The sequence below is a fragment of the Nitrospirota bacterium genome (assembly GCA_037386965.1).
Classification (GTDB): Bacteria; Nitrospirota; Thermodesulfovibrionia; order Thermodesulfovibrionales; family JdFR-86; genus JARRLN01.
In genome coordinates, this window is the sequence record JARRLN010000004.1 from 1 (window position 1) to 55,123 (window position 55,123).

General features: G+C 65.1%; 58 protein-coding genes (1 of these 58 cut by a window edge). 26 read left to right on the forward strand and 32 right to left on the reverse strand.

All coding sequences use genetic code 11. From position 1 onward, the window contains the following. Positions 1 to 305: hypothetical protein (locus tag P8Y39_01210; GenBank protein MEJ2190953.1), on the forward strand; the 305-nt coding region annotated here is incomplete at its 5' end. A 29-nt stretch (positions 306 to 334) separates the two neighbouring features. Here P8Y39_01210 and P8Y39_01215 read toward each other — a convergent pair. The 3 genes from P8Y39_01215 to P8Y39_01225 are packed head-to-tail and all read right to left on the reverse strand — an operon-like array spanning position 335 to position 3,297. Then, positions 335 to 1,321: an LPP20 family lipoprotein gene (locus P8Y39_01215; GenBank protein MEJ2190954.1), complete on the reverse strand. Its 987-nt coding sequence runs from the start codon at positions 1,319 to 1,321 to the stop codon at positions 335 to 337. A gap of 13 nt (positions 1,322 to 1,334) precedes the next feature. Then, the gene (locus P8Y39_01220) at positions 1,335 to 2,648 is read right to left on the reverse strand and encodes a hypothetical protein (GenBank protein MEJ2190955.1); all 1,314 of its coding nucleotides are present in this window, start codon (positions 2,646 to 2,648) and stop codon (positions 1,335 to 1,337) included. Positions 2,649 to 2,676: 28 nt separating this feature from the next. Further along, on the reverse strand, positions 2,677 to 3,297 hold the full coding sequence (locus P8Y39_01225; GenBank protein ID MEJ2190956.1) for a penicillin-binding protein activator LpoB: 621 nt from the start codon (positions 3,295 to 3,297) through the stop codon (positions 2,677 to 2,679). Positions 3,298 to 3,447: 150 nt separating this feature from the next. On the opposite strand from P8Y39_01225, the gene mdh reads away from it, so the two are divergent. The 6 genes from mdh (at position 3,448) to fabD (ending at position 9,243) form a co-directional block, all read left to right on the forward strand. Next, positions 3,448 to 4,377, forward strand: a complete 930-nt coding sequence (mdh, locus tag P8Y39_01230; GenBank protein MEJ2190957.1) for a malate dehydrogenase — start codon at positions 3,448 to 3,450, stop codon at positions 4,375 to 4,377. A gap of 78 nt (positions 4,378 to 4,455) precedes the next feature. Beyond that, positions 4,456 to 4,875, forward strand: a complete 420-nt coding sequence (ndk, locus tag P8Y39_01235; GenBank protein ID MEJ2190958.1) for a nucleoside-diphosphate kinase — start codon at positions 4,456 to 4,458, stop codon at positions 4,873 to 4,875. Between the two features lie 21 nt (positions 4,876 to 4,896). After that, positions 4,897 to 6,057, forward strand: a complete 1,161-nt coding sequence (locus tag P8Y39_01240) for an acyl-CoA dehydrogenase family protein (protein MEJ2190959.1) — start codon at positions 4,897 to 4,899, stop codon at positions 6,055 to 6,057. Between the two features lie 290 nt (positions 6,058 to 6,347). Continuing rightward, positions 6,348 to 7,130: an electron transfer flavoprotein subunit beta/FixA family protein gene (locus P8Y39_01245; protein ID MEJ2190960.1), complete on the forward strand. Its 783-nt coding sequence runs from the start codon at positions 6,348 to 6,350 to the stop codon at positions 7,128 to 7,130. Continuing rightward, complete coding sequence (locus tag P8Y39_01250; protein MEJ2190961.1) at positions 7,121 to 8,317, forward strand: FAD-binding protein; 1,197 nt, start codon at positions 7,121 to 7,123, stop codon at positions 8,315 to 8,317. The genes P8Y39_01245 and P8Y39_01250 overlap by 10 nt, the downstream gene beginning before the upstream one ends. Continuing rightward, positions 8,314 to 9,243: an ACP S-malonyltransferase gene (gene fabD, locus P8Y39_01255; protein ID MEJ2190962.1), complete on the forward strand. Its 930-nt coding sequence runs from the start codon at positions 8,314 to 8,316 to the stop codon at positions 9,241 to 9,243. Before P8Y39_01250 ends, fabD begins: the two co-directional genes overlap by 4 nt. Here the strand turns inward: fabD and P8Y39_01260 are convergent. Beyond that, positions 9,240 to 9,758, reverse strand: a complete 519-nt coding sequence (locus P8Y39_01260) for a hypothetical protein (GenBank protein MEJ2190963.1) — start codon at positions 9,756 to 9,758, stop codon at positions 9,240 to 9,242. The two genes, fabD and P8Y39_01260, sit on opposite strands and share 4 nt — an antisense overlap. A 269-nt stretch (positions 9,759 to 10,027) precedes the next feature. Here P8Y39_01260 and lysA point away from each other — a divergent pair, with 269 nt between their 5' ends. Genes lysA through dapA form a run of 3 tightly spaced genes read left to right on the forward strand, consistent with a single transcriptional unit; the run spans position 10,028 to position 12,989 of the window. Beyond that, positions 10,028 to 11,284, forward strand: coding sequence for a diaminopimelate decarboxylase (gene lysA / locus P8Y39_01265; protein MEJ2190964.1), 1,257 nt, complete (start codon positions 10,028 to 10,030; stop codon positions 11,282 to 11,284). A 6-nt stretch (positions 11,285 to 11,290) separates the two neighbouring features. Further along, a complete protein-coding gene (gene dapF, locus P8Y39_01270; GenBank protein ID MEJ2190965.1) occupies positions 11,291 to 12,121 on the forward strand; it encodes a diaminopimelate epimerase in 831 nt (276 codons plus the stop codon). Then, on the forward strand, positions 12,114 to 12,989 hold the full coding sequence (gene dapA, locus P8Y39_01275) for a 4-hydroxy-tetrahydrodipicolinate synthase (GenBank protein ID MEJ2190966.1): 876 nt from the start codon (positions 12,114 to 12,116) through the stop codon (positions 12,987 to 12,989). The genes dapF and dapA overlap by 8 nt, the downstream gene beginning before the upstream one ends. Here the strand turns inward: dapA and P8Y39_01280 are convergent. The 3 genes from P8Y39_01280 to P8Y39_01290 are packed head-to-tail and all read right to left on the reverse strand — an operon-like array spanning position 12,974 to position 14,778. Next, positions 12,974 to 13,645 (reverse strand): hypothetical protein, encoded by a 672-nt coding sequence (locus P8Y39_01280; GenBank protein ID MEJ2190967.1) that lies wholly within the window; start codon positions 13,643 to 13,645, stop codon positions 12,974 to 12,976. The two genes, dapA and P8Y39_01280, sit on opposite strands and share 16 nt — an antisense overlap. Then, positions 13,646 to 13,843 carry a ferredoxin gene (locus P8Y39_01285; protein ID MEJ2190968.1) on the reverse strand — a complete coding sequence of 66 codons (198 nt, stop codon included), beginning with the start codon at positions 13,841 to 13,843 and terminating at the stop codon, positions 13,646 to 13,648. It abuts the gene before it with no gap. Next, a complete protein-coding gene (locus P8Y39_01290; protein ID MEJ2190969.1) occupies positions 13,834 to 14,778 on the reverse strand; it encodes a hypothetical protein in 945 nt (314 codons plus the stop codon). Before P8Y39_01290 ends, P8Y39_01285 begins: the two co-directional genes overlap by 10 nt. 159 nt (positions 14,779 to 14,937) lie before the next feature. On the opposite strand from P8Y39_01290, the gene P8Y39_01295 reads away from it, so the two are divergent. The 12 genes from P8Y39_01295 to P8Y39_01350 all read left to right on the forward strand — a co-directional run bounded on the left by P8Y39_01295 (position 14,938) and on the right by P8Y39_01350 (position 27,183). Then, entirely contained in the window at positions 14,938 to 17,277 is a 2,340-nt protein-coding gene (locus P8Y39_01295; GenBank protein MEJ2190970.1) for an MASE3 domain-containing protein, read from the forward strand. After that, positions 17,270 to 18,988, forward strand: coding sequence for a response regulator (locus P8Y39_01300; GenBank protein ID MEJ2190971.1), 1,719 nt, complete (start codon positions 17,270 to 17,272; stop codon positions 18,986 to 18,988). Before P8Y39_01295 ends, P8Y39_01300 begins: the two co-directional genes overlap by 8 nt. Positions 18,989 to 19,114: 126 nt before the next feature. Next, on the forward strand, positions 19,115 to 20,020 hold the full coding sequence (locus tag P8Y39_01305; GenBank protein MEJ2190972.1) for a PAS domain-containing protein: 906 nt from the start codon (positions 19,115 to 19,117) through the stop codon (positions 20,018 to 20,020). 243 nt (positions 20,021 to 20,263) lie between these two features. Beyond that, positions 20,264 to 21,802 (forward strand): NAD(P)H-hydrate dehydratase, encoded by a 1,539-nt coding sequence (locus tag P8Y39_01310; protein ID MEJ2190973.1) that lies wholly within the window; start codon positions 20,264 to 20,266, stop codon positions 21,800 to 21,802. Next, on the forward strand, positions 21,789 to 22,439 hold the full coding sequence (pgeF, locus tag P8Y39_01315) for a peptidoglycan editing factor PgeF (protein MEJ2190974.1): 651 nt from the start codon (positions 21,789 to 21,791) through the stop codon (positions 22,437 to 22,439). The genes P8Y39_01310 and pgeF overlap by 14 nt, the downstream gene beginning before the upstream one ends. Before the next feature lie 11 nt (positions 22,440 to 22,450). Further along, positions 22,451 to 22,921 (forward strand): CBS domain-containing protein, encoded by a 471-nt coding sequence (locus P8Y39_01320; protein ID MEJ2190975.1) that lies wholly within the window; start codon positions 22,451 to 22,453, stop codon positions 22,919 to 22,921. Positions 22,922 to 22,928: 7 nt separating this feature from the next. Next, positions 22,929 to 23,360 (forward strand): tRNA (adenosine(37)-N6)-threonylcarbamoyltransferase complex ATPase subunit type 1 TsaE, encoded by a 432-nt coding sequence (gene tsaE / locus P8Y39_01325; protein MEJ2190976.1) that lies wholly within the window; start codon positions 22,929 to 22,931, stop codon positions 23,358 to 23,360. Then, complete coding sequence (locus tag P8Y39_01330) at positions 23,311 to 24,165, forward strand: NAD(+)/NADH kinase (protein MEJ2190977.1); 855 nt, start codon at positions 23,311 to 23,313, stop codon at positions 24,163 to 24,165. The genes tsaE and P8Y39_01330 overlap by 50 nt, the downstream gene beginning before the upstream one ends. Before the next feature lie 4 nt (positions 24,166 to 24,169). Beyond that, a complete protein-coding gene (locus P8Y39_01335; protein MEJ2190978.1) occupies positions 24,170 to 24,847 on the forward strand; it encodes a uracil-DNA glycosylase in 678 nt (225 codons plus the stop codon). Further along, positions 24,844 to 25,329 (forward strand): HIT domain-containing protein, encoded by a 486-nt coding sequence (locus P8Y39_01340; protein ID MEJ2190979.1) that lies wholly within the window; start codon positions 24,844 to 24,846, stop codon positions 25,327 to 25,329. The genes P8Y39_01335 and P8Y39_01340 overlap by 4 nt, the downstream gene beginning before the upstream one ends. Further along, the gene (recN, locus tag P8Y39_01345; GenBank protein ID MEJ2190980.1) at positions 25,322 to 26,965 is read left to right on the forward strand and encodes a DNA repair protein RecN; all 1,644 of its coding nucleotides are present in this window, start codon (positions 25,322 to 25,324) and stop codon (positions 26,963 to 26,965) included. The genes P8Y39_01340 and recN overlap by 8 nt, the downstream gene beginning before the upstream one ends. Further along, entirely contained in the window at positions 26,962 to 27,183 is a 222-nt protein-coding gene (locus P8Y39_01350; GenBank protein MEJ2190981.1) for a ferredoxin family protein, read from the forward strand. The genes recN and P8Y39_01350 overlap by 4 nt, the downstream gene beginning before the upstream one ends. A 517-nt stretch (positions 27,184 to 27,700) precedes the next feature. Here P8Y39_01350 and P8Y39_01355 read toward each other — a convergent pair. The 18 genes from P8Y39_01355 to P8Y39_01440 form a co-directional block, all read right to left on the reverse strand. Beyond that, on the reverse strand, positions 27,701 to 29,116 hold the full coding sequence (locus P8Y39_01355; GenBank protein MEJ2190982.1) for an HD-GYP domain-containing protein: 1,416 nt from the start codon (positions 29,114 to 29,116) through the stop codon (positions 27,701 to 27,703). Then, positions 29,100 to 30,767 carry a HEAT repeat domain-containing protein gene (locus P8Y39_01360; protein ID MEJ2190983.1) on the reverse strand — a complete coding sequence of 556 codons (1,668 nt, stop codon included), beginning with the start codon at positions 30,765 to 30,767 and terminating at the stop codon, positions 29,100 to 29,102. Before P8Y39_01360 ends, P8Y39_01355 begins: the two co-directional genes overlap by 17 nt. Before the next feature lie 34 nt (positions 30,768 to 30,801). Then, positions 30,802 to 31,074 carry a hypothetical protein gene (locus P8Y39_01365; protein ID MEJ2190984.1) on the reverse strand — a complete coding sequence of 91 codons (273 nt, stop codon included), beginning with the start codon at positions 31,072 to 31,074 and terminating at the stop codon, positions 30,802 to 30,804. Then, positions 31,052 to 31,843 carry a twin-arginine translocase subunit TatC gene (gene tatC, locus P8Y39_01370; GenBank protein MEJ2190985.1) on the reverse strand — a complete coding sequence of 264 codons (792 nt, stop codon included), beginning with the start codon at positions 31,841 to 31,843 and terminating at the stop codon, positions 31,052 to 31,054. Before tatC ends, P8Y39_01365 begins: the two co-directional genes overlap by 23 nt. Next, positions 31,844 to 32,227 (reverse strand): Sec-independent protein translocase protein TatB, encoded by a 384-nt coding sequence (gene tatB, locus P8Y39_01375; GenBank protein ID MEJ2190986.1) that lies wholly within the window; start codon positions 32,225 to 32,227, stop codon positions 31,844 to 31,846. It lies immediately after the preceding gene. Continuing rightward, positions 32,227 to 33,009, reverse strand: coding sequence for a hypothetical protein (locus tag P8Y39_01380; protein MEJ2190987.1), 783 nt, complete (start codon positions 33,007 to 33,009; stop codon positions 32,227 to 32,229). The genes tatB and P8Y39_01380 overlap by 1 nt, the downstream gene beginning before the upstream one ends. A 131-nt stretch (positions 33,010 to 33,140) precedes the next feature. After that, positions 33,141 to 36,278 carry a transcription-repair coupling factor gene (gene mfd, locus P8Y39_01385; GenBank protein MEJ2190988.1) on the reverse strand — a complete coding sequence of 1,046 codons (3,138 nt, stop codon included), beginning with the start codon at positions 36,276 to 36,278 and terminating at the stop codon, positions 33,141 to 33,143. Positions 36,279 to 36,303: 25 nt separating this feature from the next. Beyond that, a complete protein-coding gene (locus P8Y39_01390; GenBank protein ID MEJ2190989.1) occupies positions 36,304 to 36,768 on the reverse strand; it encodes an adenylyltransferase/cytidyltransferase family protein in 465 nt (154 codons plus the stop codon). 6 nt (positions 36,769 to 36,774) lie between these two features. Continuing rightward, entirely contained in the window at positions 36,775 to 37,857 is a 1,083-nt protein-coding gene (gene rseP, locus P8Y39_01395) for an RIP metalloprotease RseP (GenBank protein MEJ2190990.1), read from the reverse strand. Continuing rightward, positions 37,854 to 39,032, reverse strand: a complete 1,179-nt coding sequence (locus tag P8Y39_01400) for a 1-deoxy-D-xylulose-5-phosphate reductoisomerase (GenBank protein MEJ2190991.1) — start codon at positions 39,030 to 39,032, stop codon at positions 37,854 to 37,856. The genes rseP and P8Y39_01400 overlap by 4 nt, the downstream gene beginning before the upstream one ends. Positions 39,033 to 39,174: 142 nt before the next feature. Continuing rightward, complete coding sequence (locus P8Y39_01405) at positions 39,175 to 39,666, reverse strand: Hsp20/alpha crystallin family protein (protein MEJ2190992.1); 492 nt, start codon at positions 39,664 to 39,666, stop codon at positions 39,175 to 39,177. Positions 39,667 to 39,780: 114 nt separating this feature from the next. Next, positions 39,781 to 40,155: a DsrE family protein gene (locus P8Y39_01410; protein MEJ2190993.1), complete on the reverse strand. Its 375-nt coding sequence runs from the start codon at positions 40,153 to 40,155 to the stop codon at positions 39,781 to 39,783. A 2-nt stretch (positions 40,156 to 40,157) separates the two neighbouring features. Next, the gene (locus tag P8Y39_01415) at positions 40,158 to 40,484 is read right to left on the reverse strand and encodes a DUF134 domain-containing protein (protein MEJ2190994.1); all 327 of its coding nucleotides are present in this window, start codon (positions 40,482 to 40,484) and stop codon (positions 40,158 to 40,160) included. A gap of 193 nt (positions 40,485 to 40,677) precedes the next feature. Then, positions 40,678 to 40,836 (reverse strand): DUF2892 domain-containing protein, encoded by a 159-nt coding sequence (locus P8Y39_01420; GenBank protein ID MEJ2190995.1) that lies wholly within the window; start codon positions 40,834 to 40,836, stop codon positions 40,678 to 40,680. A gap of 29 nt (positions 40,837 to 40,865) precedes the next feature. After that, on the reverse strand, positions 40,866 to 41,384 hold the full coding sequence (locus tag P8Y39_01425; GenBank protein MEJ2190996.1) for a cytochrome P460 family protein: 519 nt from the start codon (positions 41,382 to 41,384) through the stop codon (positions 40,866 to 40,868). A gap of 163 nt (positions 41,385 to 41,547) precedes the next feature. Continuing rightward, entirely contained in the window at positions 41,548 to 42,243 is a 696-nt protein-coding gene (locus tag P8Y39_01430) for a phosphoribosyltransferase family protein (GenBank protein MEJ2190997.1), read from the reverse strand. Positions 42,244 to 42,271: 28 nt separating this feature from the next. Continuing rightward, positions 42,272 to 43,009, reverse strand: coding sequence for a cytochrome c (locus tag P8Y39_01435; GenBank protein MEJ2190998.1), 738 nt, complete (start codon positions 43,007 to 43,009; stop codon positions 42,272 to 42,274). 204 nt (positions 43,010 to 43,213) lie between these two features. Next, positions 43,214 to 43,663, reverse strand: a complete 450-nt coding sequence (locus tag P8Y39_01440; protein MEJ2190999.1) for a hypothetical protein — start codon at positions 43,661 to 43,663, stop codon at positions 43,214 to 43,216. A gap of 86 nt (positions 43,664 to 43,749) precedes the next feature. On the opposite strand from P8Y39_01440, the gene P8Y39_01445 reads away from it, so the two are divergent. The 4 genes from P8Y39_01445 (at position 43,750) to P8Y39_01460 (ending at position 46,070) form a co-directional block, all read left to right on the forward strand. Further along, positions 43,750 to 43,959, forward strand: coding sequence for a hypothetical protein (locus P8Y39_01445; GenBank protein ID MEJ2191000.1), 210 nt, complete (start codon positions 43,750 to 43,752; stop codon positions 43,957 to 43,959). An 11-nt stretch (positions 43,960 to 43,970) separates the two neighbouring features. Next, positions 43,971 to 45,038 carry a DUF763 domain-containing protein gene (locus P8Y39_01450; protein ID MEJ2191001.1) on the forward strand — a complete coding sequence of 356 codons (1,068 nt, stop codon included), beginning with the start codon at positions 43,971 to 43,973 and terminating at the stop codon, positions 45,036 to 45,038. Next, the gene (locus P8Y39_01455; GenBank protein MEJ2191002.1) at positions 45,035 to 45,472 is read left to right on the forward strand and encodes a DUF296 domain-containing protein; all 438 of its coding nucleotides are present in this window, start codon (positions 45,035 to 45,037) and stop codon (positions 45,470 to 45,472) included. Before P8Y39_01450 ends, P8Y39_01455 begins: the two co-directional genes overlap by 4 nt. Before the next feature lie 91 nt (positions 45,473 to 45,563). After that, entirely contained in the window at positions 45,564 to 46,070 is a 507-nt protein-coding gene (locus P8Y39_01460) for a nitroreductase family protein (protein MEJ2191003.1), read from the forward strand. 55 nt (positions 46,071 to 46,125) lie between these two features. Here the strand turns inward: P8Y39_01460 and phoU are convergent, their stop codons facing one another. The 7 genes from phoU to P8Y39_01495 form a co-directional block, all read right to left on the reverse strand. Next, complete coding sequence (gene phoU, locus P8Y39_01465) at positions 46,126 to 46,818, reverse strand: phosphate signaling complex protein PhoU (protein ID MEJ2191004.1); 693 nt, start codon at positions 46,816 to 46,818, stop codon at positions 46,126 to 46,128. After that, the gene (gene pstB / locus P8Y39_01470) at positions 46,818 to 47,576 is read right to left on the reverse strand and encodes a phosphate ABC transporter ATP-binding protein PstB (GenBank protein ID MEJ2191005.1); all 759 of its coding nucleotides are present in this window, start codon (positions 47,574 to 47,576) and stop codon (positions 46,818 to 46,820) included. The genes phoU and pstB overlap by 1 nt, the downstream gene beginning before the upstream one ends. A gap of 112 nt (positions 47,577 to 47,688) precedes the next feature. Then, on the reverse strand, positions 47,689 to 49,335 hold the full coding sequence (gene pstA / locus P8Y39_01475) for a phosphate ABC transporter permease PstA (GenBank protein ID MEJ2191006.1): 1,647 nt from the start codon (positions 49,333 to 49,335) through the stop codon (positions 47,689 to 47,691). After that, complete coding sequence (locus tag P8Y39_01480; GenBank protein MEJ2191007.1) at positions 49,322 to 51,631, reverse strand: ABC transporter permease subunit; 2,310 nt, start codon at positions 51,629 to 51,631, stop codon at positions 49,322 to 49,324. Before P8Y39_01480 ends, pstA begins: the two co-directional genes overlap by 14 nt. Positions 51,632 to 51,637: 6 nt before the next feature. After that, complete coding sequence (locus tag P8Y39_01485) at positions 51,638 to 52,591, reverse strand: phosphate ABC transporter substrate-binding protein (GenBank protein MEJ2191008.1); 954 nt, start codon at positions 52,589 to 52,591, stop codon at positions 51,638 to 51,640. A gap of 416 nt (positions 52,592 to 53,007) precedes the next feature. Next, positions 53,008 to 54,762, reverse strand: coding sequence for an ATP-binding protein (locus P8Y39_01490; GenBank protein ID MEJ2191009.1), 1,755 nt, complete (start codon positions 54,760 to 54,762; stop codon positions 53,008 to 53,010). Further along, positions 54,759 to 55,123: the 3' portion of a response regulator gene (locus tag P8Y39_01495; GenBank protein MEJ2191010.1), read on the reverse strand. Its footprint extends 340 nt past the window's final position; only the last 365 of its 705 coding nucleotides appear in the window; its start codon lies beyond the right edge, outside the window; its stop codon occupies positions 54,759 to 54,761. Before P8Y39_01495 ends, P8Y39_01490 begins: the two co-directional genes overlap by 4 nt.

The following is a 55,123-nucleotide window of genomic DNA, read 5'->3' on the forward strand; positions in this document are numbered from 1 at the left end:
AAAAGAAACCACTCGGGCAGGCCACGGACGTACCTGGAGACATAATTTCAATCAAGGAAGCTCATCTCCCTCAAGAAAAATATTTCTCTCAAGTGACGTGGATCGACGACAAAAAAGGCGGCAAGGATGGCATATTCAATCCCCCCGTTCGTCTATCCAGAGGCGATACGGTTTTCATAGAAGTGTACCCCGATATCCATGTCCGAAGGAAATGGAGGGGTTATATCAGCCTGGGTGCCTCATCGGGAGATGAAAAGAGAACCTTCACAAGAAAACGCGTGATTGTCACAAATGAATCAATCTAATACGAGGCTCTCAACACGGCCCGCAACCCCTATTGCTCGAGGAAATCCATGAGCTTCGCGGTTACCCGGGCGGCGGCCCTTCGGGCGGCCCTCTGCCGGGCCTCCCGCGCCGTCAGGTGGGTGGCCCTGACGGATTCCGTCACCTCCCCCAGCACCAGGCCCGCCTCGGCATCCAGCACCGAGACGACGGCCGTCGCCCGGGCGTACTGCCACTCCGGATGCTCGATGCCCACCCCCTGCACATCGAGACGGCCCGTCAGGACGACGGAGGCCCTTTCCCTCTCGGTGGCGACCGGAAAGCCTTCCTCTCCGAGGGCCGCGACCAGGCTCTCCCTGAGATGCCCGGCCTCCTCGCCCGTCGTTTCCACGTACACGGGCATCCCGGCCTTGATGCTCCGCAGGTGCCGGAATACGCCCTCGATGTCATAGGGCGCGCCAGGCGTCCCGTATCCCAGCACGGTGAGCCTGCTCCGGTTTACCGTCCTTTCGACCCAGAGGCGGCTGACCTCCTTGAGGGTCCTGTAGCGCATGAGCCGGCTCTCCGTGCCGCTCAGGGCGGCCAGGCTTCCCTGCACCCGGCCGTCCAGGGCCCGGATACGGTCGAGGAACTCCTCCCTGGCCTTCTGCTTCTCGAGGACGGCCAGCGCCCCGTACCGGCCGTCTTCCTCCCATGAGGCGGCTATCCTGGCCCCCTTGAGCCGCACGTCCGACGTCACCCGCACCCAGGAGGTCACCTCCTGCCGGAACTCCTCCAGCCCGTCCCTGACCACCGAGCCCATCCTGTCCATGGTCTCGCTTCGCACCCGGGAGTCAAAGACGCGGGAAAGCTCCGCCAGGGCGCGCCTCTTGGCCTCCTCTTGGCTGGCCCCCTCGGCCTGGGCGGCGAGGTACCGCTCCGGAGGGTATGCCTTCATCGCGGAAGGCCTCTGGCGGACCTCCCCGCCGGAGGGAGCGCACCCCGGAAGGGCCATCAGGATGCCCAGGGCAAGTATAAGAACGCGTTTTCTTCTTTTCACGGGAGAGGCCTCTTCAGAAAATCGTATCAAGGAGAAGAAACCTTGTCTCCCCCGGCCCCACGCGCACCGTCCCCAGGTCCCTGCTTCTCCCCTCGCACAGCTCGGCCCGCAGGGCGTAGCTCCCCGGCGGCACGAACATCCGGGTGAAGAAAATCTCCCCGGGCAGGGTCCTCCAGGAGCGGGTGTCGGCCCGCTCCACCACCAGGTTCAAAAGGTTGAGCCCCAGCCGCGCGGCGGCCTGTGCCTCCCGGCTGCCCATCTGGCGGGAGATGCCCTCTATGGCTGCCTGCTTGGCCGCGGCCCGGGCCAGGGTCTTCAAGACGACCCTGCCCCTGCGGTCCTCCAGGTTCCTCAGGGCGATGGCATTGATGTCCTCCACCAGCTCCGTCTCCGCCCGGAACTCCCGGCCCGCCGCGGACCGGGCAACCAGGGCGCTCCCCCTGCACGCCGACGGCCACACCACAAAGCGGGGAAAGGCCAGGGTGATGGGCCCCCGGGGGGTGGGCACGAGAACCTTGTCCTGCTCCTTTACCGGGGCGCGCCCGTTCAGGTGGATGAGGACGAGCCGCCCCATCTCCCTCACGCTCTCCTGAGAGGCCCATGTGACCGGGGCCTCCGGGGACTCGAGGGCCTCGTCGAGCCTTCCCGTGGCCTCGGCCACCCGCAGGTAGTCCTCCAGAAAGACCTGCGGTACGGGCGTGCCGTACTGGGACTGATAATCTTTGAAGGCATCCATGGCCTTGTGGTAATCGATGAAGGCGTTGTCGAGGCCCTCCAGGCTCCCGGGGTCTTCCGCCTCGTAGATGGTGCCGCTGAGGTACCGGCCGAAGGCGTCTTCCTTGTAGGCGTTCTTCTTGTCCTCGTACTTGCTGTTATAAAACTCGAGCTTGTTGTTCAGGCGGCGGCACTCCACCAGGGCGTCCTCGTAGTTGGAAAGGACCGCGTAGTTGACGGCGGAGAGCATGTTGATGAGGGCGCGCTCGAAGTCCTCGCCGCTGTAAGGGATGGTATAGTCGTTCAGAAGAAAGGCCGCGGTCTCTGCGGTCAGGCTCTTGGTCCAGAGGTCCTCCGCGTACTGGTCGGCCAGATGGAGGAAGTCGTTGCTCTCGGCGTAGCGGCCGCAGTACATGTTGACCGCGGCGGCGTCCATCAGGTGCAGGAGCTGCTGGTTCCGGCCGTACTCCTCCGCTTTCTGCACACACCGGGTGGCCGCGGCACAGTCGCCGGCGGACATCCTGGAGGCGAGCTTCTTGTAATCGACCCCGCTCCCGCAGCCGGCCAGAAGGAGGACCAGCACAAGGGAGAGCGCGTACCCCCTGCGTCTCATGACGGTGACCCCGTGTCCGGAATGTTTTTTACGGGCCCAGCCTGCTTCGCGAGATGAACTTCTTTATCTGCTTCTCCCCGATCCAGGCCTTCCGGTTGGTCTCGAGGTTGACGAGCTCCAGGTTCACCTGGTAGAAGCGCACCATCTTGCCGCCCTCGCGGTCCTCGATGGTGTTGATGGAGCCCTGGAGCATGAAGTCGGCGCCTATCTCCCGTCCGTGCTCCTTCGCCGTCTCCTCGGAGGAGTAGACGGCTTGGTCCTTTCTCTCCTCGCGGATTTCCTCCCGCTCGATGCGGCTGGCGACGAAGTCCACCCGGCCGGAGTTCAGCAGAGAGCGCTCCAGGTCCTTGACGAACGTCTGGGTATTGATGTGCTCGGTGCTCCTGTTTCGGACGGTGCCCACGATGACCACGGGCCTCGCGCCGCGGGCGTCCCTGAAGTCCTCCAGCCACGGACGGCTCAGGGCATCCTGGACCATCTCCTCGGCGACCAGGCGGCTGTCGGTGTCGTTCCAGCGCCCGCTGAGGTCGATGACGTCACTGGTCTCCACCCTCTTTACGGTCTTGCCGCAGCCCGCCAAACCGACCAGGAAAAATCCGGCCAGGAGAAGCCCGGCAAGAAGAAGCACGGCCCCACGCGTCTTTCTCATGAGAGTCCTCCTTCCATAGCTTGCATGCGCCCTCCACCCCAGTTTACCAGCAAGCAGGAAGGACTTTCCAGAGAACGCCTGAGCGCCGTGTTGCCATTCGTCACCCCGTGGTTTATAATTGTTCTTCCTTCTTTCGAGGGCGTCATCCCGATGAAAAGAAAAGTCACCGTCATAGGCGCAGGAAACGTGGGCGCATCCCTGGGGGAGAACATCGCCCGCGGGGGACTGGCCGACGTGGTCCTGTGCGACGCGGCCCCGGGCATTGCCCGGGGGAAGGCCCTGGACATGTCCCAGGCCTGCGCCCTCTGGGGATCCTCGGCGCGCGTGACGGGCACCGACGATTACGCCGAGACGGCCGGCTCCCACCTGGTAATCGTCACGGCGGGCATCCCCCGGAAGCCCGGCATGTCCCGGGACGACCTCCTCGGGGCCAACGCCGACGTGGTGCGCACCGTGACGGCGGAGGCGGCCAGGCACTCCCCCGGAGCCGTCCTCATCGTGGTCACAAACCCCATGGACGCCATGGCCCAGCTTGCCTGGAGCGTCTCGGGCTTTCCCCGGGAAAGGGTGCTGGGCATGGGCGGGGCGCTGGACGCCGCGCGCCTGCGGACTTTCGTGGCCTGGGAGCTCGGCGTCTCGGCGCGGGACGTGGAGGCCCTCGTCCTGGGGGGGCACGGCGACCAGATGGTCCCCCTGCCCCGGTTCACCACGGTGAAGGGCGTGCCCGTGACGGAGCTTCTCCCCCCGGCCCGGGTGGATGCCCTCATCGAGCGGACCCGGAACGGCGGAGCGGAGGTCGTGGCCCATCTGAAGACCGGCAGCGCCTACTATGCCCCTGCGGCCGGGGCATACGAGATGGCGGAAGCCGTGCTCCTGGACGAGAGGCGCATGATGCCCTGCTCCGTCCTCCTCAGGGGAGAATACGGCATTGCGGACGTCTTCGCGGGGGTCCCGGCGGTGCTGGCCGGAGGGGGGCTTGAACGGGTGGTGGAGCTCGAGCTTGCCGGGGAGGAGAAGACGGGCCTCCACGCATCGGCGCGCGCGGTGCGCGAGCTGGTGGATAAACTCGCTGCGGCATAGACATCGAAGCCTTGAAGAAGCCGGTCATCGGCGTTATCATGCCGGCTGTTTAATGCGTGGAATAATACAGGAGGAGCAATGGCGGAGAGAACGCTGAGCATCGTCAAGCCCGACGGGGTCCGGAAGAACCTCATAGGCGAGGTTATCGCGCGCTTCGAGAAGCGGGGCCTCTCGGTCAAGGCCCTCAAGATGCTCACGGTGAGCAAGGAGCAGGCCGGAGGGTTCTATGCCGTCCACAGGGACAAGCCCTTCTACGGGGAGCTTACGGATTTCCTCTCCGAGGGACCCATCGTGGTCATGGCCGTGGAAGGAGACGGCGCCATAGCCAAAGTGCGCGAGGCCATGGGGGCCACGGACCCCAAGAAGGCGGCCCCCGGCACCATCCGGGCGGACTTCGCCGACAACATAGAAAGAAACATCGTCCACGGGTCGGACTCCACCGAAAGCGCCGACTTTGAGATACCCTATTTCTTCTCGTCCGTCGAGATAATGGACTGAGAGGGCACGGAGGAAGAGGCCATGGATTATTTCCTCGACGAAGAACAGACGATGATACGGGACCTGGCCCGGCAGATAGCCCGGGAGAAGGTGGTCCCCGTGAGACAGGAGCTGGACGAGACGGAAGAGTTCCCCTGGGACATCATGAAGACCCTGGCCCAGTCGGACCTCTTCGGGCTGTTCATCCCCGAGGAGTACGGCGGCCTGGGCAAGGGGGGCTTCGAGCTCTGCCTGGCCGTCGAAGAGCTCTCGGCGGCCTGCCTGGGGGTCTCCACCTCCTACGCGGCCAACGCCCTGGGGACCTACCCCATCCTGCTTTACGGCTCGGAGGAGCAGAAGAAGAAATATCTCCCGGACGTGGCCTCCGGCAAGAGGCTGGTGGCCTTCGGCCTGACGGAGGCAGGGGCGGGCAGCGACGCGGCGGGCGTGCAGACCACCGCCAGGCTTGAGGGCGACGAGTACGTGCTCAACGGCACCAAGCAGTGGATAACCAACGGCGGAGAGGCCGAAATCTACACTATCATCGCCATAACCGACCGGGCCAAGGGCGCCCGGGGCGCCAGTGCGTTCGTCGTGGAGAAGGACACCCCAGGGTTCACCTTCGGAAAGAAGGAGAAGAAGATGGGCATCAGGTGCTCGGCCACCCGGGAGCTCGTCTTCGAGAACTGCCGCATCCCCAGGGACAACATCCTGGGCCGGGAGGGCATGGGCTTCATCGTGGCCATGAAGACCCTGGACCACTCCCGCCCCGGCGTGGGGGCCCAGGGGGTGGGCGTGGCCCAGGGCGCGCTGGACGAGGCCATACAGTTCGCCCGCCAGAGGGTGCAGTTCGGCCAGCCCGTCATAGGCTTTCAGGCCGTCCAGCACATGCTGGCCGACATGGCCACCCAGGTGGAGGCGGCCCGGGCCCTGGTCTACGCGGCGGCCAAATACATCGACAGCGGGGCCAAGGACGTCTCCAAAGCGTCGGCCCAGGCCAAGCTCTTCGCCACCGACGTCGGCATGCGGGTGACCACCGACGCCGTGCAGGTCATGGGAGGGTCTGGCTACATGCGGGAGTACCCCGTGGAGAAGATGATGCGGGACGCCAAGATACTGCAGATATACGAAGGCACCAACCAGATACAGCGCAACGTCATCGGCCAGGCCCTCATCAAGGAAGCCGCCGCCAAGGGAAAATAAGGGGCACCAGGGGCGCCAGCGCCCTTTTCACTCAGATGCCGTGAAGGGGGCCGCCAGTGCCCGCTGGCGCCAGAGACACCGATACCTTAAAAAACGTTGCAATGGTGTTTGTAAAGGGGCACTGGTGCCCTTTACTTCGTTTGGGGGGAAGGCGTATAATTTTCACTTCAGGGGAGGGGAGGGGCGTGCCGCCCGAACATCCCTCACGCGCGGGCCCCCTGGCAGGGCCGGACGGTGCGCGGACAGCCCGGGGAGTGCATCCGGGCTAATTCATGGAGACAGCGAGGCCGATGAATATCGTCGTCTGCATCAAACAGGTTCCGGACGCGGCGGAGGTGCGGATAAACCCCGAGACGGGCACCCTGATGAGGGAAGGGGTGCCGAGCATCATAAACCCCTACGACATGCACGCCCTGGAGGCGGCCGTAAGGCTCAAGGAGGAGCGCGGAGCCACGGTGACGGTCCTTACCATGGGGCCTCCCCAGGCGGAGCAGGCCCTTCGGGATGCCATCGCCATGGGGGCGGACAAGGCGGTCCTTCTCACCGACAAGGCCTTCGCGGGCTCCGACACCTGGGCCACCTCCTACGCCCTCTCCAGGGCGGTGAAGAAGCTCGGGGCGGACCTCATCGTCTGCGGCAAGCAGGCCATTGACGGCGACACCGCCCAGGTGGGCCCGGAGATGGCCGAGATGCTGGATATCCCGCACGTGTCGTATGTCCGCAGGATAGAAGAAGTGACGGACTCCGCCATACGGGTGCAGAGGCTCATGGACGAGGGGCACGACGTCGTGGAGGCCCGGCTGCCGGCGCTCCTGACCGTGGTGAAGGAGCTGAACGAGCCCCGTCTTCCGTCGCTCAAGGGGAAAATGGCGGCCAAGAAGGCCGAGATTGCGCACTGGAGCGCGGCGGACGTCGGCGCCGAGGAGGCCCGGCTGGGGCTCGGCGGTTCACCCACCCAGGTGAGGAGGATATTCGCCCCCGAGGCCCGAGCCGACAGGGAGATGCTCGAGGGCTCCCCGGAGGAGCAGGCCCAAAAGGTGGTGGAGAAGCTCCTGGAGCTGAAATGCCTGTAATCGTCAACAAGGAAAAATGCACGGGGTGCGAGAGCTGCCTGGCCTCCTGCCCCTTCGACGCCATAGAGATGACCGAGGGCAGGGCCCTCATCAACGAGTACTGCCAGAGCTGCCGGGCCTGCCTGGAGACCTGCCCCGAAGGGGCGATATTCGAGACCGAGGACGAGGCCCCGAAGGACGAAGCACAGCTTGCGGAGTATCGGGGGGTGTGGGTCTTCGCCGAGCAGCGGGAGGGCAAGGTGGCCCCGGTGGCTTACGAGCTTCTGGGGGCGGGCCGCTCCCTGGCCGACGCCCTCCGGGTGGAGCTCTCGGCGGTCCTTCTCGGGGCATCGGAGGCCCAGGCCCGGGGGCTCATCTCCCACGGGGCCGACCGGGTCCACCACTGTGCGGACCCCTCCCTGGAGCATTTCAACGACGAGTCCTACGCGGGGGCACTTGCCTCGCTCATCGAAAAGCACAAGCCCGAAGTGGTCCTGGCGGGGGCCACCCCCATCGGCCGCTCCTTTCTGCCCCGGGTGGCCGCGCGCCTCTGGGCCGGCCTTACGGCCGACTGCACCGGGCTTGACGTGGACCTGGAGGATGGCAGAAGGAACCTCCTTCAGACGCGGCCGGCCTTTGGCGGAAACATCATGGCCACCATCGCCTGCCCCGGCAGAAGGCCCCAGATAGCCACCGTGCGGCCCCGGGTCATGAAGCCCCTGCCGAGGGACGACTCCAGAAGCGGCGAGATAGTGAAGGAAGAGCTTGTGCTCCCCCCGGCCCGCACCTCGGTGCTTGAGGTGGTCAAGGAGGTGGCCGAGAGCGCCGTCAACCTCCAGGAGGCCGAGGTCATCGTCTCCGGAGGGCGCGGGGTGGGCCAGAAGGGTTTTGCGATGCTCAAGGAGCTGGCCGACCTTCTGGGCGGCTCGGTGGGCGCTTCGCGGGCCGCCGTGGACGAGGGGTGGATACCCTACCGCCACCAGGTGGGACAGACCGGAAAGACCGTCTGTCCCAGGATATACATCGCCTGCGGCATCTCCGGCGCCGTGCAGCACCTGGTGGGGATGCAGTCCTCCGACATCATCATCGCCGTCAACAAAAATCCCGAGGCCCCCATTTTCACCGTGGCGACATACGGCATCGTGGGCGACGTCTTCGAGGTGGTCCCCGCCCTCATCAAGAAGATAAAGGAGGCCCGGGCGCAGTGAAGCTGGCCTTCGTCTTCCCCGGCCAGGGCTCCCAGAAAGTGGGCATGGGCCGGGACCTGCACGAGGGGTTAGACGAGGTAAAACGGCTCTACGAGAAGGCCTCCGAGGCCCTGGGTTACGACGTTGCCCGCCTGAGCTTCGAGGGGCCGGAGGAGGAGCTGAACAGGACCGAGCGGACGCAGCCCTGCCTTCTTGCGGCCTCCATGGCCTCCTATCTCGCCTTGGCCTCCCGGGGCGTCAGGGCCGACATGATGGCCGGACACAGCCTGGGGGAGTACACCGCCCTGGTCGCGGCAGGGGCCCTGCCCCTGGCTCACGCCCTCCGGGCCACGGAGCTCCGGGGCAGGCTCATGCAGGAGGCGGTCCCCGAGGGCAAGGGGCTGATGGCGGCGGTCCTGGGGCTTGAGCGGGCCAGGGTGCAAGAGGTCTGCCGCTCCGTGGCCTCGGGCTACGTGGCCCCGGCCAACTACAACTGCCCGGGGCAGATAGTCATCTCCGGAGAGCGCCCGGCCGTGGAGGAGGCGGTCGAGCGCCTGAAGGAAGCCGGGGCCAAGCGCGCCCTGGCACTGGCCGTAAGCGTGCCCTCCCACTCGCGCCTCATGGAGCCCGCGGCCGAGAGGCTCGCGGAGCATCTCCGGGAGGTGCCGATGCGGGAACCCTCCGTCCCCGTGGTCGGCAACGCCGACGCCCGGGTGATGGGCTCCGTGCAGGAGATAAAGGACGCCCTCGTCAGGCAGCTCAAAGGCCCGGTCCTTTGGGAAGAGTCTGTGGGCCTCATGGCCCGCTCGGGCGTGGAGACTTTCGTAGAGGCCGGCCCGGGAAAGGTGCTGGCCGGTCTGGTAAGGCGGTGCGCACCCGAAGCCCGCGCCCTGGGAGTGGAAGACCGGGAGAGCCTGGCAAGCACGCTGTCCGCTCTGGCTCCCTAGAAAGACCCCGTCGCCGGCTCCTTGGCCGGCTTTGTTCCCTCCCCCGGCTCGCCCTGCTTCTTTTCGTCCGGCTGCTTCGCCGGTTTTGCCTGCTCACCTGCGGAGGGCGTTTCCCCGGCGGGCCTCTCTTTCAGGGCGGGTTGCTCCAGGGCCTGCGGCGTCTCCTTTTCCGCCTTCTCGCCCTTTCTTACCCTCACGATGGACGGGTCTTGCACGAAGGGCTTGTAGCCGGGCAACGACAGGGTGACGCGGTCGCCCTCATTCACCAGAAGGTTTATCTCCGGGACCTTCTTCGTGAAGGTCACCAGGACGGCCCCCTGCTCGGTGAGGACCGTGACGAGGAGCTTGTCATGCTCCTTTTCCTTGGCCGTCACCCTGCCCTCGATGTCCTGGCCCTTGCTCTTGATGATGCTCGGCATATAGGGCTCGAGGTACCGGGGCGCAAGCAGAACGCCGGCGACACCGATGGCGATTCCGACGAGCAATGTTATGAATGCGAGGGTCGAACGTTTCACTCCGTCCTCCTTCGGTTTGAAATCGAGGTTTATTATACGTGAGAGAACGGATTTTCACACGGGGCGCCTCGAAAAATGAAAGGGACGGCCATGGCCGTCCCTTTCATCGTCGGGGAGAGGCGACGCCTATTTCCGGAGCGTGGGGTATCCCTCCACGTGGACCCAGTCGGTCTCCTTGGCCGGGACGTGGCAGCCGATGCGGTCCTGCAAGCTTCACGAGGGAGTATTTTTGACAGGGACGAGAAAAGTATGCAAAAATAATCATCTTCATGCACCTTTTCCGCTATAGGAAGGGCGAGCTCCATGCCGAGGACGTCCCACTCCGCGACCTGGCGGAGCGATACGGGACCCCCCTTTACGTCTACAGCCGGGGCACCCTGCTCCGGCATCTCGCCGCGTACGAGGAGGCCTTCAAGGGAGTTGAGCACATCACGTGCTTCGCCGTGAAGGCCAACTCCAGCCTGGCCGTCCTGAATGTTCTGGGCAGGCACGGCGCGGGGGCCGACGTGGTCTCCGGCGGAGAGCTCTTCCGGGCCCTCAGGGCGGGCATCGACCCCCGAAAGGTCGTCTACGCGGGCGTGGGGAAGACGGAGGCCGAGATACGGGCCGCCTTGAAGGCCGGCATCCTCATGTTCAACATCGAGTCGGAGGAGGAGCTCGGTGAGATAAACCGGGTCGCCGCCCTCATGCGCAAGAAAGCGCCCATCGCCCTCCGGGTCAACCCCGATATCGACCCCGGCACGCACCCCTACATCTCCACGGGCTTGAGGACGCACAAGTTCGGCATCCCCATGGAGGACGCGCTGGAGTTCTACAGGCTGGCCTCGGGGCTTAAGCACGTCAGGGTGATGGGTGTGCACAAGCACATCGGCTCCCAGATTACGCAGCTCTCTCCCTTTGTGGACGCCTTGAAGAGGGTCCTTCTGCTTGTGGACCGCCTGAGGGAGGCCGGGCTTTCCCTTACCCACATAGACATCGGCGGGGGGCTGGGCATCCCCTACATGGGAGAGAAGACCCCGGCGCCCCGGGAGCTGGCCGCAAGAATCCTGCCCCTTCTCAGGGGACGGGACATCACCCTCGTGGCCGAGCCCGGCCGCTCCATCGCCGGCAACGCCGGGGTGCTGCTGACGCGCACCCTGTACGTGAAAGAGGGGGCCGAGAAGACCTTTTTCGTCGTCGACGGCGGGATGAACGACCTCATGCGGCCGACCCTCTACGGTGCCTACCACGAAATTCTCCCCGTCAGGAAGACACGGGCCAGGCGGGCCCTGGCCGACGTGGTGGGGCCCATCTGCGAGACGGGGGACTTTCTGGCCCGTGACCGGGAGTTGCCCCGCGTAAGCCGGGGGGACCTTCTGGCCGTGATGAGCGCGGGCGCCTACGGATTTACCATGAGCAGCAACTACAACTCCCGTCCCCGGGCGGCCGAAGTGATGGTCAGGGGAAACCGGCACTTCCTCATCCGCGCGAGAGAAACCTACGACGACATCATCCGGGGGGAGCGCATCCCCGCCGGCCTTGGATAAAGAGCAATGACGTTCGTCAAGATGCAGGCCCTGGGCAACGACTTCGTCCTCCTGGACCGCCGGGGGCAGGAGACGGGGGGCCTGGGGGAGCTGGCCCGGAGGCTCTGCCGCCGGAGGTTCGGGGTGGGGGCGGACCAGATGCTCGTCCTGGTGGACCCGGGGCGGGGGGACTTCGGGATGCGCATCTTCAACGCCGACGGCTCGGAGGTGGAGATGTGCGGCAACGGCATCCGCTGCCTTGCCAGGTACATCTGGGACAGGGGCCTGAGCGCAAAAAGCGTCCTCGAGATAGAGACCCCGGCGGGCATCATCCGTCCGGAGCGGACGGGGGACCTGGTGCGGGTGGACATGGGCCAGCCCGTCCTTGAGGGCAGGGACATCCCCGTCGCCCACGACGGAAGGGTCGTCGATTATCCCCTTTCGCTTGACGGGCGGAGCCTCCCGATAACCTGCGTTTCCATGGGAAACCCCCATGCGGTCGTTTTCGTTCAGGACGTGGCAGCCTATCCCGTAAACACCGTGGGTCCCCGGGTGGAGAACCACCCCTTCTTCCCCGGAAGGACGAACGTGGAGTTCGTGGAAGTGGTAAACTCTGAGGAGATACGGATGCGCGTCTGGGAGCGCGGGGCGGGGGAGACCATGGCCTGCGGCACGGGTGCGTCGGCCTCCGCAGTGGCCTCCGCCCTCAGGGGGCTGACCGGAAGGAAGGTGACCGTGCATCTGGCCGGTGGCGACCTTCTCATAGAGTGGCATGCGGAGGGCAGGGTCTTCATGACCGGGCCCGCGGAGGAGGTTTTTCAGGGGGACATAACGGATGAAGGAGGACGCGATGTTTGAGGGTTCCATGGTACCCATCGTGACGCCCTTCAAGGGCGGAAAGGTGGACGAGAAGGCGCTGGGCAACCTCATAGAGTGGCACCTGGCCGAGGGCTCCCACGCCATCGTGCCCTGCGGCACGACCGGGGAGTCGGCCACCCTGGACTTCGAGGAGCACGCCAGGGTCGTCAGCCTCACCGTGCAGGTGGTCAAGGGCCGCGTCCCGGTCATTGCCGGCACGGGGGCGAACTCCACGGCCGAGGCCATAGACCTGACTCTCAAGGCCAAGAAGGACGGCGCCGACGGAGCCCTTCTTGTGGCCCCCTACTACAACAAGCCCACCCAGGAGGGCCTCTACAGGCACTACGACGCTCTCGCCCGGGCGGTCAAGGGGTTCCCCCTGGTGCTCTATAACGTGCCGGGAAGGACGGCCGTCAACCTCCTTCCGGCCACGGTGGCCCGGCTGGCCGAGATAAAAAACATCGTGGGAATCAAGGAAGCCTCGGCGGACATGAAGCAGGTCAGCCAGCTCATGCGCCTCTGCGGCGACCGGATAAGCGTCTTCTCTGGGGACGACTTCACGACCTTCCCCCTCTACGCCCTCGGGGGCAAGGGGACCATCTCCGTGACGGCCAACGTCGCGCCCCGGGAATCGGCCCGCATGTGGGAGGCCTGGAAGGCCGCCGAGGCGGCCGCGGCGCGGGACATCCACTACCGGCTGGACCCTCTGAACTACGCCATGTTCCTGGAGACCAACCCCCAGCCGGTCAAGACGGCCCTGGCCATGATGGGAAAGATAAAGGAAGAGTTCCGGCTGCCCCTCTGCCCCATGTCCGAGGAGAACAAGAAGAAGCTCAGGAAAGTTCTGAAGGACTACAAGCTCATCTGAGAGGACGGGTGCCTCGCGGCGGCGGTGAGGTCCCTGTAGGTCCTGACCAGAAGGACCGCGGCGCCGCCGCCGAAGATGCCCGACAGAATCACGCCCGCCAACTGGCCCACCACCGGGATGACGCTCAGTACCAGGTTCAAAAGCCCGAAGGCCAGGGCCGCCACGAACAGGAAGACGAACAGGACGAATGCCTCCCGCGCGCTTCCCCGCACCACCCGGTAGCTCCTGGAGAGGGCCGTAAGCGCGCCCGCCCCGTCCACCGCCACGGCGGTCATCGCAAACATCAGAAAATAGGCGGCGATGAGCCCCGGCACGAGAAAAAGCGCCAGGCCCAGCCCCACCACGACGGAGATGATGACCGAGGCCAGGGCGAAGGGCAGGAAAAACCTTCCCGCCGCCCGGCCCGCCGTACGCAGGGAGGTGGAGCCCGACACAAGGGCCTCATCGGCCATGACGAGGGTGACCCCGTGCGCGTACAGGCTGATGACCCCGCTCAGGAAGCTCACCAGGGCGATGCCGGAGGCGTCCTCGGGCGACCCGATGATGCCCAGAGCCAGGAAAGAGACCACGAAGATGGAAAAGATGGTGGGCAGCGTGATGGTGTAATTCCTCTTGATGAGGGTCCAGGCTTCCTTGAGGAGAGGTTCCAGGTTCACTTATTCCTCCACGGTTATGGCCTCAACCGGGCAGTTCTCTGCGGCGGCCTCGCAACAGCCCGCATACTCGCAGGCGTCGGGGTCCAGGACGCGGGCCTTTCCGAGGTCCTCATCGAGGAAGAAGACGGCCGGGCAGATATCGGCGCAGTTGCCGCAGCCGATGCAGGTCTCCTCGTCGATGACAACGTTCACGACCATTCCTCCGCGAGGGCCGCGGCCAGCAGCGGAAAGAGTATCTCGTGATGTCCGGTGAGGGCGTAGGAGGCGCCGCCCCCCAGGGTGGGGCGCCTGAGGACGTTCTCCCTCCCCCGGTACTGCTGGATGAAGTCCATGTTCACGGTGGTGATGCTCTGCACGGTGTTTCCCAGGTTGCGGGCCACGGACAGGGCCTTCAGAAAGACCTCGGGCATCACCACGGCCGAGCCCATGTTGATATGCACGCCGCCCTCCAGGTCCGCCACCACCGCGGCCAGGAGGCGGAAGTCCCTGAGGCTGCCCTCCCCGGTGGCCGCGCCCGAGACGTGCGGGTGCATGTGGATGATGTCCGCCCCCATGGTGACGTGCACGGTGGCGGGGAGCCCCAGGCGCCGAGCCGCGCCGAAAACGCTCAGATGTTTGCCCGGAAGGTCGCTCCGGTTTATGAACTCCCCCATGCTCTCGCCGATGCCCAGGCCCTTCTGCACGCCTTCCACGATGGCCTCGTTGACCATGCGGCCCGTCTCCTCGGCCATGCCGAAGGCCCCGGTCAGAAGGGCCTCGGCCACGTCCTCGGAGGTGGTGCCCGCGAAGGCGAGCTCGAAATCGTGGATGATGCAGGCCCCGTTTCCGGCCAGGGCGGTGACGATTCCCCTTTCCATGAGGTCTATGATGAGCGGGGAAAGGCCCACCTTGATGGGATGCGCCCCCATGGCCAGGATAACGGGACGCCCCGCCTGCCTGGCCTCAAGGATGCTCCGGACCACCTTCCGGAGCGAGGCCGCCCCGAGGACCGGCGGGAGCTTGTCGAGAAACTCCCTGAAGGAGCCCCCTTTTTCGTGGGGCGTGGCCAGGTCTCCGAGGACCACCTTGCTCTTGCGCCTGGAAAGCGGATAGGTCTTGATGTCCTTGAGAGAGACCGGCTCGTAGCGCTTCATAATCCTGAAATTGTATCACAAAGCCCCCGGCCTCCACAGGCCGGCGCTCCGGAAAGGAATGTGACGGGCTTGCATCCATGGGTTGCCCCGTACTTCCGCTCAAGCATGTGCCCATTACGGCCGTGACAAAATTGTATAATACGTGGGGAGGCTTTCGGCATGTCGGGAAACCATAGGAGCGAGAAGTCCCATTTCCTCTCGTTCGGACGGGTTGGCGTCCTTCTCCTGGTGCTTGTCCTGGCGGGACTGTATCTGACCAGCCATGTAAGCTATCTGCTTTTTCACAGCCTGGCCGAGCTTTTCAGCGTCGTGGTGGCCGCCGGGGTCTTCATCGTCGCCTGGAACACCCGCCGCGTTCTTCAGAACAAATATCTTCTCTTTGTCGGAATCACCTACCTTGCCGTCGGCTCCCTGGACCTCGTTCATACGCTGGCCTACAAGGGGATGGGGGTCTTCCCCGGGGGCGGCTCCAACCTGGCTACCCAGCTATGGATTGCAAGCCGCTACACCGAAAGCCTCTCCCTTTTGGCTGCTCCCCTTTTCCTCGGACGCCGCCTGAGACCCGGCCGTATCCTGGGCGCATACGCCGTCCTCACCGCGGTCCTGCTCGCGGCGGTTTTCGGGGGTCTCTTTCCGGTTTGCTACGTAGAAGGCTCCGGGCTTACGCCTTTCAAGAAGACGAGCGAGTACCTTATATCGGCCGTTCTCCTCGGCGCCTTCGGCGCCCTGTACGGGCGGCGCAAGGAGTTCGAGCCCCGCGTGTTCCAACTCCTCTCGGCCTCCATATTCCTTACCGTGGGCGCGGAGCTCGCCTTCACCTTCTACATAAACGTCTACGGGCTCTCCAACCTCATAGGGCACTACTTCAAGCTCCTGTCCTTCGTCCTGGTCTACGTGGCCCTCATCAAGACGGGCCTGGAAGAACCCTATGAGCTCCTTTACAGGGACCTGGCCCGGAGCGAGCAGGAGCGCCGCGAGGGAGAGGAACGCTTCAGGGCCATCGCGGACTACACGTACGACTGGGAAAGCTGGCTCGCGCCGGACGGAAGGCTCCTCTGGGTGAACCCCGCAGTGCAGAGAATGACGGGCTACGGCACCGCCGAGTGCCTTTCCATGCAGGGCTACCCCCTGCCCATCGTCCAGAAAGAAGACAGGCTCCGGCTGGGCCGGGAGCTTCGGAGCGCGATTACCCTCAAGACATCGGCCAACAACGTCCAGTTCCGGGTCAGGCACAAGGACGGCACGCTCCGCTGGGTGTCGGCCTCCTGGCAGCCCATATACGATGCACAAGGCCGATACAGAGGAATCCGCTCCAGCGGGCGAGACATCAGCGAGGTTAAGGAGGCCGAAGAGGCCCTGGAGAAGAGCGAGGCCAAGTACCGGTCCCTTTTCGAGAACATGACCGACGGCTTCGCCTTCCACGAAATCGTCACCGACCAGGCCGGAAAGCCGGTGGACTACGTGTTCCTGGAGGTCAACGGAGCATTCGAGAAGCTCACGGGCCTGAGGAGGAGGGACGTCGTGGGCAGGCGGGTCACCGAGGTCATGCCCGGCATCGAGAACGAGCCCGCCGACTGGATAGACAGCTACGGGACGGTGGCCCTCACAGGGCAGGAGGCCCGCTTCGAGCGGTATGCCGAGAAGCTGGGCAGGTGGTACGCGGTGACGGCTTACAGCCCGGCACCGGGGAAGTTCGCCACCCTCTTCGAAGACGTGACGGCGCACAAGCTGGCGCAGGAGGCCTTGAGGGAATACGCCGAGGAGCTTCAGTCTTACTCCGAGAGACTCAAGCAGAGCAACCGGGAACTCGAGGACTTCGCCTACATCGCCTCCCACGACCTGCAGGAGCCCTTGAGGAAGGTGGTGGCCTTCGGCGGAAGGCTCCGGGAGAGGTATGAAGAAGCTTTGGACGAGAAGGGCCGGGACTATCTGGACAGAATGCTCCGGGCCAGCGAGAGGATGCAGCAGCTCATCAACGACCTCCTCCGTCTTTCGCGGGTTACCACAAAGGCCCGGCCCTTCGGGCCCGTGGACCTGCACGGGGTGGCGGTGGGCGTGCTCTCGGACCTGGAGGAGCACATCAGCCGGACGGGCGCGGAGGTGCAACTGGGGGACCTTCCCCGCGTGCAGGCCGACGCCGTGCAGATGAGGCAGCTTCTGCAGAACCTTCTCACCAACGCCCTGAAGTTCCATCGCCGGGGCGTCCGGCCCCGTGTTAAAATAGGCGCGACAATCGAGGACGGCCACGCCGTCGTCACGGTCGCGGACAACGGCATCGGCTTTGACGAGAAATACGCCGACCGCATATTCCGCCCCTTCCAGCGCCTGCACGGCAGGGGGCAGTACGAAGGCAGCGGTATGGGCCTTTCCATCTGCAAGAAAATCCTGGAAAGGCACGGCGGCCGGATAACCGCCCGGAGCAGACCGGGCGAGGGGGCCACCTTCTTCGTACACATGCCCATCGCGCGGGAAGAGGACAAGGAGCCGGCGCATGGATGACCGCAAGGAGCCCGTCATCCTGCTCATCGCCGAGGACGACGAAGACGACTTCATGCTCGTCAGGGAGGCCCTGGAGGACGGCCGCCTCGTCAACCGCACAGAGTGGGTGAAGGACGGCGAGGAGCTGATGGACTATCTCCGGAGGCGCGGGCAGTACGCCGAGCAGAGACGTGCGCCTCGCCCCGGCGTCATCCTCCTGGACCTGAACATGCCCCGGAAGGACGGCAGGGAGGCCCTGGAAGAGATTAAGAAAGACCCTTCCCTCCGGTCCATCCCGGTCATCGTGCTCACCACCTCCGGCACGGAGGAGGACGTGCTCAGGAGCTATGACCTCGGGGTGAACCTCGTCAGGGACCTCCTGGAGGAGGGGAAGAGCGATGCGGCTTTCCAGCTGCGGACCACCCCTTTGTACGAGGAAGCCCTCTCGCTCCTCAAAGACGACTCCTTCGACGTCTGCGTCCTGGACTACAGCCTGGGGGAGCGCCACGGGCTGGACCTCCTGCTGGACATCAAGGCCAGGGACATCGACGTTCCGGTCATCTTCCTCACGGGGGCCGGCGACGAGGAGCTGGCCGTCTCCGTGATGCGCGCGGGGGCCTCGGACTATCTGCCCAAGCGCAGCCTCTCCTCGGGCCTCCTCTGGGCCTCCATACGCTACGTCCTCTCCCTGAGGGAGGGCGAACGCCTGCGCCGCCAGGCCGAGGAGCGCTACCACACGGTCATCCGCACCTCCATGGACGGCTTCCTTGTGGTGGATGCGGAAGGCACGGTCCTGGAGACCAACGACGCGTACAGCCGCCTGACCGGCTTCAGCCGGGAGGAACTCCAGGGGATGCGCATCAGAGACCTCGAGGCAATAGAGACGCCCGGGGAGACGGAGCGCCACCTGAGGGACATCATCAGCACGGGCGGGGACCGATTCGAGACCCGGCACAGGCGCAAGGACGGCACGGTGGTGGACGTGGACGTCAGCGTGACCTACCTTCCGGAGGCCGGCGGCCGCCGCATGTACGCCTTCGTCCGGGATATCACCGCCCAGAAGAAGATGGAAAAAGAGTTGAGGGCGTCCCTCAGGGAAAAAGAGCTTCTCATCAAGGAAATCCACCACCGGGTGAAGAACAATTTCCTCACCATCTACAGCCTGCTCAGGTTTCAGTCCCGGCACCTTTCGGACTCGGCCTCCCGGGAGCTTCTCCGGGGCAGCCAGGACAGGGTGCGGGCCATGAGCCTGATTCACGAGAAGCTGTACCGCTCCGGAGACCTGCAGAGCATCGGGTTCCCCGAGTATATCGCGTCCCTGGCCCGGCAGCTCTTCTCCTCCTACCGGGTCGACCCCGGGAGCGTGAAGCTCACCCTGGATATCGAGGACGTGGCCCTCGACCTGGAGAGGATGATCCCCTGCGGGCTCATCCTCAACGAGCTTATCGCCAACGCCTTCAAGCACGCGTTCCCGGAAGGCCGGGGCGAGATAAGAATTTCGCTCCGGAGGAACTCCGACGGAGCCTGCACCCTCACGGTGGCCGACGATGGGGTGGGGTTGCCTTCCGGGTTGGACCCCATGAAGAGCGATTCCATGGGGCTTGAGCTCGTCGGCCTTCTTTCCCGGCAACTGGGCGGAACCCTCACGGTCGAGACCGGGGCCGGGACCACTTTCGTTCTCACCTTCCCCGCCGGTACGTTTCTGGCCAAAGACGCCGCCTTCCGAGGGTAATCCGCCGCTTCACGCGGCCCGCCTCATTTCCCCTCTTGACATGCACAATTCATGGTTGTACTCTTCCTGTATGGGATGTAACATAAGGAGTATGAACGAAGGAAACGGCATGCCCAGGAGGAGACCATGGCGGGAAACGGAACTTTTCTCTCCAGTGCCTGCGCCCCCGTGGCGCGGGACGTCAAGTTCATCGTCGACCGGGAGGGCTCGCTTCGGTTCTTGTCGGGCTCGGCGGGGGGATTTTACAAGGCGGCGCGGGAAGACGAACCGCTGCGCGAGCTTCTCACCAGGTGCATCTCGGGTCCCCTGGGCCCAAAGCTCCGCGAAGCTCTCCAAAGCGGAAGGACCAGCACCGTGGAGGGCTCCATGCCGGTGGACGGACAGAGCGAAATCGCCGACGCCGTGCTTATCCCCCTCAGGAACGGGGATGCCGGGGCGTACGCCGTCATGGGACTCCTCCGGGTGGTCACGAAACATCGCAGTCTGAGGGACGCCGTCGCCATGGACTTCGTCTCCGCCCTGCTGGAGAGCGTCGAGGAGCCCCTGTGCGCCCTGGACGGCGACTTCAGGGTGGTGCGGGCAAACACCCCTTTTGCCCGCCTCTGGTACTCGACCCCGGAGGCCCTGGAAGGCTCCGCATGCCATGAGATCCTCCGCGGAAAGGAATCCCCCTGCCGCACCTGTGCGGCCAGACGCACGCTTGCTTCGGGCATGCCCGCTTCGGTCGTCGAGTCCGTCCTGTTCCCCGACGGCAAGGAAAGATACGCCGAGACGCGCACCGTCCCCGTCGGGGCAGCCACGGGCCACGGCGCGGCATACGTCCTCATGCGCATGAGGATTGTCCCGGATGGAGGGCAGGCAGAGGAGGAAACCGGACATCCCTCTTCGTCCCTGTCCATCTGCGCCTGGTGCAAACGGGTGCGAAACGGCGAGGAAACCTGGGAGTCCCTGGGCGACTTCGTCAGGGCGCGCTGGCGCACGGAGCTCAGCCACGCCATCTGTCCGGAGTGCGCCTCGGAGATATCCCGCTAGGCCCTCCGCTCCGGGGCCCTTCGTACATGGCGTCTTCAAAGGGACCGCGGGAAGCACGACCGCGCTTCCCGAGCCCCCTTTGCTGCCTTCCCGGAAAACTTCCCGGCAGCTACGGAGCGCCGCGGGAATGCCCGGCCGTTCTCTCTTACCCGATTAGGCTCAAAAACATAACTCCCATGGGCGCTTACGGCCTCTCAAGAGTCGTGCTATAATTGCAGAAATCTTTTCGGGAGAGTTTTCGCCATGAAAGTCGTCACCTCGTCGGAAATCGGGGAGATAGATAAAAAGACGATAGAATATTATGGGATATCCGCCCCGATACTGATGGAAAGGGCCGGGGTGGCCGTGGCCGCCAGGGTGAAGGAGGTCCTCAGGGAAGGCCGCATCCTGGTGCTGGCGGGCACGGGCAACAACGGAGGCGACGGACTGGTGGCGGCCCGGGAGCTGCATAACGCCGGCTACACGGTGAAGGTCCTGATTACCGGGAAGCGCAACAGGCTCAAGGAAAACGCCCGCCTTCAGCATGACATCGCCCGGAAGATGCGCGTGCCCATGGAGTTCCGGGACAAGGTGACCGCCGGGGACCTGCACGGCTCCCTGGTCCTGGACGCCGTCTTCGGCACGGGCCTGAGCAAGGACATACAGGGGCCCCTCGCGGAGGTCATTCGGGCCGTCAACGGCTCGTCAGCCCGCGTGGTGGCCGTGGACATCCCCTCGGGCGTCTCATCAGACACCGGACAGGTGCTCGGCGCGGCCTTGCACTGCGCGGCCACGGTGACCTTCGGAGCCCCCAAGAGGGGGCACTTCCTTCATCCCGGCGCCGGGCTCTCCGGAGAGCTTTTCGTCGAGGACATCGGGTTTCCCCGGGCCCTCTTCGAGTCCGTACGCACAGCGGTGCCGTCACGGCGCGACGTGGCCTCCCTGGTGCCGGCCCGGGAGCCTTACTCCCATAAGGGCGCCTACGGGCACGTGCTCCTGGTGGCGGGCTCCCGGGGGAAAACCGGGGCCGCCATGATGGCCGCCCACGCTGCTCTCAGGTCGGGGGCGGGCCTGGTGAGCATCGGGGTCGCGGACTCCCTGCTGGGGATATACGAAGGACGCGTGACCGAGGAGATGACCCTGCCCCTGGAGGATACCGGACGGGGAAGTCTCGCCCGGGGGGCGCTCACGGGCATCCTGGAGTTCCTGGACGAGAGGGCCGACGTGCTGGCCCTGGGGCCGGGCATCGGACGGGACCGGGAGACCGCCGAGATGGTCCGGGAGCTTCTCCCCCGGTGTGCGGCCCCCATGGTGGTGGACGCCGACGGCATCAACGCCCTGGAGGGCAAGGCCGCCCTTCTGAGGAAAGCCCGGGCCCCGGTCATCCTGACTCCCCATCCGGGGGAGTTCTCCCGCCTGACCGGGATGGGTGTGAAGGAGATAGAGTCCGACAGGGTGGAAGCCGCCCTCCGGTTTGCCAAAACCTCCGGCGCATACATTATACTAAAAGGCGTTCCCACGGTAGTGGCCGACCCGGCAGGAGAGGCGTTGCTGAACCCCACGGGAAATGCCGCCCTGGCCAAGGGCGGCACCGGCGACGTCCTGACCGGCATGGTGGCGGCCCTCCTGGGCCAGGGGCTGAGCCCCCTGGAGGCCGCGGTCCTGGGTGTGTATGCTCACGGGCTGGCGGGGGAGATTGCGGCATGCGAGAAGGACATGCGCTCGGTGCTTGCCACCGACGTCGCGGATGCCGTGCCCGGGGTGTTCGGGCGGTTGACGGAGGGCTTTGATGATATTTCCTGAAATCTTCGACGGCCACGTCATGGGCTTCTTCACCGACAAGGAGCTGGGCGTGGACGTGCAGGGCCTGACCGAGAGGAGGGTGTACTTCCCCGAGCAGGAGCACGGCAGCAGGGTCCTCTGGGTGAAGGAGGACCTGAGACCGCGGAAGGCGGACGCCGTCCTCACCGGCCGCGCGGACATCCTCCTGGGGGTGAAGGTGGCCGACTGCGTGCCCATCCTGCTTTTCGACCGGGACAACCATGCCGTGGGAGCCGTCCACGCGGGCTGGAGGGGAACGGCGGCGGGCATACTGAAGAAAACCGTAGCCGCCCTCCGGAGTGAATTCGATACCAGGCCGGAAACCCTCCTCATTGCCCTGGGGCCCGCCATCCGCTGGTGCTGCTATCAGGTGAAGGACAACGTCCTCAAGGCCGTCATGAAAGAAACGGGCGACGGCCGGTACTGGAGCAGGAAAAACGGCAAGGTCTGCCTGGACCTGCAGACGGCCAACAAGTTGCAGGCCCTCTCGCTGGGGGTCCCGGAGCAGAATATCAGCGTCATCGACGAGTGCACCCTCTGCTCCCCGGAAAAGTACTACTCCTACCGCCGCGACCACGACGCCACCGGCAGGCAGGGCGGCTTCATCGGGATGCCCTGAGGAGAGGACGCGTGCTCAAGGCCCGGGACATCATGCGCAGCGACCTCACCACCGTCAATCCGGAGATGACGGTGGAGGAGCTGGGAAGGCTCTTCATCGAAACGGGCAGGACCGGCCTTCCGGTAACGGACAGGGAGGGACGGCTCCTCGGGATGGTGACCGAGGACGACCTGGTCAGCAGCAACAAGCGCCTCCATATCCCCACCGTCCTGAGGCTCTTCGACGCCTTCATCCCCCTTGAGGGCTCCGCCGCCATAGAGCGGGAGATAAGGAAGCTCTCGGCCTCCACCGTAGCCGACATCTACACCAGCGAGGTCGTCACGGTCGCGGAGGAGGCCCCGCTGGACGAGATAGCCACCATCATGTCGGAGAAACACCTGCACCATCTGCCGGTGGTCAGGGACGGCAGGCTCGTGGGCATCATCAACCAGCACGACGTCATACGGGGCATCGCCGGTGAGGTTTCTGACGCGGGGGCCTGATGAGACCATGCGCGCAGGGACCACGCTCGGGAAAAAGCTAAGGCCGGGCGACACCGTCTGCCTGGTCGGGGAGCTGGGGGCCGGAAAGACCACCTTCACGAAGGGCATCGCCGCCGCCCTGGGACTTGCTGAGAAGGACATCATCAGTGCGAGCTTCACCATCATAGCCCAGTACGATTCCCACCCGCCCTTCTACCACATCGACCTGTACAGGCTGGACCGGCCCGAGGACGTGGAGGCCGCGGGCGTGTACGATTGCATCGGGGAGGATGGCATCACTGTCATAGAGTGGGCGGAGAAGCTCCCCGGAAAGGACAGGGAAGGCCTCATCAACGTCAGCTTCCGGTTCGTCTCGGAGACGGAGCGGGAAATCCTCATTGAAGGGCTCGATGAAAAAGATAGGGATAGTAACCAGAAAAGACAGCCCCGAGGTCACTGAGCTCCTCGGGGGCTTCGTCCCCTGGCTCAAGAAAAACGGGGCCGAGGTCACCCTGGAGCCCGAGGTCGCCCAAAGACTGGGCGAGAAGGGCCGGAGCCCGGAGGAGATGGCGCAGGAGGTGGAGGCCGTCATCGTGCTGGGGGGCGACGGCACCATGCTGGGGACCGCGCGCCTGATGGCCCCGAGGGGCATCCCCCTCATGGGGGTGAACCTCGGGGGGCTGGGCTTCATCACGGAGGTCTCCAAGGAGGAGATATTCGAAGCCGCCGGGAGGCTCCTCACGGACGAATGTCCCTCGGAGGAAAGGATGATGCTCGCCGCCCACCACCTGGACGCCCAGGGCGCGAAGAAAGGGGAATATACGGCCCTCAACGATGTCGTGGTCAACAAGGGCGCCCCGGGGCGCCTGATAGACCTGGAGACGACGGTGGGCGGCAGGCACGTCTCCCTGTTCCGCGCCGACGGGCTCATCGTCTGCTCGCCCACGGGCTCCACGGCCTATTCCCTGGCCGCCGGCGGCCCGATAATCCACCCCACCCTGAACAGCATGGTGCTGACCTCCATCTGCCCGCACACCCTCGGCGTGCGCCCCCTCGTCCTGCCCGAGGACGTCACCGTGGAAATCACGCTCATCTCCCGGAGCGCGGGAGCCGTGGTCACCTACGATGGCCTGGTGGGCAACGATTATGTCGAAGGCGACACCGTGGTCGTCAAGAAGGCCCCGTACGGCGCCACGCTCCTCATGCCGGGGGACCGCGACCATTTCCGCGTGCTCAGGACCAAACTCGGATGGGGAGGCAGATGAAGCCATGACCTCGCCTGTCACGCCGGGAACCCTTCGCGAGGTCCTCCGCTTCTACCGGGCGCTGGGGTTCGAAAGCATGCCGCTCCGCATAAAGGAGACCGCCTCGGCCCCGCCCGAAAGGAAGGCCAGGGCCCTCGCGGGGCTCAAGGGGCACATGGGCACGTGCACCAAGTGCGACCTCTGCCGCGGGAGAACGAACGTCGTCTTCGGCGAAGGCAACCCGGACGCCGAGCTCATGTTCGTGGGCGAGGCCCCGGGGAAGGAGGAGGACCGGCAGGGGCGGCCCTTCGTGGGAGACGCGGGGAAGCTCCTGGACCGGCTTATCGACAGGATGGGCTTCAGCCGGGAGGAGGTCTACATCGCCAATATCCTCAAATGCCGCCCCCCGGGCAACCGCGACCCGAAGGAGGAGGAAATAGAGGCCTGCCTGCCGGTGCTCAAGAAACAGATAGAGATTGTCGCCCCCAGGGTCATCATCTCCCTGGGACGGATTTCGGCCCAGACCCTCCTGGGGACGAAGACGCCCATCAGCAAGCTGCGGGGGAAGTTCGCCAAACTGGGCACGGTGCTGGTCATGCCCACCTACCATCCGGCTTATCTTCTCAGAAACCCCAAGGCGAAGATGGTCGTCTGGGAGGACGCGCAGCAGGTGCTCAAAAAACTGGGGAGGAAGCCCCGGTGAAGGTACTCTGGGCCCCCTGGCGCATCCAGTACATCCTCTCCCGCAAGGGGCCCGGCTGCATCTTCTGCGAGATGTCCCGCGAGGACAGGGACAGGGAGAACCTCATCCTGTACCGCGGGAGGCAGAACTACGTCATCATGAACCGCTTCCCCTATACCGGGGGGCATCTCATGGTGGTCCCCTACGAGCACTCCTCCTCCCTGGAGGGCTATGCCGGCGGGGTCCTCGACGAGATGATGGCCCTGGCCCGGTACTCCCTGGAGTGCCTCTCCGAGGTGCTCAGGCCCGAGGGGTTCAACACCGGCATCAACATAGGACAGGCCGCGGGGGCCGGCATCGAGGAGCACCTGCACATGCACATCGTGCCCCGGTGGGTCGGGGACGCAAGCTTCATGGCCGTGCTGGACGAGGTGCGGGTGGTCCCCGAGCACATCACGGCGACCTACGACAAGCTCCGTCCGGTGTTTCAGAGGAATGCTTAAGGAACTGCGCGTCAGAAATTTCGCCATCATCGAGGAGCTCTCCCTGGGCTTCGGGCCGGGGCTCACCGTCCTGACCGGGGAGACCGGGGCGGGCAAATCCATCGTCGTGGGAGCCCTGGGGCTGGTGCTCGGCGAGCGGGGCTACACCGAGATGATCAAGACCGGCAGCACGGAGGCCGTGGTGGAAGCCTTCTTCGACACCCCGGGGCACCCCTTCCTGAGCGAAAGAGGCATCGCCTCCGACGAGGGCATCGTGGTCAGGAGGCACGTCTCGGCGGCCGGCCGCACCAGGGCATACATAAACGACACCATGGTAACCGTCCAGGCCCTCCAGGAGCTGGGGAAAACCCTGGTGGACATCCACGGCCAGCACGCCCACCAGAGCCTTCTGAGCCCCGAGGTGCAACTGCGCCTCCTGGACGTCCTGGGCGGCCTCGAGGAGGAGAGGGAACGGGTCTCCGGGGCGTACGCGGAGGTCTCCGCCCTGGAGAAAAGGCTCGAGGAACTCCGCCTGGGCGCACGCGAGCGTGCCCAGAAGACGGACCTCCTCAGTTTTCAGGCCGGCGAGATAGAGGCGGCCGGGCTTGCTCCCGGCGAGGAGGAGGAGCTCCTCCGGGAGCGGAACATCCTGGGAAACCTCGCCCGCCTGGGTGAGCTGGCCGAGGAGGCCTACGCCCTCCTGTACAGCGCCGAGGGCGCGGCCACCGAGGACCTTTCGGGGGCCTTCGGCAAGCTGGAGGAAATAGCCGGCATAGACGGGGAGGCCCGGGAGGCCCGGGACGTCCTGGGACAGGCCCTTCCCCTGGTGGAAGAGGCGGCCCTGGCCCTCAGGGGCCTCAGGGAGAAATACGACGCCGACCCCGCCCGGCTGGGCATGCTGGAGGAGCGCCTGGAGCTCATCCGGGGCCTCAAGAGGAAGTACGGCGACACCGTGGAGGCCGTCCTGGCGCACGGCGAGCAGGCCCGGCGGGAGCTTGAGGAGCTGGAGGTCGCGGAAGAAAGGGCCGAGGGGCTCGAGAAGGACCTCGAAGAGAAGCGGTCGGCCCTCGCGGAGGCGGTCCGGCGCCTCACGGCCGGAAGAAAGAAGGCCGCCCGGAGACTTGCCGAGCAGGTGGCCAAGCGCCTGCCGCAATTGGCCCTGGAGAAGGCGGCCTTCAGGGTGTCCCTCTCCGAAGCCCCCGTCTCGGCGCAGGGAGCCGACCAGGCGGCCTTTCTCTTCTGCGCCAACCCGGGCGAGGTCCTCAAGCCGCTGGAGAAGGTCGTCTCCGGGGGCGAGCTCTCCCGGGTCATGCTGGCCGTCAAGGGGGCCCTGCGCGGGGCCGACGACGTGCCTGTGCTCGTCTTCGACGAAGTGGACGCCGGCATCGGCGGCGCCGCTGCACGGAACGTGGCGGAAAACCTCAGGGACCTCTCCAGGGGCCGGCAGGTCCTCTGCATCACCCACCTCCCCCAGATAGCCTCTCTGGCCGATGCCCATTTCGTCATAGAGAAGGCCGCCCGGGCGGACAGGACCACCGTCTCGGTGCGGGAGGTCTCCGGAGCGGTCCGCGAGGAGGAAATCGCCCGCATGCTCAGCGGCGCGGTCACCGAGACGTCGCTGGGCCACGCCCGGGAAATCATCCGGAGGCGCTCATGAAAGGCAGGGTGGTCATCGACCCCTTCCGGTGCACCGGCTGTAACTACTGCCTTCTGGCCTGCCCCAAGGACGTGCTCGCCCTCCGGATGGAGGACACCGCCGAGGGCTACTTCCCGGCCTACGCCGCCCGCATGGAAAACTGCACCGGCTGTGCCCTCTGTGCCGCGGTCTGCCCCGAGATGGCCATCGAGGTCTGGCTCGATTATCCCGCTGGCTGACCAGCCCGCTTTATACCCGGCGGCGAAGCCCCGTGCTTGTTCCCGGCCGGTGCCGCCGGCAGCGCCGACCGTTTAGAGCAATCCAACTCAACCTGTGGCCGATTTAAGGGAGAAGGAGAAGAGGTGGGTTAGGGAGTCAGAAGAGTTGCATTGTTATTACGGGGCGCTCCGCCCCCGGCCCCGGTTTTTTTAATTATCTATCTCCCCAACTCATTCATCCTCTCTTCCCCTCTTTGTTCAAAAGAGGGGAAGAGAGGCTTATTCGGCGGCAAGGAGTTTCATTACTGTCCGGGCGGCCTTATATGAGTGACGAATGGGTGGAACAGCCGCTTGAAACGCCCTGCACCGGCCCTATCGGGCCGGAACGTTCGCAGACCTTTTTCTTTATGCAACGGCGGCCGCCCTCCATAGGCAGTTCCTCCAAAGGAGCCACTGCCAAGCCGCCTCAGGTCAAACGGCAACGACAAGGAGGCCCTCGGCTACATAAATTTATTGAATTGCTCTGATGCGCCGAGGTTCAGAGAAGGTACTCGGCCAGGTTTATCTTGTACTTGCCCGGGTCCATGGTCTTCATGATGGAGCGCTGGTAGGCGCCCGCCTGGTCCTTCTCTGTAAGGTCCACCAGGGCGCCGGAGGCCTTGTTTCCCTCCGCGTCGGTGACGACCATGACCTTGGGCCTGTCGGGAAAGGTGGGGTTGTTTCCGTAGACGAGGGCGAGCTGCCTGGTGTTCAAGAGGACCGCCGTGCCCACCGGGTAGAGGCCCACCATGTTGATGAAGAACTTGAACAGCAGGGGGTCCAGGGAGCTTCCGGCCCTCTCCATCATGACGCTGAGCGCCTTGTCCGGGGCCATGGGGGTCCGGGAGTAGACGCGCGCCGAGGTCATGCCGTCGTACTGGTCGGCAAGGCTCACGATGCGGGAGTACAGGTCCACCTCCTCGGGGTGCCTCCGCTCGGGATACCCTCCCTTGTCGTACCGGATGTGGTGCTCGAAGGCCGCGATGGCGCTCCGCACGGAAACCATGTCGAAACCCTTCATCTTCAGGATGGCCCGTACGCCCCAGAATGGATGCTTCCGGACGATCTTCCACTCCTCCTCGGTAAAGGAGCCGGGCTTGTTCAGGACCTCCGGGGGAACGTCGGTCTTCCCGATGTCATGGAACAGAGCCACCATGCCGAGCTCCAGGAGGGACTGCTTGGAAAAGCCCAGCTTCTGCCCCAGGGCCATGGACAGGATGCTCACGTTGACGCAATGGTGATACGTATAATCGTCGTAGTCCTTGATGGCGCTCATCCCCAGGACCAGTTCCTCCTCGCTCAACAGAAGGTCCACCATGGACTGAACGACGCGCTTGGCCCGTCTGACGTTTATCTTCTCGCCGGACTGTATCTTGGTCATCACGCCCTTGGTGAAGGAGACGGCGTTGAAGTACGTGTGCTTGACCGTCCTTCTGATGTCGTACTCGTTGTCCCGGGTCTGTATCTTCCGGGGAGGGGCTATCCGGATGCCGGGGATATCGTCCAGGCCTTCGGCCAGCTCGACGTAGGGGTCCGAAGAGAAGGAGGCGGAGAGGAAGGCCTTCAGGAACCGCTGGATGTCCTCCTTGGAGAGTGTGCCGAGGAAGCTCACGCTGCCCAGGTCGTGCTTGCGGAACTCCCGCATGAGAAAGTCGAAGTTCACCAGGTACTCCATGGAGAACTTCACGCGGGATTCGTTGAGATAGAAATACTCCCCCACCATCTCCAGGGAGATGCCCTCGGCCGCCGCCGGGGAGTCCAGGAGGGCGTTGACGAGCGTGATGAACTTCTCTATCCCCTGCATGACCGCCACGTTGGAGGGGTCGTGAATCTGGGAGGTGCGGATGATGGCGGCCAGCTGATTGACGATGTCCTTGGCGGACCTGTCCAGCTCCGTCCTATCGCTGTCGGCCATAGCTTATCCTCTTGACGGCGGCTCCGGCCTGCTCGCTGAGCATCCTGTTGCGCGCGTTGCGCAACCCCTCCAGCACGGGAAGGGCCTCGGGGTTTCCCAGGAGGCCGAGGGCGTAGACCGCGCAGGCCTTGACCTCTTTGTACTTGGACCGCCTGAAGAAAGGCTTCCGCGTGAGCAACCCCATCAGGAAATCGTAGATGTCCCGGTCCTTCCAGGCCGAAAGGGCCTCGAAGTACTCCTTCATCTCCCGGAACTCGGTGGCCATGAGCCGCCTCTGGGGCATCCGCTCCAGGAGGGCGGCCTTGGCCTCCTCCGAGCCCACCGCGGCCAGGGCCTTGGCCGCCGTCATGCGCACGGAGGGGTCCCCGTCCTCCAGGCACAGGGCGACGGGCTGCACGGCCTTCGGCTCCTTGAGCTCTCCGAGCCCCTTGAGCACCTCCTTGCGCACCCGGGGCTCCGGATGGTTGACAACCCTGACGAGGTAATCGACGGCACGGGGGTCGCCCATGCGCCAGAGGATGTAGACGATGTTGCGCACCACGAACCATCGCGGGTCGCGAAGCCCCCGGGCCAGCGCGTCCACGTCCTTCCTTCCCAGGACGACCAGCGCGTCGATGGCGCTCTTGCGCCCGCCGATGGTCTCCAGCTCGCCCAGCAGGGAGATGAACGAGGCTATGGCGTTGGACTCGAGGTTGCCGACGTAACGGCTGCAATCCTCCTCGTCCGGACCTCCCTTGGTGTCCAGCCACTCGCCGATGACCTTGACCACCTGCTCCGAGCCCCCGAAGGCCAGGACCATGCCCAGGTTCTTCCTTACATGGGGGGAACGGGATTTCTTCAGAAGAATCCGTATCCGCCGGAAGATGTTCGCCGGGGTTTTGAGGTCGCCCCTCCGCACCGAAAACTCCACGGCGTTCATCATGATGCGGGTGATGTCCTTGAACTCCTCCAGGGTGTCCGCCCCGTAGAGCATGTCAAAGAGGATGCCCATGAGCTTGGACTGCTTGTTCTCCTCCATGTCCTTCTCGACCTCCGAGGCCAGGGCCTTGAGGTCGGCGTCCGTTATGGACATGGGCACGTGCTGCCCGTCCACGTCCTCGGCCTTGAAGGCGTCCTCATACGCCTTCCTGAGGCCCTCGTCGGTGGAGGCGTCTTCCTTGGCCTGGCTGACCGCCTTCTCCTCGTACCCGTCGTCCTCCATGAGGACGGTCTCGTCCACGGTGTACCGGATGAAGCGGAAGTCCCTCTCCCAGAGCAGCGTGACCAGGTCGTCCTCGACGTCCTCGCGGTCGAAGTCGTAGGAAAGGACGCTCAGGAAGTCCTGGAACTCCTCCTTCCCGAGCCCCCGGACGAAGCTCAGGGAGCGCAGGCCGTCACGGAAGAAAAAAAGGGCCAGGTTCTCGTCCTTCTCCTCGCTCCGGTAGACGGACTCTCCGGCCACGCTTATGTCGTTACGGCTGATGAGCAGCTCCAGGGACTCCTCGGCGGCAAGGATGTCGTCCACGCGCTTGAAAGTATCCTCAACCGTGCGCGTGTACATGGGGTTGTTCACGGGGTACAAACGGAGGTTCTTTCTGGCCTTCAGGAGGGATTGGACGAGTTCGCGCGCTTCCTTGCCCAGTTCCGTCTTTATCTCGTCCTGGCCCGGCATCCCTCGTTAAAATAACACCCGCGCAAAAAATGTGTCAATAAATACGCATACGTCTCTGCTTTGCGTAATTCCTGATGACCATGGAGGCGGTGTGCAGGCGCTGGAGCTTCATGTTGCGCATCCTGATGCCCTGGATGTCGCCGGTGGGGAAGGCGGCCGCCCTCATGGCCGCCTGGGCGCGCCCGACTTCCTGAAGCAGGCCCTTTATGGTTTCCTCGTCCAGGGGCTTGAGGAAAATGGGATTGACGGTGACGTATCCCTCGGCGATGTCGAAGGCGATGGCCTTAAGGTTCTTGCCCCGTATCACTTTCCGTCTTCCTCCTGCCGAAGAGGCGCGAAGCCAGTATCCCGGCCTCGTACAAAACGATTATGGGACCCGCCATCAGGACCTGCGTGAAGGCGTCCGGCGGGGTGAGAATGGCCGCGCCCACGAAGGCCAGCAGAACCGCGTATTTTCTGTTCTTGGCCAAGGACTTGGGCGTGACCACGCCCAGGCGGGCAAGGAACACGGTGATGACGGGGAGCTCGAAGACCCCACCGAATGCGAGAATCGAGGTGAGGCAGAAATCCACGTATTTCTGCACCGAGAGCATGGGGACCAGGGAGGCGGTCTTGTAGCCCAGGAGGAACTTTATGGCGAACGGCAGCACAATGACGAAGCAGAACGCCGTTCCCGCCACGAAAAGCCCCGAGGTGACCAGGACGAAAGGGACGGCGAACTTCCTTTCCCGGGGATGAAGCCCGGGGGAGATGAATTTCCAGGTCTGCTGAAACAGCACGGGCGAGACGGCCACGACGGCGGCGATGAGGGCTATTTTCAGGTGTACCCAGAAGGCCTCCGTAGGGGCGAGGAAGACGAGCTCCTTGAGGGCCCCCGCCCTCTCGGCCAGAAAGACGTAGGGGGGCCGGGCCTTGATGGTGATGGTGGTGTGAAGCGGGAGGATGAGAAGGTCGTAGATGTTCTCCGAGAAGTTGAAGGCGACGATGAACCCTATGATGACGGCGCCGACGGAGACGAAGAGCCTGCGCCTGAGCTCGGAGAGGTGCTCCGTGATGGGCATCTTCTCTTCGGCCATTCAGATGCCTTCCCCATCCTTCTCGGCCTCGCCGGAAGAGGGGCTTTCCTCGCGCCGCCCACCGCTCCCGGAACCTTCCTCCGCCCCCTGCCGCTCCTCGGCTGAAGCCTGCGGCTGCTGCCGCTCCTCCTCCCGGGGCTCCTCCGCCTTCTCCGGGGCCCCAGCGGTTTCCTCCTTCCAGGCGGGGACGTCGAGCTGCCTGCCGGGCTTCTCCAGGATATCGAACTCCTTGTCCATCTCGTCCTTCACGTCCGTCATGGCCCGCTTCAGCTGCGCCACGCTCTTGCCCAGGGTCCGGGCCAGCTCCGGAAGCCTCTTGGGTCCAAACACCAGGAGGGCGACGACGAAAATGACGACGAGCTCCTGCATCCCCAGGTCGAACATCACTCACCCTTTTCGTAAACTTTCTCTATGTACCTCTGCCTCGGAGAGAAAATGAGGGAGACGGCCACGATGAGCCTGTATTCGGGCTTCCGGTCGTTGATGCCGATGCCCGCCCCCAGGGTCGTATAGAAGCCCTCCAGGGACTGGATGCGGTACCCGATGCGCAACTCGCTCCGGTCCACCTTCCCGGAGAAGTAGCTCTTTTTCACGAGGAACTCCGAAAGCAAATCGATGTTGTGGGCGGCGGCGAAATCCATGCCCACCGAGGCCCTGATCTCCTCTTCGAGGTCCGACTTCCAGGGCTCCAAGTATATGAAGTTGACAAGCCCCTTCACCGGCCCCAGGCGCTTTGTCAGGATGACTCCCGCGCCCAGGGCGCCGTCGGTGCTCAGTTGCTCGGTGCTGCTGGAGAGGGTAGCCGCCACCAGGTAAGCGAGAGAGAAACCGTAGTCTTCCTCGTCCAGGACACGGTGCTTCAGGCTGAAGGCGATGTCCTCCAGGCCCGAGGCCCCGTCGTCCTGGTACGGTATGTTGACGTCCAGCTCGAGATGCTCCGTGACCCCCAGCCCCAGCTGCGAGGATACCCTCGTGAAGTCCGGCTGGCCGGCCTTCTCGATGGAAAAGGCCACGGCCGCCTCGCCCACCGCCGGCGTCTCCGCGCTCATGGTGCTGAAGACGGAGAAGGGCGCGGGGGACTGGGGGCCGCTCAACTCGACGCCGTAAGATGTTCCCGCGAGCAATAGAACGACGAGAAGAGTCCCAGGCAGGATTACGGTTCTCATCGTCTAAAAAAATACCAGATAGTTTCGAAGACTGTCAATTATTCTGAAAAGGGGCCGCGGCCGCGAGGACGAAAGAAAACTCACCCGTTCGCACAGCGCTCCCCTCCGCCGGGGCTTCCCGTGTCCCGACCTCATCCGCCCGGGGGGCCGCCCGCGGCCCTCGAGAGAGCCTCCAGGGCGGCCCCGGTCTCCTCGAACAGGTCGCCCTCGGCCGAAAGCTCAAAGCCGTTGGGCAGAAACCGCACCCTTCCGTTCAGGGCCGAGAGGATGTCCCCCGGGGAAAGCTCCGTATCCGGCGAGAGGGTGAAGCGCACCGCGGCGTCCCGGGCCGTGATTTCCGTCATGTGCAGCCTCTCCGCCGCGATTCCCAGCGAGCGGACGCGAAGGAGGTTTCCAAACGGGGGCGGCGACGGACCGAAGCGGTCGGCCATCTCGGCCTCTATGTCCTCGAGGTCCTCCGGGCTCCGGGCGCCCGAGATGCGGCGGTACACGCTCAGGCGAAGCGCCATGTCCTCGATATAGTCGTCCGGGACGTAGGCGTCCACTCGAAGGGAGATCTCCGTGCGGACGGCCTCCTTCACCTCGAGCCCCCTGAGCCCGGCGACGGCCTCCTCCAGCATCTCGACGTACAGGTCGAAGCCCACAGCGTGGATGTTGCCCGACTGCTCCGGCCCCAGGAGGTTTCCCGCCCCGCGTATCTCCAGGTCGCGCATGGCCAGCCTGAAGCCCGCCCCCATGTAGCTGAGGTCCTGTATGGCCTGAAGCCTCTTGCGCGCCTCGTCGGTGAGGACGCGCTCCCCCGGGATGATGAAGAAGGCGTAGGCCCGCACGTTGCTCCGCCCCACCCTGCCCCTGAGCTGGTACAGGTCGGCCAGGCCCATCCGGTGGGCCATGTCCACGATGATGGTGTTTGCCGTGGGTATGTCCAGCCCCGCCCCCACGATGGCCGTGGAGAGCAGGACGTCCACCTCCCGGTTCAGGAACCGGAGCATGATTTCCTCGAGCTTCCCCTCGGGCATCCGCCCGTGGGCCACCGCGATGCGGGCCAAGGGGACGATGTCCCTGAGCCGCGCGGCCACCCCGTCGATGTCCTGGATGCGGTTGTGGACGTAGAAGACCTGCCCGCGCCGGTCCACCTCCCTTTGGACCGCCGAGCGGATGAGGTCCCGGTCGAAGGCGCTCACGGCGCTCTGCACGGCCAGGCGCTCCTCCGGGGGGGTCTCGATGAGGCTCATCCCCCGGATGCCCGAAAGAGACATCTGAAGCGTGCGGGGAATGGGCGTGGCGCTCAGGGACAGCACGTCCACGCCGCGCTTCAGCTCCTTGATGCGCTCCTTCTGGCGCACGCCGAAGCGATGCTCCTCGTCGATGACGAGGAGACCCAGGTCGCGGAACTCCATGTCCCGGCGCAGGAGGGCGTGGGTGGCGATGACGATGTCCACCTCGCCCCGCTTGACCTTCCGCAGGGTCTGCCGCCTTTCCCCGGGTGTCTTGAACCTGCTCAGGCTGTCTATGGTGACGGGGAAGGCGGCGAAGCGCTTCGTGAATATCCGGTGGTGCTGCTCGCACAGGAGGGTCGTGGGCACCAGCACGGCCACCTGCTTGCCGTCGTAGACGGCCTTGAAGGCCGCGCGCATGGCCACCTCCGTCTTTCCGTAGCCCACGTCCCCGCAGAGAAGGCGGTCCATGGGGCGGGCGGACTCCATGTCCTCCTTTATCTCCCGGACGGCCCGGAGCTGGTCGGGGGTTTCCTCGTAGGGGAAAAAGCTGTCGAACTCCCGGTGCATTTCGGTATCCGGGCTGAAGCGGAAGCCCTCGGCCACCTCGCGCTCGGCATAGACCTTGAGGAGGCGCGAGGCCAGCTCCTGGACCTTCTTTCTGACCCGCTGCTTCGTCCTTTGCCACCTCCGGGAGCGGAGGCTGTCCAGCTCCGGGACGACGCCCTCCTCGGCGTGGTATTTTCGGACCCTGTCTATGGCGTCCAGGGGGACGTAGAGCCTGTCGCCCTCGGCGTAGCGCAGCACCAGCATGTCGTACTCCACGTCCTCCACGCTCTGCCGCACCAGGCCCTCGAACCGCCCGATGCCCCTGTCCGAGTGCACCACGTGGTCGCCCACGAGGAGGTCGTCGACGTTTCGGAGGAGGCCGGAGACCCGGGATTTCCTCAGAGGCCTGTAGGCCGGACGGCCGCCGAATATCTCCTTTTCCGTCAGGACCAGGAGCCCCCGGAGGAAGAGGCCCTCGGAGAGGCCGCCCACCGTGATGGCGTACCGCCCGGCGTATGAGGCGACCTCCTCCAGGGGCACCCGCGGGACGATGAGCCCCCCGTCCAGAAAAACCTGTCTCAGCCGCTCCGCCTGCCCCTCCGAAGAAGAAACGACGATGACGCGGTGCTCCTTGCCCACCTCCTGAAGGACGCCGGGGAGGGAATAGACGTCCTTTCTCTCCCCGGGGAGGATGCCCAGGCCCGCAATGCTCAGGGCCGGGGCCTCGATGCCCTCCCCGGCGAACCCGTAGCGGGAGAGGACCACGGCACCGGCGGGGGGCTCGGCGTGGTTGTCCCCGGACCAGAGGACGGGCACGCCGGTGAGGAGGTCGAGGATGCCGGGGCCCTCCCCGGGCTCCACGGCGGGCATCACCAGGACGCCCTCCACCTCGGCCACCGAGCGTTGGGTGTCCACGTCGAAGGCCCGGATGTTTTCTATCTCCTCGCCGAAGAACTCCACCCTCATGGCGCGGGCGTCCGTGGAGGGGTAGATGTCCAGGATCCAGCCCCTCAGGCTGTACTGTCCCGGCTCCGTCACCAGGGGGGCCCGCCGGTAGCCCAGCCCGTGGAGCCTCCGGGCGGCCTCCTCGCGGGCAATCTCGTCCCCCGCCCCGAGGGCCAGCACCCGCTCGGCCAGAACCCGGGGCTCCCACTGGGGGGCCTCCAGGGCGCCCTCGGAGGTGATGAGCATGGGCGAGGCCGTCCCGCCTTCCGGGAGGCCGTAGAGCGCCTCGGCCCTCCTGCCGGCCAGTTCCGGGCCGTCGGGCTCGGGGAGGCGGCGAAGGGGTACGGACGTTCTGCCCAGGAGCTTCCGGAAGAAAAGCACGTCCTCCCCGAGGACGCGGGACACCTCCTCGGTGTGCTCCACCATGAGGAAGGGCTCCTCCCGGAGGGCGAGCAAAAGGGCCGCGGCCGAGCCCGCCAGGTTGTACAGGCGCGGCGCGGCGGGCCTCAGGGAGGAATAAAACTCGTCGAGGATGCTGCGGAGCTTGCTCTCTTTCATTGTCTCAGAAGGCGCCGGGCGATTCCTATCCGAGGCGGCGAATCCTCTCGATGATGGCCGATGTGGAGATGCCCTCCAGGTAAGGGAGGCTGTACGTCTCCGGGACGAGGTCGGAGCCCACTATGTCCCCGGGAGCCCAGTCCCCTCCCTTCACCAGCACGTCGGGCGCGAGGAGTCTGATGAGCTCGTAGGGGGTGTCCTCCCCGAAGACGGTCACGTAGTCCACCATCTCCAGGGCCGAGACCACCTCGGCCCTCTGCGCTTCGGGCACCACCGGCCGCCCGGGCTTCAGGCGGCCGGCCGAGCGGTCGGAGTTGACCCCGACCACCAGGACGTCCCCCAGGCGCCCGGCCTCCCTCAGGTAGCGCACATGGCCCAGGTGCAGGATGTCGAAGCATCCGTTGGTGAAGACGACCTTGCGCCCGGCGGCCCGTTCGGCCTTGAGGAGCCGCCTGAGCTCATCCCGGTCGAGGATGATTTTCGCCCGCATCTCCTTCTACGGAATCTCCTGCCCCGTGATAATCCGGAGGATGTCGTTATAAAGGGCGAAGGCCATGATCATGATAAGCACGACGATTCCCACCTTCTGGGCCAGGGCGATGGTCTTCTCGCTGAGGGGCTTGCGCCTGACGGCCTCGATGCCGAGGAAAAGGAGATGGCCGCCGTCCAGGACCGGGATGGGCAGGACGTTGATGATGCCCAGGTTGATGCTGATGACGGCCATGAAGGTGAAGAAATCCAGGGCGCCCCGCTCAGCCGTCTGGCCGGCCAGCTGAAAAATGAATATGGGCCCCCCGATGGTCTTGGCGGGAACGACCCTCTCGATGAGCTTGACGATGGCCACCACCGTGAGGACGCATATCTCCCCGGTCTTCTGAACGCCCGTGACCACGGCCTCGGGGGGGCTCAGCTCCTTGGTGTACTGCGCCCCGGAGGGCCGGATGCCGATGAGTCCCACCTCCCGGGGCTCGCCGAAGATGTCCTTGACGGTCTTTTTCTCGGGGGTGATGGTGAGGGTGAGGGTCCTGCCGTCCCTCTTTACGGTGAGGGCAAGCTCCTTGCCCGGGCTCTTTTGAATGACGGCGGACATGCCCGACCACTCGGTTATGGGTGTGCCGTCTATGGAGACGATTTCGTCGCCCTTCTGAAGCCCGGCCTGCGCCGCCGGCGTGCCTTCCATCACCTCGCCCACCTCGCTTTTCAGGACCGGCACGCCGCTCATGAAAAGAAGGATGAAGACCACGGCGGCAAAGACGATGTTGAAAACGGGCCCGGAGAAGACGATCAGGAACCTCTTCCAGACGGGCTGGTGGTTGAAGGCCCTCCTCCTGTCCTCCTCGCTCAGGGGCCGCTCGGCCTCCTCGCCGGGGGATTCCCCCAGCATCTTGACATACCCCCCCAGGGGAAAGGCGCTTATCATGTATTCCGTCTCTCCCCGCTTCATCCCCACGAGCTTGGGTCCGAAGCCCAGAGAGAACTTCTCGACCTTCACGCCCACGACCTTGGCAAAGAGGAAGTGGCCCAGCTCGTGGACGAAAATGAGGATGCCCAGCAGTATGACGGCGTAAAGCAGCGTCATCTGCGGGCCCTCGTGCGCCCCTGGGAGGACGAGGCGGTTCCCACCAGCTCCAGAGCCCTCCCGGCCGCCCACCGGTGGGCCTCGAGGACCGCCTCGAGGTCGTCCGCCCGGGCGGCCGTGTGCTCTCCCATGCTCTGCCGTATGACGACCGGGATGTCCGTAAAGGCCAGCCTGCCCTGGAGGAACGCCTCCACGGCGACCTCGTTGGCGGCGTTCAGCACCGCCGGCATCGTCCCGCCGGCCCGGAGGGCCTCGTAGGCGTAGGCAAGGCAGGGAAAACGCTCCGTATCGGGCTCATGGAAGCTCAGTGTGCCCACCTCCGCCAGGTCCAGCCTTTCGATGACGCCGTCCAGCCTCTGGGGATAGGACAGGGCATAGGCGATGGCCCCCCGCATGTCCGGGACCGAGAGCTGCGCGAGCAAGGAGCCGTCAACGAACTCCACCAGGGAGTGCACGATGCTCTGGGGATGTACGACAACGCCGATGCGCTCGGGCCCCAGGTCGAAGAGGTGGTGGGCCTCGATGACCTCCAGGCCCTTGTTCATGAGGGTGGCGGAATCCACGGTAATCTTTCGGCCCATGCTCCAACTGGGATGCCGGAGGGCTTCCTCGGGGGTGACTTCGCGGAGCTCCCCGGCGCTTTTGTGGACGAAGGGCCCGCCCGAGGCGGTCAGCACGATGCGCCGAAGGTGCTCCCGGCCCCCGCCCTCCAGGCACTGAAACACCGCGCTGTGCTCGCTGTCCACCGGAAGGATGCGGGCGCCGTGCTCCCGCGCGGCCCTCCGGACGACCGCCCCGGCGATGACCAGGGTCTCCTTGTTCGCCAGCCCCACGGTCTTTCCCGCCCCAAGGGCGGCCAGCGTGGGGGCGAGGCCCGCGGAGCCCTCAATGGCGGAGATGACAATGTCGGCGCCCGGGTGGCGGGCCACCTCCTCAAGCCCTTCGGGCCCGTCGAGGACGGGCACCCGGCAGCCGGCCTTCACGGTGCGGGCCGCCTCGCCGTCGAAGACGGCCACCACCTCCGGTGAGAAATCCCGCACCTGCCTGAGGAGCAGGTCGTGGTTGCGCCGTGCGGCGAGCCCCACCACCCGGAACAGGCCGGGGTGCTCGGCCACCACAGAGAGAGTGCTCCGCCCGATGGAGCCCGTGGAACCAAGAACGACTATGTTTTTCATTGATTTTCAGGGCCGAACACGCGGCCCTCTATACAATACCATAAGCCCGGGGCAAAGAAAACGCGCCCCCCGCGCTCCGGGGAAAAAGGACGCAATGCCGGGAGAACAGCAGAGCCCAACCCCCCTGGGCCGCACACAGGGCTTACCGGACCTCGAGCTGGACTTTCTTCTCCTTGGCGGCCGCCGTCTTGGGAACGCGGACCTCCAGGACGCCGTCCTTGAAAGCGGCCGTGGCCTTGTCGCTCTGCACCTCCGCCGGTAGCGGCAGAGACCGCGTGAAGGCCCCGTAGGAGCGCTCGACGCGATAGTAGTCCTTTCTCTGCACCTTCTCCTGCATCTTCTTCTCCCCGGAGATGGTCACCACGGTATCGTCCACGCTGACGTCGATGTCCTCTTTCCGCACCCCCGGCAGCTCCGCCTTCACCACCACCTGGTCATCGTCCTCGTACATGTCCACCGCGGGAAAGGCCGTCTCCGCCGTCTCGGCCCATCGCGGGGAAGGCAGCCACCGGCGGCCGAAACGCCTGCCGAAGAACGTCTCGAACATCCGGTCCATCTCCTCGAAAAGCGACGGCGCGCCCCAGTTTCCCCCGTAGGGCCCAATCTCACCCTTTCCCTTTTTCTCCCGAGCCATGTTTACTCCTTCCGTATTGATATGTTGCTCCGAACGGTCCCGTTCACAGGGAAAAGCCTATCACAGAAACACCAGCGGGAGAAGGTTCCCGCGTTGACGAAAGCGGTCCCTCCCTCAGAACGTGAGGGCCTGCCTCTCAAGGAGCATCTCCCCGAGAAAAGAGCCGGGCTTTATCTCGGCATTGGCGATGAGCTCGGCCTGGTCCAGGCCGTAGTGCTTCACGCAAGAGGCGCAGACGTAAAAGGTCACGCCGAAGTCCTCCACGAGGGTCTTCATCAGCTCGTGGATGGGGGAGAACTCGTCCTTTTTCTGCCACGTCAGGGTTTCGGCGAACCCCTTCCTGGCCAGGGGGGCGGCGTTGTCCATGAGAAAGAAATCCAGCTCGATGTCCAGGGCCTTCATGTTGGTGGCAAGCTGCAAGGCCCCGGCCGTGACGTCGGGCCTGTCGAAGGACGAGGTGAGGATGAAGACGAACTTCTTGTTCTCCATGGTTAGCCTCCTTTGGGTTTTTTCTCCGTATCGCGGTTCTTCGCGCAGACGGTCTCCTCAAGGACGATGGCCCTGCAGTCGGTCAGGGCCAGGGCAGCCTTGCCCCGTGCGCCGGTCAGTATCCGCTGCACGGTGCCCCGGGAAACGCCCATCCGCTTGCCGGCCTCCTCCTGGGTGAGGCCCTCCCGGTCGCAAAGGCGGAGGGCCTCAAGCTCGTCGGGGTACATGGTCACCGTCCGAAGCTCGGCCAGGGGGATGCCCGCGGGCTTGAAGGCCTCTCCCTTGAAGACGCACCGGCAGCGGCGGGGTTTCTTCAGGCGGGGGGACACGGGCGCGCCTCTTTTTTGTGCATATGCACATTTTAAGGCTTATGAGGCGGCTTGTCAAACAAAAGGAGGGCCGGGAGAAAAACCGCCGGCCCCCCTCCGGGGGCCGGCGGAGCAAAAATCGCGGGCGCCTTCAGGCGCCCTGGCCTTCTTTCTTTTCCTTGTGGGTGCTTATCCCGAGCACCGCCCAGAGCGGTCAAAAACTGACAAACGCGGTGACAACGAGGATGGCGCCCACGACCACCAGAACAACCTCTCCCCAGGTGGCCATGGAGACGACAAGACCGATAACGATGCCCGCGATGCCCAGGACGATGCGCACCACGCGGTCAAGGCCGCCGACGTTTTTCTTCATGCCTGCTCACCTCCCTCCGAGACGGGGGTTCAATAAGGGGCCACCTTGCCCGTGAAGATGAAGTCGTTGTTTTCCCTGGTCCCGTGGCAGTCGATGCAGGTCTTCACCTTGCCCCCGGCCTGGACCTCCCCCTCGGGCGTGTACTTCGCGAAGAACCAGTCGTCTGCCGAGGGGTTGTAGCCCTTTATCTTGTACATCACCGTGATTGCCACCAGTTTCTTCTCCGGGTTGTAATTTTCCTTGACGAGGATGGCCCCGTCCTTCATCCGGGAAGCGTACTGCGCGGCGAAATGCGCCGTGTCGTTCGTGTAAAGCGTCAGGTAGGCGCCGTGGGGCTCCCGCCCCTCGTAGAGCTTTCCCTTCCCCGGCCAGAGGTCCCACTGATGGTACGGGTCGGTCCTGCTGATATACGTCCACAGGCTCCCGGCGTCCGCCCGGGGCAGGGTCTTGGCACTTTCGGCGGGCTGGGTCTCATGGATGGCGAAGGCCGCAACCGTCAGGCCCAGGATAACGGCCAGAATCAGAAAAATCTTCGATACATTACGCATTTTCGTGCCCTCCTTATACTAAGAGTTTACAACCCCGAGAGGGGATGTCAAGGGCCGGATACAGGGGACATTACCGTATTGGGTGGCCTCGTATTTCTTTCCTTGGGCTGGCGAGAATAAAGACAAGGACAGGCGGCGACCGGCCATTCCAGGTGTCCGCATTTCAGCCTCCCTGCGTCTGTCTCGACCTGTCCACGATATCCATGACCTCCTCGTCCGTCAGGTCATGCCAGTGCATGTAGGCCTCGGCCACGGCGAAGGGAAACCCGCTGCGGACATTGAGGCAGGCCACCAGGTCGGCCTCTCTCTGCACCGTCCGGACGGTGCGCAGGGAGGCCGTGGGCACGGCCACGACGAGGGAGCCCGCCCCGCGGCGCCCGAGGAACCCCAGGGCGGCCAGCATGGTGTAGCCCGAGGCCAGGCCGTCGTCGGTCACGATGACCCGGCGGCCCCGGACATCGGGAAAGGGCCTTCCGTGCCGGTACGTCTCGTTGCGGTGCTCCATGACCTTCCTGGTCCGCTCGGCCTCGCGCTCGATGTCCTCCCTGCCCAGGCCCAGCCCCCTGAGCAGCGTGTCGTTCAGAACCATGCGGCCGTCGGGGGCCAGGGCCCCGAAACCGGCCTCGGGATTGCCGGGAATCCGGAGCTTGCGCACCACCAGGAGGTCGAACGCAAGCCCGAGACCCTTCATAAGCGCGTAGCCCACCGGCACGCCTCCGGCCGGTATGCCCAGGACAAGCTCGTCCCCCCTCGCCTCCGCCCTCAGAAACTCCGCCAGGCGCCTGCCCGCATCCACCCTGTCCCGGAAGATGAACCTCCGGTCCCTCAGCGTCCTGTCCTCCAGAAGCCTTCCCGCCACTACCCTCCAGGGCCTTCCGGCCCCCTGGTCAGAGCGTATTCAGATACGCCACGATGTCCTCCAGCTGCTTCTTGTCCAGGTAGGCGAAGGAGGGCATCTTCCTATAGGGATGCTGGAGCTGCTTGACCACGTTTTCAACCGTTGCCGGCCTGCCGCTCACCGGCAGCACCTCCCTCTTGAGAATGCCCTTGTGCCCGGGGCCCACCACCGTCTCCCTGCCGTTGGGGTCATGGCAGAAGGTGCACTTGTCCTCGTAAAGCCTCCTTCCCGCCTGGATGCTCGCCTCATCCGTCTTGAGCACGATGTCGGCGGGCTTGACCATGGCCCCGGCCGGCGGCGGGGGCCTGAGCTCCCCGAAACCCACCACGAGCATGTAGTACCCTCCCGAAACGCCGACCATGGCCAGGCTCAGAAGGCCGATGAGGATGCCCAGGACCTTGGCCTGCTCGTAGTACTTCCTGTAGAAGTGAATGGAGACGACCTTGAGCAGAAGGAGCAGGAAGACGCCGAGGGCCAGGAGCCCGTGCAACGCCACCCGCGGGGAGGGCTCTGCCTGGCTCCTCTTGAGGTACCCCAGGCAGAGATAGCCGATGTAAAGAAACAGGATGACATAGAGGACGCCGTTTATCTTGTGCAGCCGGATTATCTTTCGGGCGTCGTACCTGGCCTCGGCCTTGCCGAAGACCTCGAACATCGTGAACATCCCGAAGAGGACGGTGGCCAGAAGCACGATGGAAAGGAGCGATTTATAAAGGAGTAAAGGCATCTCCCCCGTCTCGGAAGTCCGAACTTACCACCGGTTAGTTTTTATCTTCGCATTGAAGCCCTGAAAACACCTTATACTCCATGCACTTTAGGGCATTGATACGTGAACCATATCATGCTCCCGGTAGTAAGGCGATTGTAGCAGAGGCAGGGGGGTGCCGCAACGCGATACGTGCCTGATGAGCCTTCCCCCGTAAGCACGGGTTCAGTAGGTGGAGGGGTCCTCCGGGGGGAGCTCCTCTTCGTCGAAGGGAAGGACCCCGAGCTGGGTGAAGACGTCCTCCAGCTTGCCGAGCATGCCCTCCCGGTCGAAGCCCTCCTCGAGCCTGAAGGCCAGGGCGCCGTCCACCATGTCCGTCACCTCCTGGTAGTCGAGCCGCCCGTCCAGGACGCCCGAGCGGACCAGGATGCCGTAGACGGTGCGCTCGTCCCCGAGGTCCTCGCCCTCCCTGATGTCCAGGCGCGCACGAAGCTCGGGCTTGAGGAGGTGCCACTCCATGGCGTGCACGAGGGCGTCGTAGAGGGTGATGAAGGCGTAGGAGACCTTCCCCTGCCTCAGGCGGCGCCGTCCCGCCCGGATGTGCAGCTTCGCCCGCATGAGGGCGGCTCGCTCCGGTCCCAGGGCATCGGCATCCATGAGGCCGAAATGGGGCATGGCCCTATTATACTCCCCTGGGGACGGGGGTTTTTATTTCCTGCCGAAAAGGTGATTTTAATCACATTTTGCGCTACAATAGGGTCATGAAGAGGGATTTGCTCAGAGAGAAGAAATTCTCGGAGACGACGGGCAAGCTGCATCTCCCCTGCCCCCACGAGGGGCGCTCGGGAATCTGTGTGCATGTCGTCCTCCGGGACGGCTGCTGCTACCGGTCCGACCAGTGCCTGGTGATGGACTGCAAGTACAACAGCACCCAGAGCGACCTGCGCAAGATCCTCTCCCTCACGTGGTAACCTGAGAGAGCATGCCCCGTAGCGGTACGGCGATACTGCCGCTTCACCACGGCAAAGCGCCCGCCTGGCTTTTCCGCCGGATGGCGGCCCTGTCGCGCGAAATCCTCACCCTGACGGTGGCGGAGTTTGGCGCGGACGCATTCCTTCGGATGCTCTCGGACCCCTGGTGGTTTCAGGCCCTGGGCTCGGTGCTGGGCTTCGACTGGCACAGCAGCGGGCTGACTACGACGGTGACCGGCGCCCTCAAGGAAGGCATCAGGGGGCTGGAGGGGGAGTTGGGCGTGCACTTCGCCGGCGGCAAGGGGGCTGCCTCGCGAAAGACCCCCGAGCACATCCTCCTGGCCGCCGAAAAGACCGGGACGGACCCCGCCGGACTGGTTCATGCAAGCAGGATGGCCGCCAAGGTGGATAACGCGGCCCTTCAGGACGGCTACCAGCTTTACCACCACGTGTTCGTCTTCACCACCCGGGGCTCCTGGGCGGTGATTCAGCAGGGCATGAACCCCCTGGACAGGACCGCCCGGCGGTACCACTGGCTCTCGGAGGGCCTCGAGGACTTCGTGGTGGAGCCCCACAGGGCGGTCTGCTCCGAGCAGCGGGGCGGAGCCGTCCTGAACATGACGGCCCGGGAGAGCCGGGCGGCCAGGGAGGCCGCGGCCCTGCTGGGCCGCGAGGAGCCGGAACGGCTCATCCGGGAGCTCACGATGCCCGCGCGGCATAACCTGGACCTCTCGGACCTCAGGCCCGAGCGCTTGCGAAGCACCTTCCTCAGGACATACGAGAACCAGCCCCAAACATTCCAGTCCCTCCTGGGCCTCCAGGGAGTGGGGCCCAAGACGGTGCGGGCCCTGGCTCTCCTCTCGGAGCTCCTCTTCGGGGCCCCCGCCAGTGTTCGGGACCCGGCACGCTTCAGCTTCGCCCACGGGGGCAAGGACGGCACCCCCTACCCGGTGGACAGGGAGACATACGACGGAACCATCGGCGTCATGAAGAAGGCCATCCGGTCGGCCAGGGTGGGAAACCGCGACAAGGTGGAAGCCTTCAAGAGACTGCATACCTATTTCGGGGAGGCGGCATGAATTATCAGATGGGCAGAGCGGGACGGGTTACGGTGGTGCGTTTTGACGACGGCGACGAGGTCCTGGGCAACATCGCCCGCATCGCCAGGACGGAAAACATCCGGGCCGCCGTCCTTTACCTGGTGGGCGGCATGCGCAGGGGGCGTTTCGTGGTGGGGCCCGAGACGGAGAACGAGCTTCCCCCCAGGCCCCTCTGGCGCGAGCTGGCCGAGAGCCACGAAGTGCTCGGCGTGGGGACGGTCTTCTGGCAGGGCGAGGAGCCCAGGGTGCACCTGCACGGGGCCTTCGGAAAGGGCGACCGGGTGCGGGTGGGCTGCCTGAGGGAGCAGACCGAGACTTTCCTCGTCCTTGAGGCCGTCATCATCGAGATAGAGGGTGTCACCGCGGTGCGCGAGATGGACCCCGCAACGGGGATGGCCCTGCTCAAGCTCTAGGGCGCCTTGGCCCCGGCGGGGTGCGGGCGAAGCGCGGCAGTATGCATGGTATGGGGGAGCGCACGGGGCGGAAGGAGCAGACATGGACGTGATGGCCGCTGTCAGAGGGAGGCGGAGCGTCCGGCGCTTTGAGGACCGCCCGGTGCCGAAAGCCCTGGAGGACAAGCTCGTCGAGGCCCTCCTCTGGGCCCCCAGCGCCGGAAACCTCCAGTCCCGGAAGTTCTACCTGGTGCGGAACAAGGACGTGAAAAAGCACCTGGCGGAGGCGGCCCTGGGGCAGAGCTTCATCGCCCGGGCGCCCCTGGTCGTGGTGGGCTGCACGGACGCCGGGATAGGCGCCCGGTACGGCGAGCGCGGAACCTTCCTGTACACCATACAGGACGTCGCGACGAGCATCATGTGCATGATGCTTGCGGCCCACGGGGAAGGGCTCGGCTCGGTCTGGGTGGGCGCCTTTCAGGAAGCCCGGGTGGCCCGTGTCCTGGGTCTCCCCGGCCACCTGCGGCCGGTGGCCGTCGTGCCGGTGGGCTATCCCGCCAGGGTCCCCGCGGCCCCGCCCAGGGTCTCGCGCGAAGAAGCGGTGGTGGAGATAGACTGACCGCCCGGAAGCAGGCCGCGGCACGGAACCCCGGAGAGGGGGCTCTCCCGCCGGCTCACCCGGAGGGCGGGCCTTCCTCGCCCTCCTGTTTCTTGAAGGGGGCCATGTGCCGGATGATCCTGCCCTCTATCATGTAGATGACCATCTCGGCGATGTTGGTGGCGTGGTCGCCCATGCGTTCGAGGTACTTCGAGATGTAGGTGATTTTCGTGGCCCGGTAGACGGTGGTGGGGTCGCGGCTCATGATGGCCGAGAGCTCCTCCACCACGGCCTCGTTGAGGTCGTCCATCTCGTCGTCCCGGAGGATGACGTCCATGGCCAGGCGCTTGTCGTGGTTGACGAAGGCGTCTATGGCGTCCTTGACCATGCGGCGGGCGATGTTCGCCATGGTGGGGACGTCGACGTAGGGCTTCAGGATGGGCTCCTGGTTCAACTCCAGGGCGCGCTCCGCTATGTTGACGGCGTTGTCCCCGATGCGCTCCAGGTCCGTGGTTATCTTCATGGCCGTGGTGATGGTCCTGAGGTCCGAGGCCACGGGCTGGATGAGGGCCAGGAGGCGGATGCACTCCTCGTCTATGTGGACGTCCACGGCGTTTATCTCGTGGTCGCCCGCGATGACCTCGCGGGCCATGTCGTCGTCCCTTTCCACCAGGGAGTGGACGGACTTCTTGATGGCCGTCTCCACCATCGCCGCCATCCGGACGAGCATGTCGCTCAGCCACTTGAGCTCGTTGCCCCGCATCACCATCAGCCGAATCTCCCCGTGATGTAATTCTCCGTGAGCTTCTCCCTCGGGTGGATGAAGAGCGCCTCCGTGTCGGTGTACTCGATGAGCTCCCCCAGGTACATGAAGGCGGTGAAATCCGAGACCCGGGCCGCCTCCTGCATGTTGTGGGTGACGATGACGATGGTGTAATCCCGCTTGAGCTCCACCATGAGCTCCTCTATCTTTCCCGTGGCCAGGGGGTCCAGGGCCGAGCAGGGCTCGTCCATGAGGAGAATCTCGGGCTCCACGGCTATGGCCCGCGCGATGCACAGGCGCTGCTGCTGTCCGCCCGAGAGCCCCAGGGCGCTTGCCCCGAGCCGGTCCTTCACCTCGTCCCAGAGGGCGGCGTCCCGGAGGCTCCGCTCCACGAGCTCGTCCAGGTCCTCGCGCCCCCGGACGCCCGCTATCCGGGGGCCGTAGGCGACGTTTTCGTAGATGGACTTGGGAAAGGGGTTCGAGCGCTGAAAGACCATGCCCACCCTCTTTCTGAGCTCGGCCACGTCCACCGAGGGGTCGTAGATGTCCCTGCCGCCTATCGTCACGGTCCCCTCGATGCGCACCCCGTCGACGAGGTCGTTCAGGCGGTTCAGGCAGCGAAGCAGGGTGGACTTCCCGCACCCGGAGGGACCGATGAAGGCCGTCACCCGGTTTGCGGCCATGTCCATGGAGATGTCCTTCAGGGTATGGCTCTCGCCGTAGTAGAGGTTCAGGTCCCTGACGGTGACGACGGGGTCCTGGATGACCTCCCCCTTCGGGGGGGCCGGCTCCGCCGAGACCCTTTTCCCTGTCCTCTCTTTGCTCTCTAAGGCCACGTGCCTCCTCAAAAGAAAACGCGCCGGGCGCCCCCTCCCATCAGAACGCCGACGCGGTGTACTTCTTCCTGAGCCTGTTGCGTATGGCGATTGCCGCGAGGTTCAGCACCACCACAATAAATAATAACAAAAATGTGGTGCTGTACACCATGGGCATGGCCGCCTCCACGTTGGGGGACTGAAAGCCCACGTCATAGATGTGAAACCCCAGGTGCATGAACTTCCGCTGGAGGTGCACGAAGGGGAACGTGTTGTCCACCGGAAGGGCGGGGGCGAGCTTCACCACGCCGGTAATCATGAGCGGGGCCACCTCGCCGGTTGCCCGGGCGATGGCCAGGACCATGCCCGTCAGGATGCCGGGGGCCGCGCTGGGGAGAACCACCTTCCAGATGGTCTCGAACTTGGTGGCCCCCAGGGCCAGGGAGCCGTGCCTGAGCTCCTGTCCCACGGCGGCCAGCCCCTCCTCGGTGGAGACGATGACCACAGGCAGTGTGAGGAGGGCCAGGGTGAGGGAGGCCCAGAGGATGCCCCCCGTGCCGAAGGTGGGCGTGGGCAGCGAGTCGGCGAAAAACAGGCGGTCGATGGTCCCGCCCACCCCGTAGATGAAAAACCCCAGGCCGAACACCCCGAAGACGATGGAGGGCACCCCCGCCAGGTTGTTCACGCAGATGCGGACCACCCGCACCACCGCGCCCTGCCTGGCGTACTCCCGGAGGTACAGGGCGGCCAGCACCCCCAGGGGCATCACGGCAACGGTCATCAGAAGCACCAGCATCACCGTCCCGAATATGGCGGGGAAGACGCCCCCCTCGGTGTTGGACTCCCGGGGGTCGGCCGAAAGGAACTCCCAGAGCCTGGCGGCGTAAAGGCCGAGCTTCCCGCCCACGCCCATGGTGTTGGGCTTGTACGCCCGGACCACGTCGCCGAGGGGAAGCTCCTTCGTGCGCCCGTCGATGCTCTCGAGGACCACGGTGTGCTTCTTGAGCGTCCGGTAAAGCTCATCCAGGCGTCCTTCAAGCTCCCCGTAGCGGCGCTGAAGCTCCTGCATCCGCCCCTCCAGGGGGGCCAGGGCCTCCCGGCCGCCTTCGGCTCCGCCCGACCGCGCCTTGCGCATCCGGAGCTTGAGCCTCTTCATCCGATGGTTGATGTCCCCTATCCGGTCCTTCTCTATGTGGCGAATCCGCTCGCGGAGCTTCCGGGCCTCGGGCAGAAGGGAAAGGAAAAGCCGGTACGATTCCCTCTCGCCTCTTGCCAGGACGACGTCGCCCATCCGCACCTCCCGGACGAACCCGAAAAAGTCTCCCCATTCCTGCCTCTGCAGGACCACGGCCTCGGGAGGACGGCTCCGGGAGACGATGTCGGCCTCTTTGACCCAGGTGAAGTCCAGCCCGTAGAGGTCCCTGTTGGCGATTTTCAACTGCACCCTGTACCCCTCCGATACGTCCTCTCCCTCACCAAACGCCGGTATTTTTTCCCTGTCGGTCACCATGCCCAGGAGCTGGCGGCCGTCGGTGAGGGTGAGGGCCACCAGGTCGGACGTCCAGAAAGAGCCCAGGGCCTTGGAGGCGATGAGGTAGAGGAGCCCGCCCACCATCATGAGGCTCACCACCAGGGTGCCGCCCGTCAGCCAGACGAAGGGAGAGCCGCTGGCCCAGTAGTTTTTCAGCCGCCGCCTATAGCTTCCCATACTTTTCCCTCAGCCTGGTGCGGACGACCTCGGCCACCGTGTTGACGATAAACGTGAGCGCGAAGAGAAGGAGCGCGGCCAGGAAAAGCACCCTGTAGAGGGTGGCTCCATGGGGGGCCTCGGGTATCTCCACGGCGATGTTGGCCGAGAGGGCCCGGAAACCGTTGAAGATGTTCCAATCCATGATGGGAGTGTTTCCCGTGGCCATGAGGACTATCATGGTCTCTCCCACGCCCCGCCCCAGGCCGATCATCATGGCCGAGAAGATTCCGGCGCTCGCCGTGGGGAGCACCACGCGCACCGCCGTCTGCCACCTGGTGGCCCCCAGGGCCAGGGAGCCCGAGATGAGGTGCCGGGGCACGTTGGAGAGGGCATCCTCGGAAATGGTGAAGATGATGGGGATGATGGCAAACCCCATGACAAACCCCACCACCAGGGAGTTTCTCTGGTCGAAGCCCAGCCCGAGGGAATTATAGAGCCAGGCGCGGAAGTCCCCGCCGAGGAAGAAGCTCTCCACGGGCCCGTTGAGCTTGAGGCAGATATAGACCCCTAGGGCGTAGACCGGCACGAGAAGGAGCACTTCCGTCCCCTCCCTGAACCACTTTCTCACCCCCTGGGGGAGGCGGTTCCAGAGAAAGAGGGAGACGAGGGTGAGCACCGCAAGCACGGGGGGGATGAGGAAGACCGCCGGGACCTTGTCCTCGATGTAGGGGGCGAGCCACAGGCCCCCCAGGAAACCGAGCACCACGCTCGGAAGCGCGGCCATAATCTCCACCACGGGCTTGACGTAGCTCCTCACCACCGGGTGCATGAACTGCGAGGCGCTGAGCGCCCCCATGATGGCCATCGGGATGGCGAAGACCAGGGCGTAGAGGGTCCCCTTGAACGTGCCGAACACGATGGGGGTGAGGCTCAACTTGGGCTCGAAGTCGTCCCCGTACCCGGTGGACTGCCAGACGTATGCGGGCTTGTTGTACCCCTCGTACCAGACCTTCCCGAAAAGCGTCTTGAGGGTGACCTCGGGGTACTTGTTCTGGATGTCCCAGTCGTAGAGTTTTCCCCGGTTATCCAGGGCCACGGCCCCGTCGCCCTTGGGCGCGAAGGCCATCAGGCGTATGGGGGCCTCGCCCCGGAGGGTGAGGAGCTTCCGCTCGGTGGTGGCGTGCTGAAGATATATCGTCCCCCTCTGGTCGGCGCTCAGGAAGCTCCGGTTCCGGACGCTTGCGGCGAACCGGCGCACGGGCGCCCCGTGGCGGGCCATCCGGTGGGCGCGCACCAGGCCCCTGCCGGTGGGCGAGTCCGGCTGCTCCACCTGAAACCAGACCGAGACGTTGCCCTCCTCGTCCCCCACGAGCAGGGAGCGCTCCCCCACCAGAAACCCCAGGGAGGAAACGGCCGCCCCGCCCTCTCCGGCGTCATGGACGGCAACAAGCACGGGCTCCTGCCCGGGGGAAAGGCTCCAATGAAAGAGCTTTCCGTCCGCGGTGCCCGCATAGAGGTTCTCCAGATACGTATCCAGGGCCACCGAGACCGGAACGCTCCCGCCGAGGTCCCCGGTGAGGTCGAACCTTCTCCGGCTCACCTCGCCCTCGCCGAAAAGGGTCTGCTCCACCTCCTCGGAGACCAGGAGAAGCTCTCCGGTCTCCGTGAGGGCGGCCACCGCCCGGGACCCTCCGTCGGGGAGGGCCTTGTAGGTGGCCGCCTTGAGGGGAAGGTTCGTGACGCTCATCAAATCGCCCTCCCTCACGTGGGGGATGAGGGTGCGCTCGAGCTCCTCGCCGAAGCGGACGTCGAACTCCACCCATACGGGCAGGACGTGGCCGTCCGCCGTTGCCAGGGTGTAGAAGGAACTGTCCGGGGAGCCCCTGGCCGCGGTCACCCGCCTGCCCTGGAGGGCCTCGAGGGTCACCTCCTTGAGCGCCTGTCCCGTGTCGATGGAGAAAAACCGGACCACCCCGTCCCGGGTGATAACATAGGCCACCTCCCGCAGCTCCTCCACCCCCAGGGCCACCGGGGCGGCCTCCGGGGCGGGCCCGCCCGGGGCGGCGGAGGCCAGGAGGCCTTCGCCCGAGAGGGGATAGGAGGCCCTCAGCGAAGACCGGGCTCCCCGGGCGAGGGGAAAGGTTTCGGCGGAGATGAAATACAGGATGGCCAGGATGCTGGCGATGATGACAACACCGCCCACGGTGATGACCACCCGGGCAGTGCCGTCAAACAACCTCCGCCGGCGGAGGGCCGACCGGGTGAAGCCCCTGTTCAGGCGCCCGTTCTTTCCCTCCGGCGACAGAAGCTCCATAAGACCCTAGAGGACCTTCTTCCGCATCTTCTTGACGACGCTTGCCGGAAGGGGCTGATACCCGGACTTGACGACAAGCTGCTGGCCCTCCCGGGAAAGGATGAACGAGACAAACTCCCGCACCAGAGGGTCCAGGGGCCGGTTGGGCGGACGGTTGATGTAGACGTAGAGGAACCTCCCCAGGGGGTACCGCCCGCTCAGAAGGTTCTCGGCCGAGGGCTCCATGAAGCTGGTGCTCCCCTTCTTGGCCAGGGGGACCGTCCGCACGCCGGAGGTAATGTAGCCGATGCCGCTGTAGCCGATGCCGTAGCGGTCCTCGGTCACGCCCTGCACGACGCTGGCCGAGCCGGGCTGCTCCTTCACCTCGTCCCTGTAGTCGCCCTTGCACAGGGCGTGCTCCTTGAAGAAGGCGTACGTGCCAGACGCGGAGTTCCTCCCGTAGAGGCTTATAGGGTGGTTCTTCCAGTCCCCGGTGAGGCCGAGGTCTCCCCAGGTCTCGACCCTCTTGCGGGCCCCGCACTTGCGGGTCTTGGAGAAGATGGCGTCCAGCTGCTCGATGGTGAGGCCCTTGACGGGGTTGTCCTTGTTGACGTAGACGGCCAGGGCGTCCAGGGACGTGGCCACCTGGGTGGGCTTGTAGCCGAATTTTTTCTGGAAGGCGTCCACCTCGGAGCTCTTCATCTGCCGGGACATGGGCCCGATCTGGGCCGTCGCCTCGATAAGGGCGGGCGGTGCGGTGCTGGAGCCCTTCCCCTCTATCTGGCACCGCACGCTGGGGTAGAACCTGGCAAACCCCTCGCACCAGAGGGCCATCAGGTTGTTCATGGTGTCGGAGCCCACGGCGTTGAGGCTCCCGGAGACCCCGCTTACCTTCTGGTAGGCGGGTATCGCGGTGTCCACATTCCCGGCATAAGCACCGGCCGAAAAGACGGCCAGCACCAAAGCCACGGCCAAAAACATGTGCTTCTTCATTCAGAAAACCTCCTGCTTCGAATTTTAAGCCTCGATTGTTACAGAAACGTTACAAACCCGTGATGATTCCGTTACGAGGGGCAACCCCCAACCGCTGCTCGTGCTTCCCATTATAAGCTTCCGGTGTTACAGGACTGTGACAGCCTCATGAAGGTTCCGTGAACCCTCCACAGCCGTCGAAGCCCGGCCCTGCCCCTCGGCGTTCCTGCAAACAGGGCACTTGGCCGGGCTTTGCAGGCAGACCATGCGCTCGTAGGACGGCACGACGGGGAGGCCCCGCCCGCAGCCGTCCCTCTTTCCCTCGAAGTAAGGACACGTCGGGCTTTCTCTTTCGATGTTCATGAAGACAGAGTACCGGACGGATGTGACGGGATTATGACGGGGTGGTGAAAATTCGGTGAAAGCTACGCCGTGGCGTCTTCGGCCCTGAGAAGGACGGTCACGGTGGTGCCGTGGCCCACCTGGCTTCGGAAGGCCATCTCCCAGCCGTGGGCCTTCACCAGGTGCTTGACGATGGCCAGCCCCAGGCCCGTGCCCCCGAGCTTCCGGGAGCGGGAGGGGTCCACGCGGTAGAAGCGCTCCCCCAGGCGGCGTATGTGCTGGGGGGCGACGCCGATGCCGGTGTCCTCTACGGCGATAAAGGGGCGTCCGTCCCCGGCCAGGCCGGCCCTGACGGTGACCCCTCCCCGGTCGGTGAACTTTATGGCGTTGTCCACCAGGTTCGTCAGTATCTGGATGAGCCGGTCCCGGTCGGCCCGCACCTGCCGGGCCCCCTCCGCGACGGACTGCGCGAGCGAAAGCCCCTTGTCCTTTGCCCGCCCGGCCAGGTTCTCCAGGACGTGCTCCAGAACGTCGCCGAGGTCCACGGGGCGCTTCTGCACCTTGATGACGCCCAGCTCTATCTTCGATATGGTCATGAGGTCGTCCACCAGGGTGTTGATGCGTTCGCTGTTGGAGGAGATGATGCCCAGGAACTTCCGGGCGTTCTCCTCGTCCTCCAGGGCCCCCATGAGGAGGGTGTCGGCAAAGCCCTTGATGGAGGCGATGGGGGTCTTCAGCTCGTGCGAGAGGTTTGCGACGAAGTCCTTCCTGACCTGCTCGAGCTTCTTTATCTGGGTGATGTCGTGGAAGATGGCCACCAGGCCCGGGGGCTCCTCCTCATCGTAGAGCAGGGGGGAGACCTTGACGGTCACGTACTTTTCCTCCGGGTAATCCAGCGTGAACTCCAGGTCCTCGGTGGCCCTGCTCCGGCGCACGCGGTCCAGCATGGCGAAGAACTCGGGGCTCCGCACGACCTCCGCAAGGGGCCTTTGCGCCACGGGAGAGACGCCGAAGAAGTTCCGGGAGGCCGCCGAGGACATGACGATGTCGTCCTCGGGGCTCACGATGAGGAGGGCGTCGGGGATGCTCCGGAGGATGACGTTCAGCCGCTCGTACTCCTCCTTGCCCTGGGCAATGGTCTCCCGGAGGCGTCCGGCCATGGTGTTGAGGTTCTCGGCTATCTCGCCGAAGTCGCCGCCCTCTTTCAGCGTGAGCCGCCGCTCCAGGTTCCCCCGGGCGAGGGCCCGGGTAAACCGGGTTACGTCCCTCACCAGGCGCTGCAGCCGCCCGGTCTGCACGATGGAGACCCCCCCGGTCACGAGGAACACCAGGGCGAAGGCGATGAGGAGTTTCATCCTGAGCCTGTTGACCGACGCGTTTACCTCCCGAAGCGGCACGGAGAGGCGGATGAAGCCGAGGGTCCGGCCGGCTTCTTCCACGCGGAGGGCCGAGAAAAGGGCCTCTTGCCCGTCCACAGAGGTGCGCACCGCATACCCCGAGCCCGCAAACAGGGCCTCCTTCAGCTCGGGGTCCGTAAGCACCTTCCGCCCGCGGACCCCCCGGTCCGAATCGGCCAGGATGGTGCCGTCCGGGGCGATGATGCTCAGCCGGGCGCCGGTCTTCTCATGCACCATCCGGACCAGCCGCTCCCGGTCGGCCTCCGGCCCGAAGGGCTCCAGGCTCGCCGCCAGGGAGGCGTGCATCCGGAGGGTCTGGGCCAGCTCCTCTATGCGGGTTTCCCTGACCACATGCGTGACGTAGACCAGGGCGACCAGGAGGCCCAGGACGAGGACCAGCGCATAGACGTTGAAAATCCTGCTGAAGACCCCCTTCCTCACGGGCCCGCCTCGAAGTAATACCCGATTCCCCTCCGGGTCTTTACGTACCGGGGGTCCGAGGGGTCGTCCTCGATATGGGCCCGGAGACGCCGCACATGGACGTCCACGGTGCGGGGCTCCACGTAGCCCTCGTCCTTCCAGACGGCGTCCAGGAGCTGCTGGCGGGTGAAGACCCTGCCGGGGCGCTCGGCCATGTACGAAAGAAGACGGAACTCCGTGGCGCTCAGGTCCACGGGCTTTCCCTTCTTGGTCACCCGGTAGGTCTCCCTGTTGATGGTGAGGTCTCCGGCCACCAGGGTCGCCTCCCCGCCGGGGACCTTCTCGCCCGCGCGCCTCAGGACCGCCTTCACCCGGGCCACCA

What these genes read in the sequence shown, in the direction of transcription:
- P8Y39_01220 (MEJ2190955.1), bottom strand. Translation starts at nt 2,648, where the DNA reads ATGAGACGCAGGGGGTACGCGCTCTCCCTTGTGCTGGTCCTCCTTCTG.
- P8Y39_01225 (MEJ2190956.1), bottom strand. Translation starts at nt 3,297, where the DNA reads ATGAGAAAGACGCGTGGGGCCGTGCTTCTTCTTGCCGGGCTTCTCCTG.
- mdh (MEJ2190957.1), top strand. Translation starts at nt 3,448, where the DNA reads ATGAAAAGAAAAGTCACCGTCATAGGCGCAGGAAACGTGGGCGCATCC.
- ndk (MEJ2190958.1), top strand. Translation starts at nt 4,456, where the DNA reads ATGGCGGAGAGAACGCTGAGCATCGTCAAGCCCGACGGGGTCCGGAAG.
- P8Y39_01240 (MEJ2190959.1), top strand. Translation starts at nt 4,897, where the DNA reads ATGGATTATTTCCTCGACGAAGAACAGACGATGATACGGGACCTGGCC.
- P8Y39_01245 (MEJ2190960.1), top strand. Translation starts at nt 6,348, where the DNA reads ATGAATATCGTCGTCTGCATCAAACAGGTTCCGGACGCGGCGGAGGTG.
- P8Y39_01250 (MEJ2190961.1), top strand. Translation starts at nt 7,121, where the DNA reads ATGCCTGTAATCGTCAACAAGGAAAAATGCACGGGGTGCGAGAGCTGC.
- lysA (MEJ2190964.1), top strand. Translation starts at nt 10,028, where the DNA reads ATGCACCTTTTCCGCTATAGGAAGGGCGAGCTCCATGCCGAGGACGTC.
- dapF (MEJ2190965.1), top strand. Translation starts at nt 11,291, where the DNA reads ATGACGTTCGTCAAGATGCAGGCCCTGGGCAACGACTTCGTCCTCCTG.
- dapA (MEJ2190966.1), top strand. Translation starts at nt 12,114, where the DNA reads ATGTTTGAGGGTTCCATGGTACCCATCGTGACGCCCTTCAAGGGCGGA.
- P8Y39_01285 (MEJ2190968.1), bottom strand. Translation starts at nt 13,843, where the DNA reads ATGGTCGTGAACGTTGTCATCGACGAGGAGACCTGCATCGGCTGCGGC.
- P8Y39_01290 (MEJ2190969.1), bottom strand. Translation starts at nt 14,778, where the DNA reads ATGAAGCGCTACGAGCCGGTCTCTCTCAAGGACATCAAGACCTATCCG.
- P8Y39_01295 (MEJ2190970.1), top strand. Translation starts at nt 14,938, where the DNA reads ATGTCGGGAAACCATAGGAGCGAGAAGTCCCATTTCCTCTCGTTCGGA.
- P8Y39_01300 (MEJ2190971.1), top strand. Translation starts at nt 17,270, where the DNA reads ATGGATGACCGCAAGGAGCCCGTCATCCTGCTCATCGCCGAGGACGAC.
- P8Y39_01305 (MEJ2190972.1), top strand. Translation starts at nt 19,115, where the DNA reads ATGGCGGGAAACGGAACTTTTCTCTCCAGTGCCTGCGCCCCCGTGGCG.
- P8Y39_01310 (MEJ2190973.1), top strand. Translation starts at nt 20,264, where the DNA reads ATGAAAGTCGTCACCTCGTCGGAAATCGGGGAGATAGATAAAAAGACG.
- pgeF (MEJ2190974.1), top strand. Translation starts at nt 21,789, where the DNA reads ATGATATTTCCTGAAATCTTCGACGGCCACGTCATGGGCTTCTTCACC.
- tsaE (MEJ2190976.1), top strand. Translation starts at nt 22,929, where the DNA reads ATGCGCGCAGGGACCACGCTCGGGAAAAAGCTAAGGCCGGGCGACACC.
- P8Y39_01330 (MEJ2190977.1), top strand. Translation starts at nt 23,311, where the DNA reads ATGAAAAAGATAGGGATAGTAACCAGAAAAGACAGCCCCGAGGTCACT.
- P8Y39_01335 (MEJ2190978.1), top strand. Translation starts at nt 24,170, where the DNA reads ATGACCTCGCCTGTCACGCCGGGAACCCTTCGCGAGGTCCTCCGCTTC.
- recN (MEJ2190980.1), top strand. Translation starts at nt 25,322, where the DNA reads ATGCTTAAGGAACTGCGCGTCAGAAATTTCGCCATCATCGAGGAGCTC.
- P8Y39_01350 (MEJ2190981.1), top strand. Translation starts at nt 26,962, where the DNA reads ATGAAAGGCAGGGTGGTCATCGACCCCTTCCGGTGCACCGGCTGTAAC.
- P8Y39_01355 (MEJ2190982.1), bottom strand. Translation starts at nt 29,116, where the DNA reads ATGGCCGACAGCGATAGGACGGAGCTGGACAGGTCCGCCAAGGACATC.
- P8Y39_01360 (MEJ2190983.1), bottom strand. Translation starts at nt 30,767, where the DNA reads ATGCCGGGCCAGGACGAGATAAAGACGGAACTGGGCAAGGAAGCGCGC.
- tatC (MEJ2190985.1), bottom strand. Translation starts at nt 31,843, where the DNA reads ATGGCCGAAGAGAAGATGCCCATCACGGAGCACCTCTCCGAGCTCAGG.
- tatB (MEJ2190986.1), bottom strand. Translation starts at nt 32,227, where the DNA reads ATGTTCGACCTGGGGATGCAGGAGCTCGTCGTCATTTTCGTCGTCGCC.
- P8Y39_01380 (MEJ2190987.1), bottom strand. Translation starts at nt 33,009, where the DNA reads ATGAGAACCGTAATCCTGCCTGGGACTCTTCTCGTCGTTCTATTGCTC.
- mfd (MEJ2190988.1), bottom strand. Translation starts at nt 36,278, where the DNA reads ATGAAAGAGAGCAAGCTCCGCAGCATCCTCGACGAGTTTTATTCCTCC.
- P8Y39_01390 (MEJ2190989.1), bottom strand. Translation starts at nt 36,768, where the DNA reads ATGCGGGCGAAAATCATCCTCGACCGGGATGAGCTCAGGCGGCTCCTC.
- rseP (MEJ2190990.1), bottom strand. Translation starts at nt 37,857, where the DNA reads ATGACGCTGCTTTACGCCGTCATACTGCTGGGCATCCTCATTTTCGTC.
- P8Y39_01400 (MEJ2190991.1), bottom strand. Translation starts at nt 39,032, where the DNA reads ATGAAAAACATAGTCGTTCTTGGTTCCACGGGCTCCATCGGGCGGAGC.
- P8Y39_01405 (MEJ2190992.1), bottom strand. Translation starts at nt 39,666, where the DNA reads ATGGCTCGGGAGAAAAAGGGAAAGGGTGAGATTGGGCCCTACGGGGGA.
- P8Y39_01410 (MEJ2190993.1), bottom strand. Translation starts at nt 40,155, where the DNA reads ATGGAGAACAAGAAGTTCGTCTTCATCCTCACCTCGTCCTTCGACAGG.
- P8Y39_01420 (MEJ2190995.1), bottom strand. Translation starts at nt 40,836, where the DNA reads ATGAAGAAAAACGTCGGCGGCCTTGACCGCGTGGTGCGCATCGTCCTG.
- P8Y39_01425 (MEJ2190996.1), bottom strand. Translation starts at nt 41,384, where the DNA reads ATGCGTAATGTATCGAAGATTTTTCTGATTCTGGCCGTTATCCTGGGC.
- P8Y39_01435 (MEJ2190998.1), bottom strand. Translation starts at nt 43,009, where the DNA reads ATGCCTTTACTCCTTTATAAATCGCTCCTTTCCATCGTGCTTCTGGCC.
- P8Y39_01440 (MEJ2190999.1), bottom strand. Translation starts at nt 43,663, where the DNA reads ATGCCCCATTTCGGCCTCATGGATGCCGATGCCCTGGGACCGGAGCGA.
- P8Y39_01445 (MEJ2191000.1), top strand. Translation starts at nt 43,750, where the DNA reads ATGAAGAGGGATTTGCTCAGAGAGAAGAAATTCTCGGAGACGACGGGC.
- P8Y39_01450 (MEJ2191001.1), top strand. Translation starts at nt 43,971, where the DNA reads ATGCCCCGTAGCGGTACGGCGATACTGCCGCTTCACCACGGCAAAGCG.
- P8Y39_01455 (MEJ2191002.1), top strand. Translation starts at nt 45,035, where the DNA reads ATGAATTATCAGATGGGCAGAGCGGGACGGGTTACGGTGGTGCGTTTT.
- P8Y39_01460 (MEJ2191003.1), top strand. Translation starts at nt 45,564, where the DNA reads ATGGCCGCTGTCAGAGGGAGGCGGAGCGTCCGGCGCTTTGAGGACCGC.
- phoU (MEJ2191004.1), bottom strand. Translation starts at nt 46,818, where the DNA reads ATGGTGATGCGGGGCAACGAGCTCAAGTGGCTGAGCGACATGCTCGTC.
- pstA (MEJ2191006.1), bottom strand. Translation starts at nt 49,335, where the DNA reads ATGGGAAGCTATAGGCGGCGGCTGAAAAACTACTGGGCCAGCGGCTCT.
- P8Y39_01480 (MEJ2191007.1), bottom strand. Translation starts at nt 51,631, where the DNA reads ATGGAGCTTCTGTCGCCGGAGGGAAAGAACGGGCGCCTGAACAGGGGC.
- P8Y39_01485 (MEJ2191008.1), bottom strand. Translation starts at nt 52,591, where the DNA reads ATGTTTTTGGCCGTGGCTTTGGTGCTGGCCGTCTTTTCGGCCGGTGCT.